At 67.7% G+C, this 53,860-nt stretch carries 62 protein-coding genes and 4 tRNA genes (1 of these 66 cut by a window edge); 52 read left to right on the top strand and 14 right to left on the bottom strand.

What is annotated here, in order from left to right:
* Together J2850_RS25005 and J2850_RS25000 are read left to right on the top strand one after the other, a co-directional pair.
* Positions 1–982, top strand: partial view of an outer membrane beta-barrel protein gene (locus J2850_RS25005; protein WP_209988009.1) — the 3' portion only. The gene continues 287 nt to the left of window position 1, outside the view; 982 of the gene's 1,269 nt are visible here — the last part of the coding sequence; its start codon lies beyond the left edge, outside the window; the stop codon is at positions 980–982.
* A gap of 309 nt (positions 983–1,291) precedes the next feature.
* The gene (locus J2850_RS25000) at positions 1,292–1,876 is read left to right on the top strand and encodes a polysaccharide biosynthesis/export family protein (RefSeq protein WP_209988004.1); all 585 of its coding nucleotides are present in this window, start codon (positions 1,292–1,294) and stop codon (positions 1,874–1,876) included.
* A 199-nt stretch (positions 1,877–2,075) separates the two neighbouring features.
* On the opposite strand, the gene J2850_RS24995 is transcribed toward J2850_RS25000, so the two are convergent.
* The 3 genes from J2850_RS24995 to rlmB form a co-directional block, all read right to left on the bottom strand.
* Entirely contained in the window at positions 2,076–2,339 is a 264-nt protein-coding gene (locus tag J2850_RS24995; protein WP_209988002.1) for a hypothetical protein, read from the bottom strand.
* 294 nt (positions 2,340–2,633) lie between these two features.
* A tRNA-Thr gene (locus J2850_RS24990) sits at positions 2,634–2,709 on the bottom strand.
* 115 nt (positions 2,710–2,824) lie between these two features.
* Positions 2,825–3,739 carry a 23S rRNA (guanosine(2251)-2'-O)-methyltransferase RlmB gene (gene rlmB / locus J2850_RS24985; protein ID WP_370878965.1) on the bottom strand — a complete coding sequence of 305 codons (915 nt, stop codon included), beginning with the start codon at positions 3,737–3,739 and terminating at the stop codon, positions 2,825–2,827.
* A gap of 142 nt (positions 3,740–3,881) precedes the next feature.
* On the opposite strand from rlmB, the gene J2850_RS24980 reads away from it, so the two are divergent.
* From J2850_RS24980 to J2850_RS24790, 39 genes are all read left to right on the top strand, one after another.
* Positions 3,882–3,967, top strand: a tRNA-Tyr gene (locus tag J2850_RS24980).
* 63 nt (positions 3,968–4,030) lie between these two features.
* Positions 4,031–4,104, top strand: a tRNA-Gly gene (locus tag J2850_RS24975).
* Positions 4,105–4,187: 83 nt separating this feature from the next.
* Positions 4,188–5,378 carry an elongation factor Tu gene (tuf, locus tag J2850_RS24970; RefSeq protein ID WP_209987977.1) on the top strand — a complete coding sequence of 397 codons (1,191 nt, stop codon included), beginning with the start codon at positions 4,188–4,190 and terminating at the stop codon, positions 5,376–5,378.
* A 160-nt stretch (positions 5,379–5,538) separates the two neighbouring features.
* Positions 5,539–5,614, top strand: a tRNA-Trp gene (locus J2850_RS24965).
* Between the two features lie 97 nt (positions 5,615–5,711).
* Positions 5,712–5,909, top strand: a complete 198-nt coding sequence (gene secE, locus J2850_RS24960) for a preprotein translocase subunit SecE (protein ID WP_014246876.1) — start codon at positions 5,712–5,714, stop codon at positions 5,907–5,909.
* A gap of 3 nt (positions 5,910–5,912) precedes the next feature.
* Entirely contained in the window at positions 5,913–6,443 is a 531-nt protein-coding gene (nusG, locus tag J2850_RS24955) for a transcription termination/antitermination protein NusG (protein WP_014246877.1), read from the top strand.
* Positions 6,444–6,601: 158 nt separating this feature from the next.
* Entirely contained in the window at positions 6,602–7,036 is a 435-nt protein-coding gene (rplK, locus tag J2850_RS24950; protein ID WP_209987996.1) for a 50S ribosomal protein L11, read from the top strand.
* Positions 7,037–7,040: 4 nt separating this feature from the next.
* Complete coding sequence (gene rplA / locus J2850_RS24945) at positions 7,041–7,748, top strand: 50S ribosomal protein L1 (RefSeq protein WP_209987993.1); 708 nt, start codon at positions 7,041–7,043, stop codon at positions 7,746–7,748.
* 301 nt (positions 7,749–8,049) lie between these two features.
* On the top strand, positions 8,050–8,568 hold the full coding sequence (gene rplJ, locus J2850_RS24940) for a 50S ribosomal protein L10 (protein WP_209987991.1): 519 nt from the start codon (positions 8,050–8,052) through the stop codon (positions 8,566–8,568).
* A gap of 57 nt (positions 8,569–8,625) precedes the next feature.
* Positions 8,626–9,003 (top strand): 50S ribosomal protein L7/L12, encoded by a 378-nt coding sequence (gene rplL, locus J2850_RS24935; protein WP_014246882.1) that lies wholly within the window; start codon positions 8,626–8,628, stop codon positions 9,001–9,003.
* A gap of 250 nt (positions 9,004–9,253) precedes the next feature.
* Entirely contained in the window at positions 9,254–13,447 is a 4,194-nt protein-coding gene (rpoB, locus tag J2850_RS24930) for a DNA-directed RNA polymerase subunit beta (protein ID WP_209987989.1), read from the top strand.
* A gap of 103 nt (positions 13,448–13,550) precedes the next feature.
* A complete protein-coding gene (gene rpoC, locus J2850_RS24925; protein WP_209987986.1) occupies positions 13,551–17,723 on the top strand; it encodes a DNA-directed RNA polymerase subunit beta' in 4,173 nt (1,390 codons plus the stop codon).
* A gap of 355 nt (positions 17,724–18,078) precedes the next feature.
* A complete protein-coding gene (rpsL, locus tag J2850_RS24920) occupies positions 18,079–18,450 on the top strand; it encodes a 30S ribosomal protein S12 (protein ID WP_012973201.1) in 372 nt (123 codons plus the stop codon).
* 12 nt (positions 18,451–18,462) lie between these two features.
* Positions 18,463–18,933 carry a 30S ribosomal protein S7 gene (rpsG, locus tag J2850_RS24915; RefSeq protein WP_209987983.1) on the top strand — a complete coding sequence of 157 codons (471 nt, stop codon included), beginning with the start codon at positions 18,463–18,465 and terminating at the stop codon, positions 18,931–18,933.
* Positions 18,934–18,960: 27 nt separating this feature from the next.
* Positions 18,961–21,030, top strand: coding sequence for an elongation factor G (gene fusA / locus J2850_RS24910; protein WP_209987980.1), 2,070 nt, complete (start codon positions 18,961–18,963; stop codon positions 21,028–21,030).
* Between the two features lie 38 nt (positions 21,031–21,068).
* On the top strand, positions 21,069–22,259 hold the full coding sequence (tuf, locus tag J2850_RS24905) for an elongation factor Tu (RefSeq protein WP_209987977.1): 1,191 nt from the start codon (positions 21,069–21,071) through the stop codon (positions 22,257–22,259).
* Positions 22,260–22,792: 533 nt separating this feature from the next.
* Positions 22,793–23,101 (top strand): 30S ribosomal protein S10, encoded by a 309-nt coding sequence (gene rpsJ, locus J2850_RS24900; RefSeq protein WP_012973204.1) that lies wholly within the window; start codon positions 22,793–22,795, stop codon positions 23,099–23,101.
* Between the two features lie 60 nt (positions 23,102–23,161).
* A complete protein-coding gene (rplC, locus tag J2850_RS24895; protein ID WP_209987974.1) occupies positions 23,162–23,872 on the top strand; it encodes a 50S ribosomal protein L3 in 711 nt (236 codons plus the stop codon).
* A 5-nt stretch (positions 23,873–23,877) separates the two neighbouring features.
* On the top strand, positions 23,878–24,498 hold the full coding sequence (rplD, locus tag J2850_RS24890; protein WP_209987971.1) for a 50S ribosomal protein L4: 621 nt from the start codon (positions 23,878–23,880) through the stop codon (positions 24,496–24,498).
* Positions 24,495–24,812, top strand: a complete 318-nt coding sequence (locus J2850_RS24885) for a 50S ribosomal protein L23 (protein WP_209987968.1) — start codon at positions 24,495–24,497, stop codon at positions 24,810–24,812. The genes rplD and J2850_RS24885 overlap by 4 nt, the downstream gene beginning before the upstream one ends.
* Positions 24,813–24,828: 16 nt before the next feature.
* Positions 24,829–25,656: a 50S ribosomal protein L2 gene (gene rplB, locus J2850_RS24880; protein ID WP_209987965.1), complete on the top strand. Its 828-nt coding sequence runs from the start codon at positions 24,829–24,831 to the stop codon at positions 25,654–25,656.
* Between the two features lie 12 nt (positions 25,657–25,668).
* Positions 25,669–25,947 (top strand): 30S ribosomal protein S19, encoded by a 279-nt coding sequence (rpsS, locus tag J2850_RS24875; RefSeq protein WP_012973209.1) that lies wholly within the window; start codon positions 25,669–25,671, stop codon positions 25,945–25,947.
* Between the two features lie 2 nt (positions 25,948–25,949).
* On the top strand, positions 25,950–26,345 hold the full coding sequence (gene rplV, locus J2850_RS24870; protein ID WP_209987961.1) for a 50S ribosomal protein L22: 396 nt from the start codon (positions 25,950–25,952) through the stop codon (positions 26,343–26,345).
* 1 nt (position 26,346) lies between these two features.
* Positions 26,347–27,096 (top strand): 30S ribosomal protein S3, encoded by a 750-nt coding sequence (gene rpsC, locus J2850_RS24865; RefSeq protein ID WP_209987958.1) that lies wholly within the window; start codon positions 26,347–26,349, stop codon positions 27,094–27,096.
* A 12-nt stretch (positions 27,097–27,108) separates the two neighbouring features.
* Positions 27,109–27,540 (top strand): 50S ribosomal protein L16, encoded by a 432-nt coding sequence (gene rplP / locus J2850_RS24860; RefSeq protein WP_209987954.1) that lies wholly within the window; start codon positions 27,109–27,111, stop codon positions 27,538–27,540.
* Positions 27,537–27,743 carry a 50S ribosomal protein L29 gene (gene rpmC / locus J2850_RS24855; protein WP_209987951.1) on the top strand — a complete coding sequence of 69 codons (207 nt, stop codon included), beginning with the start codon at positions 27,537–27,539 and terminating at the stop codon, positions 27,741–27,743. Before rplP ends, rpmC begins: the two co-directional genes overlap by 4 nt.
* 11 nt (positions 27,744–27,754) lie before the next feature.
* Positions 27,755–28,009, top strand: coding sequence for a 30S ribosomal protein S17 (rpsQ, locus tag J2850_RS24850; protein WP_012973214.1), 255 nt, complete (start codon positions 27,755–27,757; stop codon positions 28,007–28,009).
* Between the two features lie 19 nt (positions 28,010–28,028).
* On the top strand, positions 28,029–28,397 hold the full coding sequence (gene rplN, locus J2850_RS24845; RefSeq protein ID WP_012973215.1) for a 50S ribosomal protein L14: 369 nt from the start codon (positions 28,029–28,031) through the stop codon (positions 28,395–28,397).
* Entirely contained in the window at positions 28,397–28,714 is a 318-nt protein-coding gene (gene rplX / locus J2850_RS24840) for a 50S ribosomal protein L24 (protein ID WP_211114022.1), read from the top strand. Before rplN ends, rplX begins: the two co-directional genes overlap by 1 nt.
* Before the next feature lie 10 nt (positions 28,715–28,724).
* Positions 28,725–29,267, top strand: a complete 543-nt coding sequence (gene rplE, locus J2850_RS24835; RefSeq protein ID WP_209987946.1) for a 50S ribosomal protein L5 — start codon at positions 28,725–28,727, stop codon at positions 29,265–29,267.
* Positions 29,268–29,282: 15 nt separating this feature from the next.
* Positions 29,283–29,588 (top strand): 30S ribosomal protein S14, encoded by a 306-nt coding sequence (gene rpsN, locus J2850_RS24830; RefSeq protein WP_209987943.1) that lies wholly within the window; start codon positions 29,283–29,285, stop codon positions 29,586–29,588.
* Between the two features lie 13 nt (positions 29,589–29,601).
* Positions 29,602–30,000 (top strand): 30S ribosomal protein S8, encoded by a 399-nt coding sequence (rpsH, locus tag J2850_RS24825; protein WP_209987940.1) that lies wholly within the window; start codon positions 29,602–29,604, stop codon positions 29,998–30,000.
* Between the two features lie 13 nt (positions 30,001–30,013).
* Complete coding sequence (rplF, locus tag J2850_RS24820; protein WP_209987937.1) at positions 30,014–30,547, top strand: 50S ribosomal protein L6; 534 nt, start codon at positions 30,014–30,016, stop codon at positions 30,545–30,547.
* A gap of 5 nt (positions 30,548–30,552) precedes the next feature.
* Complete coding sequence (gene rplR / locus J2850_RS24815; RefSeq protein ID WP_209987932.1) at positions 30,553–30,915, top strand: 50S ribosomal protein L18; 363 nt, start codon at positions 30,553–30,555, stop codon at positions 30,913–30,915.
* A gap of 12 nt (positions 30,916–30,927) precedes the next feature.
* Positions 30,928–31,497 (top strand): 30S ribosomal protein S5, encoded by a 570-nt coding sequence (gene rpsE, locus J2850_RS24810; RefSeq protein ID WP_209987929.1) that lies wholly within the window; start codon positions 30,928–30,930, stop codon positions 31,495–31,497.
* Positions 31,498–31,499: 2 nt separating this feature from the next.
* Positions 31,500–31,691: a 50S ribosomal protein L30 gene (gene rpmD, locus J2850_RS24805; protein ID WP_109110110.1), complete on the top strand. Its 192-nt coding sequence runs from the start codon at positions 31,500–31,502 to the stop codon at positions 31,689–31,691.
* 4 nt (positions 31,692–31,695) lie between these two features.
* Positions 31,696–32,181 (top strand): 50S ribosomal protein L15, encoded by a 486-nt coding sequence (rplO, locus tag J2850_RS24800; RefSeq protein ID WP_209987926.1) that lies wholly within the window; start codon positions 31,696–31,698, stop codon positions 32,179–32,181.
* Between the two features lie 123 nt (positions 32,182–32,304).
* A complete protein-coding gene (gene secY / locus J2850_RS24795) occupies positions 32,305–33,645 on the top strand; it encodes a preprotein translocase subunit SecY (protein WP_209987923.1) in 1,341 nt (446 codons plus the stop codon).
* Entirely contained in the window at positions 33,645–34,292 is a 648-nt protein-coding gene (locus J2850_RS24790) for an adenylate kinase (RefSeq protein WP_209987921.1), read from the top strand. Before secY ends, J2850_RS24790 begins: the two co-directional genes overlap by 1 nt.
* Before the next feature lie 126 nt (positions 34,293–34,418).
* Here the strand turns inward: J2850_RS24790 and J2850_RS24785 are convergent, their stop codons facing one another.
* From J2850_RS24785 to J2850_RS24775, 3 genes are all read right to left on the bottom strand, one after another.
* Entirely contained in the window at positions 34,419–35,192 is a 774-nt protein-coding gene (locus J2850_RS24785) for a FadR/GntR family transcriptional regulator (protein ID WP_209987919.1), read from the bottom strand.
* Between the two features lie 175 nt (positions 35,193–35,367).
* The gene (locus tag J2850_RS24780; RefSeq protein WP_209987917.1) at positions 35,368–36,273 is read right to left on the bottom strand and encodes a DMT family transporter; all 906 of its coding nucleotides are present in this window, start codon (positions 36,271–36,273) and stop codon (positions 35,368–35,370) included.
* A gap of 114 nt (positions 36,274–36,387) precedes the next feature.
* Positions 36,388–37,083, bottom strand: coding sequence for a hypothetical protein (locus tag J2850_RS24775; protein ID WP_209987914.1), 696 nt, complete (start codon positions 37,081–37,083; stop codon positions 36,388–36,390).
* Between the two features lie 124 nt (positions 37,084–37,207).
* On the opposite strand from J2850_RS24775, the gene J2850_RS24770 reads away from it, so the two are divergent.
* Positions 37,208–38,140, top strand: coding sequence for an N-formylglutamate amidohydrolase (locus tag J2850_RS24770; RefSeq protein WP_209987911.1), 933 nt, complete (start codon positions 37,208–37,210; stop codon positions 38,138–38,140).
* Positions 38,141–38,145: 5 nt separating this feature from the next.
* Positions 38,146–39,315, top strand: coding sequence for a carboxylate-amine ligase (locus J2850_RS24765; RefSeq protein ID WP_209987908.1), 1,170 nt, complete (start codon positions 38,146–38,148; stop codon positions 39,313–39,315).
* Positions 39,316–39,336: 21 nt separating this feature from the next.
* Here the strand turns inward: J2850_RS24765 and J2850_RS24760 are convergent, their stop codons facing one another.
* The gene (locus tag J2850_RS24760) at positions 39,337–39,795 is read right to left on the bottom strand and encodes a MarR family winged helix-turn-helix transcriptional regulator (RefSeq protein WP_209987905.1); all 459 of its coding nucleotides are present in this window, start codon (positions 39,793–39,795) and stop codon (positions 39,337–39,339) included.
* 115 nt (positions 39,796–39,910) lie between these two features.
* Between J2850_RS24760 and J2850_RS24755 the strand changes: the two genes are divergently transcribed.
* The 7 genes from J2850_RS24755 (at position 39,911) to J2850_RS24725 (ending at position 46,675) form a co-directional block, all read left to right on the top strand.
* A complete protein-coding gene (locus J2850_RS24755) occupies positions 39,911–40,579 on the top strand; it encodes a chromate transporter (RefSeq protein ID WP_209987903.1) in 669 nt (222 codons plus the stop codon).
* Positions 40,560–41,126 (top strand): chromate transporter, encoded by a 567-nt coding sequence (locus J2850_RS24750; RefSeq protein WP_209987900.1) that lies wholly within the window; start codon positions 40,560–40,562, stop codon positions 41,124–41,126. The genes J2850_RS24755 and J2850_RS24750 overlap by 20 nt, the downstream gene beginning before the upstream one ends.
* A gap of 177 nt (positions 41,127–41,303) precedes the next feature.
* Entirely contained in the window at positions 41,304–42,632 is a 1,329-nt protein-coding gene (locus tag J2850_RS24745) for an O-acetylhomoserine aminocarboxypropyltransferase (protein ID WP_209987896.1), read from the top strand.
* 9 nt (positions 42,633–42,641) lie between these two features.
* Positions 42,642–43,475, top strand: a complete 834-nt coding sequence (locus tag J2850_RS24740; RefSeq protein ID WP_209987892.1) for an alpha/beta fold hydrolase — start codon at positions 42,642–42,644, stop codon at positions 43,473–43,475.
* Between the two features lie 122 nt (positions 43,476–43,597).
* Positions 43,598–45,517: a PAS domain-containing sensor histidine kinase gene (locus tag J2850_RS24735; RefSeq protein ID WP_246513511.1), complete on the top strand. Its 1,920-nt coding sequence runs from the start codon at positions 43,598–43,600 to the stop codon at positions 45,515–45,517.
* Positions 45,518–45,628: 111 nt separating this feature from the next.
* Positions 45,629–46,342, top strand: coding sequence for a 7-cyano-7-deazaguanine synthase QueC (gene queC, locus J2850_RS24730; protein WP_209988163.1), 714 nt, complete (start codon positions 45,629–45,631; stop codon positions 46,340–46,342).
* Positions 46,343–46,471: 129 nt separating this feature from the next.
* Positions 46,472–46,675: a hypothetical protein gene (locus tag J2850_RS24725; RefSeq protein WP_209987886.1), complete on the top strand. Its 204-nt coding sequence runs from the start codon at positions 46,472–46,474 to the stop codon at positions 46,673–46,675.
* Positions 46,676–46,702: 27 nt separating this feature from the next.
* Here the strand turns inward: J2850_RS24725 and J2850_RS24720 are convergent, their stop codons facing one another.
* A complete protein-coding gene (locus J2850_RS24720; protein ID WP_209987884.1) occupies positions 46,703–47,062 on the bottom strand; it encodes a cupin domain-containing protein in 360 nt (119 codons plus the stop codon).
* A gap of 12 nt (positions 47,063–47,074) precedes the next feature.
* Positions 47,075–47,758, bottom strand: a complete 684-nt coding sequence (locus J2850_RS24715) for an HAD family hydrolase (RefSeq protein ID WP_209987881.1) — start codon at positions 47,756–47,758, stop codon at positions 47,075–47,077.
* Between the two features lie 310 nt (positions 47,759–48,068).
* Here J2850_RS24715 and J2850_RS24710 point away from each other — a divergent pair, with 310 nt between their 5' ends.
* The gene (locus tag J2850_RS24710; protein WP_209987878.1) at positions 48,069–48,281 is read left to right on the top strand and encodes a DUF1127 domain-containing protein; all 213 of its coding nucleotides are present in this window, start codon (positions 48,069–48,071) and stop codon (positions 48,279–48,281) included.
* 252 nt (positions 48,282–48,533) lie between these two features.
* On the opposite strand, the gene J2850_RS24705 is transcribed toward J2850_RS24710, so the two are convergent.
* Positions 48,534–49,670: a type III PLP-dependent enzyme gene (locus J2850_RS24705; RefSeq protein WP_209987875.1), complete on the bottom strand. Its 1,137-nt coding sequence runs from the start codon at positions 49,668–49,670 to the stop codon at positions 48,534–48,536.
* A 444-nt stretch (positions 49,671–50,114) separates the two neighbouring features.
* Between J2850_RS24705 and J2850_RS24700 the strand changes: the two genes are divergently transcribed.
* Complete coding sequence (locus J2850_RS24700; protein ID WP_209987872.1) at positions 50,115–50,720, top strand: MgtC/SapB family protein; 606 nt, start codon at positions 50,115–50,117, stop codon at positions 50,718–50,720.
* Here J2850_RS24700 and J2850_RS24695 read toward each other — a convergent pair.
* The 4 genes from J2850_RS24695 to J2850_RS24680 form a co-directional block, all read right to left on the bottom strand.
* On the bottom strand, positions 50,686–51,888 hold the full coding sequence (locus tag J2850_RS24695; protein ID WP_209987869.1) for a multidrug effflux MFS transporter: 1,203 nt from the start codon (positions 51,886–51,888) through the stop codon (positions 50,686–50,688). The genes J2850_RS24700 and J2850_RS24695 overlap by 35 nt on opposite strands.
* Before the next feature lie 98 nt (positions 51,889–51,986).
* Positions 51,987–52,163: a hypothetical protein gene (locus J2850_RS24690; RefSeq protein ID WP_209987865.1), complete on the bottom strand. Its 177-nt coding sequence runs from the start codon at positions 52,161–52,163 to the stop codon at positions 51,987–51,989.
* A 34-nt stretch (positions 52,164–52,197) separates the two neighbouring features.
* Entirely contained in the window at positions 52,198–53,139 is a 942-nt protein-coding gene (locus J2850_RS24685; RefSeq protein ID WP_209987862.1) for a bifunctional riboflavin kinase/FAD synthetase, read from the bottom strand.
* 114 nt (positions 53,140–53,253) lie between these two features.
* Positions 53,254–53,703, bottom strand: coding sequence for a MaoC family dehydratase (locus J2850_RS24680; protein ID WP_209987859.1), 450 nt, complete (start codon positions 53,701–53,703; stop codon positions 53,254–53,256).
* Between the last annotated feature and the right edge of the window lie 157 nt (positions 53,704–53,860).

The following is a 53,860-nucleotide window of genomic DNA, read 5'->3' as shown; positions in this document are numbered from 1 at the left end:
CCATGCGCTGAACTTCTCGGCCTCCGCCGACGCCGGCCGCTACAGCGACCATCCGAGCGAGAACTACACCGACTACGCCCTGCAGGCCGACGGGCGCTTCGACGTCAACCGGGGCGGCGCGCTCGACGGGCAACTGTTCCACCGCCGCAACCACGAGGGCCGCGGCGACATCAACAGCTTCGCCGGCTACACCGAGCCGGTGACCTACCGCACCAGCGGCGGCGAGGTCGGCTACACCCAGCGCTTCAACCGCGTGCGCGCCCGCGTCTCCGGCTCCGCCCAGTATGCCGACTATGACGATGTCGGGCTGATCGGCGGCGGCGTCGCTCCGCAGGGCGACCGCAACCGCTGGGAATACGCCACGGTCGGCCGCGTCGGCTACGAGTTCCTCGACGGCTACGAGACCTTCATCCAGGGCACCTATTCCTGGACCCGGCACCAGAACGAGCGCGACGTCGCCGGCATCAACCGCGACTCCGACGGCTACGAGGTCGTCGGCGGCATCGCCACCGACCTGACCGGTCTGGTCACCGGCGAACTCTTCGCCGGCTATCTGGTGCGCAACTACGACGATTCGCGCCTTGAGGACTTCAACGGCATCTCCTTCGGCGGGCGCCTGAACTGGGCGGTCACGCAGCTCACCGCGATCTCCGCCTCGGCCAGCCGCCAGGTGCGCGAAACCAGCAGCAGCCCCGGGCTCGGCTCGGCCTCCAGCTACACCCGCACTTTGCTGGCGGTCGGCGTCGACCACGAGCTGCTGCGCACCCTCGTCCTGAACGGCCGCATGCAGTACCGCATGGACGACTTCAACGGCGAGAACCGCAACGACAAGGTTTATACGGCCAGTGTCGGCGGTACCTACCAGATGAACCGCTATCTCTTCCTGACCGGCGGCTACACCTACGAGAAGCGCAACTCGAACCTGAATGCCGCCGACTATTCCGACAACCTGATCTATCTGCGCGTCGGTGCGCAGATGTAGTCTGCAAGTCCTAGGCCGGGATCTGTCCAAGTTCCGGCCGAACGGCCTAGAAAATCTGCGGAAGCGCACAGGGCGCCCGTCCTATGACGGGTGCCCTTTTCTCATGGCGATGCTTTGGTCACGTATGACGTCGACTGAAGAGATCCGAAGGCGGTAATTCCTCTCCACTTTTTCACAGGCGCTTGCGAGTTGCTAGGCTCCACCCGAATTCAGGTGCGTGACCAAGGAAAGCCGCCGCAGGCCGATCACCCGCAAGGGACGGAAAGATCGCTGCGGCGGGCATCCACCAGCCAGGGAAAGGGTATAGGGATGAATCGACGTCAAGTGATCCGTGCGCTGGGCCAGGGTGCCGGGGTGGCCGCGCTGGCCGTTGCCATGACCGGCTGCGCCGGCGGCAGCGACGTTCCCATGGAGACCGCCGACGTCGGCCAGATCACCGACTACAATCTGGGCCCGGGTGACGCCCTGCGCGTCATCGTCTTCGGCGAGGAGCAGTTGTCCGGCGAGTTCCGCGTCGACGGCGCCGGCAAGGTCGCCATGCCGCTGATCGGCGAGGTGGCCGCCCAGGGCCGCAGCACCCGCGACCTGGAGAAGGAGATCGCGACGCGGCTGTCCTCCGGCTACGTCCGTGACCCCAAGGTCAGCGTCGAGGTGCTGAACCACCGGCCCTTCTTCATCCTGGGCGAGGTGCGCAACCCCGGCCAGTACCAGTACGTCAACGGCATGACCGCGCTGTCCGCGGTGGCGATGGCCGGCGGCTACACCTACCGCGCCAAGGAGGACTACGTCCTCATCACCCGCGGAAACGATCCCAAGAAGCAGACCCGGCGGGCGCCGATCACCACCACGGTGATGCCCGACGACGTCGTCCGCGTGCCGGAGCGCTATTTCTGAGCCGGGCCTGATGCCGCCGGCCGGGACGACCTCCATCTCGCCCTAGGCCGGCCCGCCCCGAACCCGCCGGACAGGCGTTTCCGGCCAGGCATGGGCAGCGGCGGCGAACGCCGCCGTGAGACCGCCGTGAGAGCGCCTTTTGAAAGCCCGACCGGACCCCCGGCCGGGCTTTTCGATTCCGGCTCTTCCGCGGCGCGGGTCAGGTGTCCAGCGTGTCGCCGCCCTTCTTCTGGCCGGGGGGCATGCGCTGGTTCGGCGGCACCACCCGATCGCGGCTCTCCCCATGCGGCGGCGTCGTGCCGGCCGCCTCGTCGTCGGTGCCGAGCGGCGCCGCCGCCGGATCCGTGGCCGGGACCTTGTCGCCGGTCAGGCCGCGGTCGATGTCGGCGCGCAGGCGGTGTGCCTCCGCGCTGGGAGAAGAGGGCGTGTCATGGCCCGACTCGGGGCGCTGGGGCTTGGTCATGGTCGGCCTTCAGGATGACGGTTGCGGGATGGCGGCTGCCCCGCCAGAGCGGCGGAGCGCCGGGCGCCGCGGCGACCGCCGCATGCCGCCCGTCCGCAACCCAACCGGGCCTTGTCCGCAAAGTTCCCCGCCGGATCGCCGCTGCGCGGCTGCTCCACGACCATACGGACGGCTGCGCGGGGGCTTGGGGGCGACGGAACTGGACCGCCGCCGGCCTTGCCGGCGCGCCAAATGCAAAGGCCCCGGCGTGTCGTCCGGGGCCTCGGTGACGCGGCTGGCCTCGCAGGCCTGAACTGGTGCCGGATACAGGAATCGAACCCGTGACCTTCTGATTACAAATCAGCTGCTCTACCAGCTGAGCTAATCCGGCGTCCCCGTCATCCGCGGGACGCCCACATTAGCGTCCCTTTTTCGTGCAAACAAGCACTTGCGCGCCGGCCGACCGAAGGCCGCCGCGGAACGCCTTAGAATACCTTCGAATGCCGTCAGTCGCGCAGCCGCGCGACCTCGTACAGCGCGACGGCGGCGGCGTTCGAGACGTTCAGGCTGCCGACCGGGCCGCCGGTGGGAAGCCGGGCGATGGTGTCGCACCGCTCCATCGTCAAACGGCGCAGCCCGCTGCCCTCCGCTCCCATCACCAGCACCGTCTTGCCGGTCAGGTTCAGCTTGGCCAGGGTGCTCTCGCCCGATTCGGCGAGGCCGACCGCCCAGAACCCGTTCTGCTGCAGCTCCGTCAGCGCACGGGCGAGGTTGGTCACGCGGACCAGCGGAACAGCCTCCAGCGCGCCCGACGCGCTCTTGGCCAGAACGCCGGTGGTCTCGGGAGCGTGGCGTTCCGTCACCAGCACGGCGCGCGCCCCGAAGGCCGCCGCCGACCGCAGCACGGCGCCCACATTGTGGGGGTCGGTCACCTGGTCCAGCGCGACGATGACCGCCGCCTGCTCCCCGGCGAGTTCGTTGCAGAGATCCTCGATCCCGACGTCCGGCAGCGGCGCGGCGTCGACCGCCATCCCCTGGTGGACCGCTCCCGCCGGCAGCAGCCGGTCCAGCTCCGTCCGGTCGACCGGCGTCGGATCCGGACGGCGCAGGCCATGCGCCCGCGCCGCAGCCATTGCCGCGTCGAGCGCAGCCCGGCCCGATTCGGTGACGAGCAGCCGGTGGATCCGCCGTTCGGGATTGGTCCAGGCGGCGGCCACCGGGTGCAGCCCGTAAAGGAGGACGCCGCGGGCGGGAGCCGGGCGCTCGCCCCTGGCCTGGCGTTCGCCCTTGGCCTGGCGCTCGCCCTTGGCCGGGGCGGCGGGCTTGCCGGCCCCGGCCTTGCCGCCCGGGTTCCGGCCTTCGGGCCGGTCGGAGGGAGAGGAGGGGCGGGGGGCGGAGCCCGTGTGTCTGGAGCGCGTCATGGTACCCATGGGAAAGGGAAGGGCGGACCGGATCGGACCGCCGGATTTTTTTCTGGTGTGAACTGCTTAACCCGTGTTGACAAGGTCAGAAAAATTCGCATATTGCCGGAACTCCGCGGCGGGCACTGTCCCGCGGCGGGACGGAAGGGTGGCCGAGTGGTTAAAGGCAGCAGACTGTAAATCTGCCCGCGTACGCGTACGCTGGTTCGAATCCAGCCCCTTCCACCATTACTTTCCACGGCTTGTCCGTGATCGCGTTTCCCCGGACGAACGCGCCGGCGGGATGGCTAGGCGGGTGTAGCTCAATGGTAGAGCAGAAGCCTTCCAAGCTTACGACGGGGGTTCGATTCCCCTCACCCGCTCCACCCTCCCGCGCGCGACTGACGGAGAACCCGATCCCGGCCGGGCCAGTTTTGCGTCCGGAACGTCGGGAACGAAAGACAGAGCGATGGCTAAGGCAAAGTTCGAGCGGAACAAGCCGCACTGCAACGTTGGCACGATCGGCCACGTGGACCACGGCAAGACGTCGCTGACGGCTGCGATCACGAAGGTGCTTGCGGAGTCGGGCGGCGCCACCTTCACCGCCTACGACCAGATCGACAAGGCGCCGGAAGAGAAGGCGCGCGGCATCACGATCTCGACGGCCCACGTCGAGTACGAGACGACCAACCGCCACTACGCGCACGTCGACTGCCCCGGCCACGCCGACTATGTGAAGAACATGATCACGGGTGCCGCGCAGATGGACGGCGCGATCCTGGTCGTGTCGGCCGCCGACGGGCCGATGCCGCAGACCCGCGAGCACATCCTTCTGGCGCGCCAGGTCGGCGTTCCGGCGCTGGTGGTGTTCATGAACAAGGTCGACATGGTCGACGATCCGGAGCTGCTGGAGCTGGTCGAGCTGGAAGTGCGGGAGCTTCTGTCGTCCTACCAGTTCCCGGGCGACGACATTCCGATCACCAAGGGCTCGGCGCTGTGCGCGCTTGAGGACCGTCAGCCTGAGATCGGCCGCGACGCCGTTCTGGCGCTGATGAAGACGGTCGACGAGTACATCCCGCAGCCGGAGCGTCCGAAGGACCGTCCGTTCCTGATGCCGATCGAGGACGTGTTCTCGATCTCGGGCCGCGGCACGGTGGTTACGGGCCGCGTCGAGCGCGGGATCATCAAGGTCGGCGACGAAGTGGAGATCGTCGGCCTGAAGGCGACGCAGAAGACGACGGTGACCGGCGTCGAGATGTTCCGCAAGCTGCTGGACTCCGGTGAGGCCGGCGACAACATCGGCGCGCTGCTGCGCGGCACCAAGCGCGAGGACGTCGAGCGCGGCCAGGTTCTGGCCAAGCCGGGTTCGATCACCCCGCACACCAAGTTCAAGGCCGAAGCCTACATCCTGACGAAGGAAGAGGGCGGCCGCCACACCCCGTTCTTCACGAACTACCGTCCGCAGTTCTACTTCCGGACGACGGACGTGACGGGCATGGTGTCGCTGCCGGAAGGCGTGGAGATGGTGATGCCGGGCGACAACGTCGCCATGGACGTCGCCCTGATCGCGCCGATCGCCATGGACGAGGGTCTGCGCTTCGCCATCCGCGAAGGCGGCCGCACCGTCGGTGCCGGCGTCGTTGCCAAGATCGTCGAGTGATGCTATAAGCCTGCCTCCCTCGCCGGACGGAAGCCCGGCGAGGGGCGCTTTTTCCAAGGCAGGTCAGTAAAGTAAGAGCTTCCGGAAAAAGCCTTGACATAGCCGCCTGAACAGTGCTTTAAGCGGCGTCCCGCACCGAACGGTGCGACCGGACGGAGATAGGAGTGTAGCTCAATTGGTAGAGCACCGGTCTCCAAAACCGGGGGTTGGGGGTTCGATCCCCTCCACTCCTGCCATCCCGTCCCAAGGTTCGCCCCAAGGTTCGCAAGGCTGACAACGAATAGGGTAGAAGCGGCGCCCAACAGTCGCTCCGGAGCTCGCACGGTTCGCACGATGGCTAAAGTCAATCCCGCAGAATTCGCGCGCGAGGTCCGCCGCGAGGTTGCCAGGGTCACCTGGCCGACCCGCAAGGAAACCGGCATCACGACCGCCATGGTCTTCGTCATGGTCGTGCTCGCCGCCCTGTTCTTCCTCGTCGTCGATCAGGTGCTGGCGGTTGCCGTTCGCTTGATCCTTGGACTGGGGGGCTGAGACATGGCCGCGCGCTGGTACGTCGTGCACGTCTATTCCGGTTTCGAGAAGAAGGTCGCCCAGGCGATCCGCGAGAAGGCCGCTCAGAAGGGCCTGGAAGACAAGTTCGAGGAAATCCTGGTCCCGACCGAGGAAGTGGTCGAGGTCCGCCGGGGTTCCAAGATCAACACGGAACGCAAGTTCTTCCCCGGCTACGTCCTCGTCAAGATGGACCTGACCGACGAATCCTGGTCGCTGGTGAAGAACACGCCGAAGGTCACCGACTTCCTGGGTGGCGGAGGCAAGCCGCAGCCGATTTCCCAGCGGGAGGCCGAGCGGATCATCCATCAGGTGCAGGAAGGCTTTGAGCGCCCCAAGCCCTCGATCACCTTCGAGGTGGGCGAGCAGGTTCGAGTGAGCGACGGCCCCTTCACCTCGTTCAATGGCGTCGTCGAGGAAGTCGACGAAGAGAAGTCCCGCCTGAAGGTGGCGGTGTCGATCTTCGGACGCTCCACGCCGGTCGAGTTGGAATACACGCAGGTCGAAAAGATCTGAAGACTGGGTTCCATCGTTTTTGAGTCGGAGCCGCCGGTGCCCAGCACCGGTGGCTCCATTCTGTTGCGGGAGGCTCGCCATGGCCGAACCGCGAAACCCCGCGGCGCAGCGCCCGGCCGTTCAGGCAGGCGCACCGCGCCGTCCCAGGAGGTTGTGAGATGGCGAAGAAAATCGTCGGTTACATCAAGCTGCAGGTTCCGGCCGGCAAGGCCAACCCGTCGCCGCCCATCGGCCCGGCGCTCGGTCAGCGCGGCCTGAACATCATGGAATTCTGCAAGGCGTTCAACGCCAAGACGGCGGACCTCGAGGTCGGCATGCCGATCCCGGTGGTCATCACCGCCTACGGCGACCGCACCTTCACCTTCGTGACGAAGACCCCGCCGGTCAGCTACTTCCTCAAGAAGGCTTCGGGCAAGGACAAGGGCTCGACGACCCCCGGCAAGGGCGGCTTCGTCGGCCAGATCACGACCTCGCAGATCCGCGAGATCGCCCAGAAGAAGATGGTCGACCTGAACGCGCACGACGTCGACGCCGCCGCGAGCATGATCGCCGGCTCCGCCCGCTCGATGGGCCTCGAAGTGGTGGAGGGCTGATCCTATGGCGAAGCTGGGCAAGCGTCTGACCGACGCCTACAAGAACGTCAACCGCGACTCCTTCTACACCGTCGAGACCGCCGTCTCGGTGCTGAAGGGCGGCGCCAAGGCCAAGTTCGACGAGACCATCGAGATCGCGATGAACCTCGGCATCGATCCGCGCCACGCCGACCAGATGGTCCGCGGCGTCGTGAACCTGCCGAACGGCACCGGCAAGACCGTCCGCGTGGCGGTGTTCGCCCGTGGCGCCAAGGTCGACGAGGCCCTGGCCGCCGGTGCCGACGTGGTCGGCGGCGATGACCTCGCCGAGCAGATCCTGGCCGGCAACATCAACTTCGACCGCTGCATCGCCTCGCCCGACATGATGGGCGTGGTCGGCAAGCTCGGCAAGGTGCTCGGCCCGCGCGGCCTGATGCCGAACCCGAAGCTCGGCACCGTCACCCCCGACGTCGCCGGCGCCGTCAAGGCCGCCAAGGCCGGCGCGGTGGAGTTCCGTGCGGAGAAGACCGGCATCGTCCATGCCGGCGTGGGCAAGGCCAGCTTCTCGGAAGAGGCGCTGGTCCAGAACATCCGCGCCTTCATCGATGCCATCACCCGTGCCAAGCCGTCGGGCGCCAAGGGCCAGTACCTGCTGAAGGTCTCGCTCTCCTCGACGATGGGCCCGGGCGTCAAGCTCGACATCGCCAGCGTGTCGGCCCCGGCCGCCGCCTGACGACCGCCTTCCGCCGCCGTGTCCCCAGGGGCATGGCGGCGTCCGGGTGGATTGCCTGCGGGGTCTCCCCAAGGGCGCCCGCCCACCCCTGTCCGAGACCGCTGGTGCCCGGTCCTTCCCAAGGGAAGGGCGGGGCTTAAAAACCGCCGGCGCAGACGGGAGTTGAACCGTTTACCCCTCCGGCCCGGCGCTCGCGTCCGGTCCGGTTCAGGAACGGCTTGAACTTCTGGGACAGGTTCGCCGGACCTCCGGCCCGCCAGGGCAGGGGGTTCATGTACACCTCTGTGCAAGGAGGCGATCCGTGGATCGTACACAAAAAGAAGCGACGATCGCGGACCTGCAGACGAAGCTCGCAGATACCGGCCTGGTGGTGGTTACCCATCACCTCGGCCTGACGGTGAAGGAAGTCACCGATCTGCGCGCCAAGGTGCGGGCCGCGGGAGCCGGCTTCAAGGTGACGAAGAACCGGCTCGCCCGCCGCGCCCTTCAGGGCACGCAGTTCGAAGGTCTGGACGGTCTCTTCAAGGGACCGACGGCGATCGCCTACTCGAAGGATCCGGTTGCGGCCGCCAAGGTCGTTGCCGACTTCGCGAAGACGAACGACAAGCTCCAGATCATCGGCGCCGGCCTCGGCGACCAGGTTCTCGACGCCGAAGGCGTCAAGGCCCTGGCGACCCTGCCGTCGCTGGACGAACTGCGCGCCAAGCTCGTGGGCATGATCCAGACCCCGGCGACGCGTATCGCCGGCGTCCTCCAGGCTCCGGGCGGCCAGGTCGCCCGCGTGCTGGCTGCCTACGCGAAGAAGGACGAGGCGGCCTGAGCCGCTTAGTCGTCTACGTTTCATCACACCCAGAATCCAAGTCGTTGGAGTAGTAAAATGGCTGATCTGCAGAAGCTCGTCGACGATCTGTCGGCCCTGACCGTCCTGGAAGCCGCCGAGCTGTCGAAGCTCCTCGAGGAGAAGTGGGGCGTCTCCGCCGCCGCTCCGGTGGCCGTCGCCGCCGCCGGCCCGGCCGCTGCCGCTGCCGCCCCGGCCGAAGAGCAGACCGAGTTCACGGTGATCCTCGCCGATGCCGGCGACAAGAAGATCAACGTGATTAAGGAAGTCCGTGCGATCACCGGCCTGGGCCTGAAGGAAGCCAAGGACCTGGTCGAGGGCGCTCCGAAGCCGGTCAAGGAAGGCGCCACGAAGGACGAGGCCGCCAAGATCAAGAAGCAGCTTGAAGAGGCCGGCGCCAAGGTCGATATTAAGTAAGACCTTGTTGCGTTACGGATCATACAGTTCCACGCCGGACGGCGGCCGGTCCCCCAGGGGGCCTGCCGCCGCACGGCGTTTTCTGCCTTCCGCCGGACCGGGCTTGCCCGGCCCGGCTCTTTCCGTCCCCACCAGGGGGGCGGCCCGCGCGGGCGTCCAAGGGACCGGTCGACGCAAGACTCGATCCGCTCCATTGGCCGGTTGAACGGTCGGAAAATCGCGCATCACGTACAGACGTTTGGGGACATCCATGGCCAAATCCTTTACGGGTCGTAAACGTGTTCGGAAGAGCTTCGGGCGCATCCCGGAAGTCACCCAGATGCCCAACCTCATCGAGGTGCAGCGCAGCTCCTACGACCACTTCCTGCAAATGGACGTCGCCCCGGAGAAGCGGGCGAACCTGGGCCTGCAGGAAGTCTTCAAGTCGGTGTTCCCGATCAAGGACTTCTCCGACCGCGCGGTGCTGGATTTCGTCAAGTACGAGCTTGAGCAGCCGAAGTACGACGTCGAGGAATGCCAGCAGCGCGGCATGACCTTCGCGGCGCCGCTGAAGGTGACCCTGCGCCTGTCCGTGTTCGACGTGGAGGAGGACACCGGCCTCCGTTCCATCCGCGACATCAAGGAGCAGGACGTCTACATGGGCGACATGCCCCTGATGACGGCCAACGGCACCTTCATCATCAACGGCACTGAGCGCGTCATCGTCTCGCAGATGCACCGCAGCCCGGGCGTCTTCTTCGACCATGACAAGGGCAAGACCCACGCGTCGGGCAAGTACCTGTTCGCCGCCCGCGTCATCCCCTATCGCGGTTCCTGGCTCGACTTCGAGTTCGACGCCAAGGATCTCGTCTACGTCCGCATCGACCGCCGCCGCAAGCTGCCGGCCACCACGCTGCTGTTCGCCCTGGACAGCGCGGAGACCGTGGCCCTGCGCGCCGAGCGCAAGAGCATGGGCAAGGACCTGCTGCCGTACGAGGCGCAGGGCATGTCCAAGGAAGAGATCCTCAACTACTTCTACGACACCATCACTTACGCCCGCTCCGCCGGCGGCTGGAAGACCCCCTTCTCGGCCGAGCGGATGAAGGGCGTGAAGCTGGTGTCCGACCTGGTCGACGCCGCCACCGGCGCCGTCGTCGCCGAGGCCGGGACCAAGATGACTCCGCGCGTCATCAAGAAGCTGGTCGAGGGCGGCCTGACCGAGCAGCAGGTCTCCACCGAGGAGCTGACCGGCCGCTACCTTGCCGTCGACATCATCAACGAGCGCACCGGCGAGGTCATCTACGAGGCCGGTGACGAGCTGTCGGCGAGCGATCTCGACAAGCTGGAGAAGACCGGCGTCGACGAGCTGCCGGTGCTGGCGATCGACCACCTGAACGTCGGCGCCTACATCCGCAACACGATGAACGCCGACCGCAACGCCAGCCGCGAAGACGCGCTGATCGACATCTACCGCGTCATGCGTCCGGGCGAGCCGCCGACCCTTGAGTCGGCCGAGGCGCTGTTCTCGGGCCTGTTCTTCGACAGCGAGCGCTACGACCTGTCGGCCGTCGGCCGCGTCAAGATGAACGCGCGCCTGAACTTCCAGACCGACGACCAGATGCGCGTCCTCCGCAAGGAAGACGTCATGGAGATCCTGAAGGTTCTCGTGAACCTGAAGGACGGCCGCGGCGAGATCGACGACATCGACCATCTCGGCAACCGCCGCGTCCGCTCGGTCGGCGAGCTGATGGAGAACCAGTACCGCGTCGGCCTGCTGCGCATGGAACGTGCGATCCGCGAGCGCATGAGCTCGGTCGAGATCGACACGGTGATGCCGCACGACCTGATCAACGCCAAGCCGGCGGCCGCCGCCGTGCGCGAGTTCTTCGGCTCGTCGCAGCTCTCGCAGTTCATGGACCAGACCAACCCGCTGTCCGAGATCACGCACAAGCGCCGTCTCTCGGCGCTGGGCCCGGGCGGTCTGACCCGCGAGCGCGCCGGCTTCGAGGTGCGCGACGTGCACCCGACGCACTACGGCCGCATCTGCCCGATTGAGACGCCGGAAGGCCCGAACATCGGCCTGATCAACTCGCTGGCGACCTATGCCCGCGTGAACCAGTACGGTTTCATCGAGAGCCCCTACCGCAAGGTCATCGACGGCAAGGTCACTAACGAGGTGGTCTACCTGTCGGCGATGGAGGAGGGCCGCTACGTCGTCGCCCAGGCGAACGCCGAGCTGAACCAGGACAACAGCTTCGCCGCCGATCTGGTGTCCTGCCGCCAGGGCGGTGAATACCTGATGTTCCGGCCCGAGGCGATCGACCTGATCGACGTGTCGCCGAAGCAGCTGGTGTCCGTCGCCGCGGCGCTGATCCCGTTCCTGGAGAACGACGACGCCAACCGCGCGCTGATGGGCTCGAACATGCAGCGCCAGGCGGTGCCGCTGGTCAAGGCCGACGCCCCGCTGGTCGGCACCGGCATGGAGGCGACGGTCGCCCGCGACAGCGGCGTGACCATCGTCGCCAAGCGCTCGGGCATCGTCGACCAGGTCGACGCCACCCGCATCGTCGTGCGTGCCACCGACAGCTCGGACAGCACGGCGCCGGGCGTCGACATCTACAACCTGCTGAAGTTCCAGCGCTCCAACCAGAACACCTGCATCACCCAGCGTCCGCTGGTGAAGGTCGGTGACCGGGTGAACGCCGGCGACATCGTGGCCGACGGCCCGTCGACGGATCTCGGCGAGCTGGCGCTCGGCCGGAACGTGCTCGTCGCGTTCATGCCGTGGAACGGCTACAACTTCGAGGACTCGATCCTCATCAACGAGCGCATCGTCAAGGACGACGTCTTCACCTCGATCCACATCGAGGAGTTCGAGGTCATGGCCCGCGACACCAAGCTGGGCCAGGAGGAAATCACCCGCGACATTCCGAACGTGGGTGAGGAGGCTCTGAAGAACCTCGACGAGGCCGGCATCGTCTACATCGGCGCCGAGGTCCGCCCGGGCGACATCCTGGTCGGCAAGGTGACGCCGAAGGGCGAAAGCCCGATGACGCCGGAAGAGAAGCTGCTGCGCGCCATCTTCGGCGAGAAGGCGTCCGACGTCCGCGACACCTCGCTGCGCCTGCCGCCGGGCGTCGTCGGCACCATCGTCGAGGTCCGGGTGTTCAGCCGCCGCGGCGTCGACAAGGACGAGCGCGCGCTCGCCATCGAACGCGCCGAGATCGAGAAGCTGGCCAAGGACCGCGACGACGAGCGCGGCATCCTGGAGCGCAGCTTCTACACCCGCCTGAAGGAAGTGCTGATCGGCCAGACCGCGCAGTCCGGCCCGAAGGGCATGAAGGGCGGCACGGTCCTGACCGACGAGGTGCTGGCCGGCCTGTCGAAGGGCCTGTGGCGCCAGATCGCCATCGCCGACGAGCAGGTGATGGAGACCGTCGAGAACCTGGGCAAGGTGTTCGACGACTCGATCAAGGCCCTGCAGGACCGCTTCGAGAACAAGGTCGACAAGCTGCAGCGCGGCGACGAGCTGCCGCCGGGCGTCATGAAGATGGTCAAGGTCTTCGTCGCGGTGAAGCGCAAGCTGCAGCCGGGCGACAAGATGGCCGGCCGTCACGGCAACAAGGGCGTCGTCTCGCGCATCATCCCGCAGGAGGACATGCCCTACCTGGAGGACGGCACCCCCGTCGACCTGGTGCTGAACCCGCTGGGCGTGCCGTCGCGCATGAACGTCGGTCAGATCCTGGAAACCCACCTCGGCTGGGCGGCCTCGGGTCTCGGCAAGCAGATCGGCCGTGCGGTCGACCAGTACCGTCTGGCGATCCGCCAGAAGGCGGAAGGCGCTCCGCAGTTGGAGGCCCTGCGCGGCACGCTGAAGTCGGCGTACGGCGAGGTGACCTACAACGAGGACATCGCCGACATGACCGACGGCGAGCTGCTGGAGCTGGGCGGCAACCTGCGCAAGGGCGTGCCCTTCGCGACGCCGGTCTTCGACGGCGCCCGCGAGGAGGACATCTGCGTCCATCTGGAACGCGCCGGCTTCGACCGGTCGGGCCAGTCGACGCTGACCGACGGCCGCACCGGCGAGACCTTCGATCGCAAGGTCACCGTCGGCTACATCTACATGCTGAAGCTGCACCACCTGGTGGACGACAAGATCCACGCCCGGTCGATCGGCCCCTACTCGCTGGTCACGCAGCAGCCGCTGGGCGGCAAGGCCCAGTTCGGCGGTCAGCGCTTCGGTGAGATGGAGGTGTGGGCGCTCGAAGCCTACGGCGCCGCCTACACGCTGCAGGAAATGCTGACGGTGAAGTCGGACGACGTGTCCGGCCGCACCAAGGTCTACGAGGCCATCGTCCGCGGCGACGACAACTTCGAGGCCGGCATTCCGGAGTCGTTCAACGTGCTGGTCAAGGAGCTGCGCTCGCTCGGCCTGAACGTCGAACTGAACCAGCGGTCCTACTGAGCCGATTTGACGTGACCAAACCCCGGAGCGGTGCGCATGGCACCGCTCCGGGGTCATGCACTGCCCTTAACCGACAACGCGGCGATGCCAGCGGGAGACGGTCATGAATGAGTTGATGAACATTTTCGGCCAGGTCCAGGGGCCGCAGAGCTTCGATCAGATCCGCATCCAGATCGCGAGCCCCGAGCGGATCCGGTCCTGGTCCTACGGCGAGATCAAGAAGCCGGAAACCATCAACTACCGCACCTTCAAGCCGGAGCGCGACGGCCTGTTCTGCGCCCGCATCTTCGGCCCGATCAAGGACTACGAGTGCTTGTGCGGCAAGTACAAGCGCATGAAGTATCGCGGCATCATCTGCGAGAAGTGCGGCGTCGAGGTCACGCTGTCGAAGGTCCGGCGCGAGCGCATGGGCCACATCGAGCTGGCGTCCCCGGTCGCGCACATCTGGTTCCTGAAGTCGCTGCCGAGCCGCATCGGCCTGCTGCTCGACATGACGCTCAAGGATCTGGAGCGCATCCTCTATTTCGAAAACTACGTCGTCATCGAGCCGGGCCTCACCCCGCTGAAGCTGCATTCGCTGCTGAACGAGGAAGAGTACCTCAACGCCCAGGACGAGTACGGCGAGGACGCCTTCACCGCGTCGATCGGTGCCGAAGCGCTGCGCATCATGCTGTCCGCGCTCGACCTCGACGAGGAGAAGAAGCGCTGCCGCGAGGACCTGCGCGACACCAACTCCGAAGCCAAGCGCAAGAAGCTGGTCAAGCGCCTGAAGCTGATCGACGCCTTCCTGGCCTCGCAGTCGCGCCCCGAGTGGATGATCCTGGAAGTCATTCCGGTGATCCCGCCCGAGCTGCGCCCGCTGGTGCCGCTGGACGGCGGCCGCTTCGCCACGTCCGACCTGAACGACCTGTACCGCCGCGTCATCAACCGCAACAACCGCCTGAAGCGGCTGATCGAGCTGAAGGCGCCGGACATCATCGTCCGCAACGAGAAGCGCATGCTGCAGGAGGCCGTCGACGCGCTGTTCGACAACGGCCGCCGCGGCCGCGTCATCACCGGCGCCAACAAGCGTCCGCTGAAGTCGCTGTCCGACATGCTGAAGGGCAAGCAGGGCCGCTTCCGCCAGAACCTGCTCGGCAAGCGCGTCGATTACTCGGGCCGTTCGGTCATCGTCGTCGGCCCGGAGCTGAAGCTGCACCAGTGCGGCCTGCCGAAGAAGATGGCGCTCGAGCTGTTCAAGCCCTTCATCTACGCCAAGCTGGAGCTGTACGGCCTCGCCTCCACCATCAAGGCCGCCAAGCGGATGGTCGAGAAGGAGCGTCCCGAGGTCTGGGACATCCTGGAGGAGGTGATCCGCGAGCATCCGGTGATGCTGAACCGCGCGCCGACGCTGCACCGCCTCGGCATCCAGGCGTTCGAGCCGACGCTGATCGAAGGCAAGGCGATCCAGCTCCACCCGCTGGTCTGCACCGCCTTCAACGCCGACTTCGACGGCGACCAGATGGCCGTGCACGTGCCGCTGAGCCTTGAGGCCCAGTTGGAAGCGCGCGTCCTGATGATGTCGACCAACAACATCCTGTCGCCCGCCAACGGCAAGCCGATCATCGTGCCGAGCCAAGACATCGTGCTCGGCATCTACTACATCTCCATGGACCGCCCGAGCGAGAAGGGCGAGGGCATGGTGTTCTCGAACGTCTCCGAGATCGAGCAGGCGCTGAACGCCAAGGTCCTGTCGATCCACGCCAAGATCAAGGCGCGCTATGTCGGCGTCGACGACGAGGGCGAGGAGAAGATCACCATCGTCGAGACGACGCCGGGCCGCATGCTCCTCTCGGAGATCCTGCCGCGTCACCCGAAGGTGCCGTTCTCGCTGATCAACCGCGTCCTGACCAAGAAGGACGTCGGCAACGTCATCGACGCCGTCTACCGCCACTGCGGCCAGAAGGAGACGGTGATCTTCGCCGATCGCCTGATGAAGCTCGGCTTCGGCCACGCCTGCCGCGCCGGCATCTCCTTCGGCAAGGACGACATGGTCATCCCCGCCGCCAAGGAGAAGCTGGTCAACGAGTCGAAGGAGCGGGTGAAGGAGTTCGAGCAGCAGTATCTCGACGGCCTGATCACCCAGGGCGAGAAGTACAACAAGGTCGTCGACGTGTGGTCGGAGTGCACCGAGAAGGTCGCCTCCGAGATGATGAAGTCGATCTCGACCACCGAGCCGGGCAAGCCCGTCAACTCGGTGTACATGATGGCCCACTCCGGTGCGCGCGGTTCCGCCGCGCAGATCCGTCAGTTGGCCGGCATGCGCGGCCTGATGGCCAAGCCGTCGGGCGAGATCATCGAGACGCCGATCATCTCGAACTTCAAGGAAGGCCTGACCGTGCTGGAGTACTTCAACTCCACCCACGGCGCCCGCAAGGGTCTGGCCGACACCGCCTTGAAGACCGCCAACTCCGGTTACCTCACCCGCCGTCTGGTCGACGTGGCGCAGGACGCCATCATCGTCGAGCATGATTGCGGCACGGAGCGCGGCATCACCGTCAAGGCGGTGATCGACGGCGGCGAGGTCATCAGCCCGCTGGGCGACCGCATCCTCGGCCGCACCGCGGTCGGCGACGTGATCGACCCGCTGAACGGCGAGCTGATCATCGAGGACGGCGGCCTGATCGACGAGCCGACGGTCGACCGCATCGAGCGGTCGGGCATCGACTCGGTCAAGATCCGCTCGGTCCTGACCTGCGAGACCCGCGACGGCGTCTGCGCCAAGTGCTACGGCCGGGATCTCGCCCGCGGCACGCTGGTCAACACCGGTGAGGCGGTCGGCGTCATCGCGGCGCAGTCGATCGGCGAGCCGGGCACCCAGCTCACGATGCGCACCTTCCACATCGGCGGTGCGGCGCAGCGCGGTGCGGAGCAGAGCCAGATCGAGGCGGCGTTCGACGCCACGGTGCGGATCAACAACCGCAACGTCGTCATGAACTCGTCGGGCATCCCGGTCGTCATGGGCCGCAGCACCGAGGTCGTCCTGCTCGACGAGCAGGGCCGCGAGCGGGCGCGTCACCGCGTGCCGTACGGTGCCAAGCTGCTGGCGGACGAGGGCGTCAAGGTCGAGCGCGGCGCCAAGCTGGCCGAGTGGGACCCCTACACCCTGCCGATCATCACCGAGCGTGCCGGTACCGCCCGCTACATCGACCTCGTGGAAGGCATCTCCATGCGCGAGGTGATGGACGAGGCGACCGGCATCAGCTCCAAGGTGGTGGTCGACTGGCGGCAGCAGCCGCGCGGCGCCGATCTGAAGCCGCGCATCGCGCTGGTGGACGACCGCGGCGACCTGATCACCCTGCCGAACGGCCTGGAAGCCCGCTACTTCATGTCGGTGGACGCCATCCTCTCGGTGGAGAACGGCGCCGAGGTGAAGGCCGGTGACGTGCTGGCCCGTATCCCCCGCGAGTCCTCCAAGACCCGCGACATCACGGGCGGTCTGCCGCGCGTGGCCGAGCTGTTCGAGGCGCGCCGTCCGAAGGACTTCGCGATCATCTCGGAGATGAGCGGCCGCGTCGAGTTCGGGAAGGACTACAAGACCAAGCGCCGGATCGTCGTCCGCAACGACGAGAGCGGCGACGAGAAGGAGTATCTGATCCCGAAGGGCAAGCACATCTCCGTGCAGGAAGGCGATTACGTCGAGCGCGGCGATCTGCTGATGGACGGCAACCCGGTGCCGCACGACATCCTGGCGGTGATGGGCGTGGAGGCTCTGGCCGACTACCTCATCAACGAAATCCAGGACGTCTACCGGCTGCAGGGCGTGAAGATCAACGACAAGCACATCGAGGTGATCGTCCGCCAGATGCTGCAGAAGGTCGAGATCACCGACGCCGGCGAGACCACCTTCCTGGTGGGCGAGCAGGTCGACCGTCAGGAGTTCGACGAGGAGAACGAGAAGACCGTCGCCGAGGGGCTGCAGCCGGCCCACGGCCACCCGGTCCTCCAGGGCATCACCAAGGCCAGCCTGCAGACGCGGTCCTTCATCTCGGCCGCGTCGTTCCAGGAAACCACCCGCGTCCTCACGGAAGCGGCCGTCGGCGGCAAGGTCGACAACCTGGAAGGCCTGAAGGAGAACGTGATCGTCGGCCGTCTGATCCCGGCCGGCACCGGCTCCGTGGTGAACCGCCTGAAGCTGATCGCCGCCGAGCGCGACCGCGAAGCGGCCCTGGAGGCCGGCGCGCCGGAGGAAACTCCGGCCCTGCCGACCCCGGGCGAGGAGAGCAGCGCGGCCTGACCGCCGTCGCTCGGACGAGTGGAAAGAGGGCGCGCTCCGCGAGGGGCGCGCCCTCTTTCCTTGTGCGGGCGGCGGGTTTCCGGCGCGCGCCGGAGCCGGTGGGACAATGCCCGCGGCTTGCCGATCGGCTGCAGAAAGCCCGCTTGACTCTCCCAATCCCTTTCCCTAAAGTCCGCGAACTTCAAAGGACCCCGGCGCTCTCCGTGTGTCCGCTTGAATCCACCGATCCCGCCGGTTGGAGAAATCCGACCGGCTTTCGCTCATTCGGCCCGTGGGCGGCGGCAGTGCCGTTTCGCGGGCTTTCGCATCGTCCGGCTCCGCCGGTCGAGTGATCTTGAAGGGATGAAGGGCAGATATGCCGACGATCAACCAGTTGATCCGTAAGCCGCGCGAGCCGTTGGCCGCGCGCAACAAGGTTCCCGCGATGGAGGCCTGCCCGCAGAAGCGTGGCGTCTGCACCCGCGTCTACACCACCACCCCGAAGAAGCCGAACTCGGCGCTCCGCAAGGTCGCCCGCGTTCGTCTGACGAACGGCTTCGAGGTGACGAGCTACATCCCTGGTGAGGGCCACAACCTCCAGGAACACTCGGTCGTCATGATCCGCGGCGGTCGCGTGAAGGATCTTCCCGGCGTCCGCTATCACATCATTCGCGGCACGCTGGATACCCAGGGCGTCAAGGATCGTAAGCAGCGCCGGTCGAAGTACGGCGCGAAGCGTCCGAAGTAAGGAGAACTCACGATGTCCCGTCGTCATCGCGCCGAGAAGCGTGAAGTCCTGCCGGACGCCAAGTACGGCGACCGCGTCCTGACGAAGTTCATGAACTGCCTGATGCTGGACGGCAAGAAGTCCGTCGCCGAAAGCATCGTCTACGGCGCCCTCGACCGCATCGAGACCAAGACCAAGAACGACCCGGTCATGGTCTTCCACGATGCCCTGTCGAACGTGAAGCCGCACCTGGAAGTGCGTTCCCGCCGCGTCGGCGGTGCGACCTACCAGGTTCCGGTCGAGGTACGCTCGGACCGCGCCCAGGCCCTGGCCATCCGTTGGCTGATCGGCGCCGCCCGCGCCCGTTCGGAGAACACGATGACCGAGCGCCTGTCCGGCGAGCTGCTCGACGCGGCCAGCCAGCGCGGCACCGCGGTCAAGAAGCGCGAAGACACGCACCGCATGGCGGAAGCCAACAAGGCGTTCTCGCACTACCGCTGGTAAGGTTCACGCCTGTCCTGGTGATATTGAATGCCCCGTTCGCACGCCCTGGATCGTTATCGCAACATCGGCATCATGGCCCACATCGATGCCGGCAAGACGACGACGACCGAGCGCATCCTGTTCTACACCGGCAAGTCCTATCGCATGGGCGAGGTCAATGACGGCACCGCCGTCATGGACTGGATGGAGCAGGAGCAGGAGCGGGGCATCACCATCACCTCGGCGGCCACGACCTGTTTCTGGCGCGACCACCGCATCAACATCATCGACACGCCCGGCCACGTCGACTTCACCATCGAGGTCGAGCGGTCGTTGCGGGTCCTGGATGGCGCCGTCGCCATCTTCGATGCTGTTGCGGGGGTCGAGCCCCAGACCGAGACCGTGTGGCGGCAAGCCGACAAGTACGGCGTGCCGCGCATGGCCTTCGTCAACAAGATGGACCGCGTCGGCGCCGATTTCGCCGGCTGCGTGGCGATGATGGCCGACCGGCTCGGCGTGCGCCCGCTGGTCCTGCAGCTCCCGATCGGGGCCGAGTCCGCCTTCAGCGGCGTCGTCGACCTGATCGCGATGCGGGCGCTGGTCTGGAAGGCCGAGACGCTCGGCGCCGAATTCCAACACACCGATATTCCCGAGGATCTCGCCGCCGCCGCCGCCGATGCCCGGCAGGCGCTGCTTGAGGCGGTGCTCGACCTCGACGAGGCGGCCATGGCCGCCTATCTCGACCGCGGCGAGGAGCCGGCGGCCGACAGCCTGCGCGCGCTGATCCGCAAGGCGACCATCGCCGGCACGGTGGTCCCCGTGCTGTGCGGCTCCGCCTTCCGGAACAAGGGCATCCAGCCGATGCTGGACGCCGTCGTCGACTTCCTGCCGGCGCCCAACGACATCGGCGCGGTCAAAGGGCACGCCCTGGCCGGCGACCGGACCGAGGAGCGCCCGGCGAACGACAGCGCTCCCTTCGCCGGCCTTGCCTTCAAGGTGATGAACGACCCCTATGTCGGGACGCTCACCTTCTGCCGCATCTATTCCGGAACGGTCAGCGTCGGCGACTCGCTGCTCAACCCGCTGAAGGGCGGGCGCGAGAAGGTCGGCCGCATGCTGCTGATGCACGCGAACAGCCGCGAGGACATCGAGCGCGCCCATACCGGCGACATCGTCGCCTTCGCCGGGCTGGAGCACACCGCGACCGGTGATACCCTCTGCGATCCGACCCGGCCGATCGTGCTGGAGCGCCTGGACGTGCCGGAGCCGGTGATCGAGATCGTCGTCGAGCCGCGCACCGAAGCCGACCGCGAGCGCATGGCCGCCGCGCTGAACCGGCTCGGCCACGAGGATCCCTCGATGCATGTCTCGGTCGACCGCGAGAGCGGCCAGACCGTCGTCCGCGGCATGGGCGAGCTTCACCTCGACATCATCGTCGACCGCATGAGGCGGGAGTTCCGCGTCGATGCCGCCGTCGGCGCGCCGAAGGTCGCCTACCGCGAGACCGTCACGCGCAAGGCCGAGGTCGACCACACCCACGCCCGCCAGCTCGGCGACCGCGCGCAGTTCGCCCGCGTCATGCTGTCGGTCGAGCCGCTCGCCCGCGGTGCCGGCTTCGTCTTCGAGAACCGGTCCAGCCTGGCGCGCGACTTCGCCGCCGGCGCCCACAAGGGCCTGGAAGCGGCCAAGGAGAGCGGGGTGGTCGCCGGGTACCCGGTGGTCGACGTCAAGGTGACGCTGACCGGCGGCGACGCCCACGACATCGACTCCTCGCCGCTGGCCTTCGAGCTGGCGGCGCGGGCGGCCTTCCGCGAGGCGATGGCCAAGGCCGCCGCCGTGCTGCTCGAACCGCTGATGCGGGTCGAAATCATTACGCCGGACGACTATATGGGCGACGTCATCGGCGATCTGAACGGTCGCCGGGGACAGATCACCGGCATGGACCAGCGCGCCAACGCGCGGATCGTCACGGGACTGGTTCCCTTGGCGGCCATGTTCGGCTATGTGAACTCCCTGCGCTCGATGAGCCAGGGCCGCGCGCAGTACAGCATGCAGTTCGACCACTATGAGCCGGTGCCACAGGCCATCGCGGACGGCGTCCGCGCCAAGGTGGCCTGAAAACCGCTGGAACGACAGAGAAACGGAGAGACCAACCCATGGCTAAGGCAAAGTTCGAGCGGAACAAGCCGCACTGCAACGTTGGCACGATCGGCCACGTGGACCACGGCAAGACGTCGCTGACGGCTGCGATCACGAAGGTGCTTGCGGAGTCGGGCGGCGCCACCTTCACCGCCTACGACCAGATCGACAAGGCGCCGGAAGAGAAGGCGCGCGGCATCACGATCTCGACGGCCCACGTCGAGTACGAGACGACCAACCGCCACTACGCGCACGTCGACTGCCCCGGCCACGCCGACTATGTGAAGAACATGATCACGGGTGCCGCGCAGATGGACGGCGCGATCCTGGTCGTGTCGGCCGCCGACGGCCCGATGCCGCAGACCCGCGAGCACATCCTTCTGGCGCGCCAGGTCGGCGTTCCGGCGCTGGTGGTGTTCATGAACAAGGTCGACATGGTCGACGATCCGGAGCTGCTGGAGCTGGTCGAGCTGGAAGTGCGCGAGCTTCTGTCGTCCTACCAGTTCCCGGGCGACGACATTCCGATCACCAAGGGCTCGGCGCTGTGCGCGCTTGAGGACCGTCAGCCTGAGATCGGCCGCGACGCCGTGCTGGCGCTGATGAAGACGGTCGACGAGTACATCCCGCAGCCGGAGCGTCCGAAGGACCGTCCGTTCCTGATGCCGATCGAGGACGTGTTCTCGATCTCGGGCCGCGGCACGGTGGTGACGGGCCGCGTCGAGCGCGGGATCATCAAGGTCGGCGACGAAGTGGAGATCGTCGGCCTGAAGGCGACGCAGAAGACGACGGTGACCGGCGTCGAGATGTTCCGCAAGCTGCTGGACTCCGGTGAGGCCGGCGACAACATCGGCGCGCTGCTGCGCGGCACCAAGCGCGAGGACGTCGAGCGCGGCCAGGTTCTGGCCAAGCCGGGTTCGATCACCCCGCACACCAAGTTCAAGGCCGAAGCCTACATCCTGACGAAGGAAGAGGGCGGCCGTCACACCCCGTTCTTCACGAACTATCGTCCGCAGTTCTACTTCCGGACGACGGACGTGACGGGCATGGTGTCGCTGCCGGAAGGCGTGGAGATGGTGATGCCGGGCGACAACGTCGCCATGGACGTCGCCCTGATCGCGCCGATCGCCATGGACGAGGGCCTGCGCTTCGCCATCCGCGAAGGCGGCCGCACCGTCGGTGCCGGCGTCGTTGCCAAGATCGTCGAGTGATGACCGCCGGCGCCCGCCGCGAGGCGGGGGCCGGACCGGTGGGGTAGGGCGGCGGGGCGACCCGCCGCCGGTTGATTGAGACGGGCCGTCTTCCCCGCGCGAGCAGGAAGGGCGGCCCGCCCGGTTCTAGCCATCGGGCGTCGGCGTTCGGGGCCGTCCGCCTGTCAACCCAGCTTCCTCCTGGCGGGGGAGATTCAGGATTGACACGCGGGCGCTGAACGCCTAGAGATTACGCCCTCTGGATTTTGGGTTGGTGGTAGGCAGCTTCGGCCTAGACGCAGCCCGAGACGAACGGCTAAGGCGCGCCCCTCGGGGGCGCGCCGTCTGCTGAACGGAACATCCCCTTCGCGCAGCCCGCGCGGGGGATGTTCTTTTTCGTATCGGCCCGTCGCATCGGTCACAGTGTCGCCCGTCGGCCCCGTTTCGGTGGATCGGCGCGCGGCCTTGCGCTGTCGGCGAAGCCCCGAAGCAAGCTCGTGGAGTTCCGGTGACGCGTCCGCGTCATCGCTAGAAGGTGCAAGGGACGTTTGGACATGGACAGCCAGAACATCCGCATCCGTCTGAAGGCGTTCGATCATCGCGTGCTCGACCAGTCGACCAGCGAGATCGTCAACACCGCCAAGCGGACCGGCGCGCGCGTGCGGGGCCCGATTCCCCTGCCGACGCACATCGAAAAGTTCACCGTGAACCGTTCGCCGCACATCGACAAGAAGTCGCGCGAGCAGTTCGAGATCCGCACCCACAAGCGCCTGCTGGACATCGTCGATCCGACGCCGCAGACCGTGGACGCGCTGATGAAGCTCGACCTCGCCGCCGGCGTCGACGTCGAGATCAAGCTCTGATTTTGGTTGGTAAGGGACCTCTCCGGTAAGCGGATGTCCCTGGTCAGGAGATAAAGAACAATGCGATCCGGTTTGATCGCGCAGAAGGTCGGCATGACCCGCGTCTTCACGGACGACGGCCAGCATGTTCCGGTCACTGTGCTGAAAGTCGACAGCTGCCAGGTCGTCGCCGTTCGTACCGAGGACAAGGATGGCTACACCGCCGTCCAGCTCGGCGCGGGCGCCATCAAGGTGAAGAACGTCAACAAGCCTGAGCGCGGGCATTTCGCCAAGGCGCGCGTGGAACCGAAGCGCAAGCTCGCCGAGTTCCGCGTCGATGCCGATGCCCTGATCGAGGTCGGTGCCGAGCTGTCGGTCGCCCACTTCGTCGCCGGCCAGTTCGTCGACGTCACCGGCACCTCCATCGGCAAGGGCTTCGCCGGCCCGATGAAGCGCTGGAACTTCGGTGGTCTGCGCGCCACGCACGGCGTGTCGGTGTCGCACCGCTCGCACGGTTCGACGGGTAACCGTCAGGATCCCGGCAAGGTCTTCAAGAACAAGAAGATGGCCGGTCATCTCGGTGACGAGAAGGTCACGGTCCTGAACCTCCAGGTCGTGGCGGTCGACGAAGAGCGTGGCCTCATCATGCTCAAGGGCGCCGTCCCCGGCGCCGAGGGCGGCTGGCTGCGCGTCCGTGACGCCATCAAGAAGAAGGCTCCGGAAGGTCTGCCGTTCCCGGCTGGCATCAAGTCCGCCCCGGCGGCTGAGGCCCCGGCCGAGACGCAGGAGTGAGCGCCATGAAGGCCACGATCAAGAACCTGAACAACGAGACCGTCGGCGAGATCGAGCTGTCGGACGCCGTGTTCGGCCTGCCGGCCCGCACCGACCTGCTGGCCCGCATGGTGAACTGGCAGCTTGCCAAGCGCCGCGGCGGCAACCACAAGACCAAGGGCATCAGCGAGATCAGCGGCACCACCAAGAAGCCGTACTCGCAGAAGGGCACCGGTCGCGCTCGCCAGGGCTCCATCCGTTCGCCGCAGTTCCGCGGCGGTGCGACCATCTTCGGGCCGGTGGTGCGCTCGCACGCCCACGACCTGACCAAGAAGGTCCGCAAGCTGGCGCTGAAGACCGCCCTGTCGGCCAAGGCCGCCGAGGGCAAGCTGGTCGTCCTGGAGGCCGCCGCCGCCGAGACGCACAAGACCAAGGAGCTGGCGGCCCGTCTCGCCACCCTCGGCCTGTCTTCGGCCCTGATCATCGATGGCGCGAACCTGGACGACAACTTCGCCAAGGCGTCGCGCAACATTCCGCTGATCGACGTGCTGCCGGAGCAGGGCGCCAACGTCTACGACATTCTCCGCCGCGATACGCTGGTCCTGACCCGCAACGCGGTCGAGCAACTGGAGGCTCGCCTGAAATGAGCAAGCAGTCGAAACCTGCGGTGAGCCAGGAGCGGATGTACGACCTGATCCTCGCTCCCGTCATCACCGAGAAGTCGACGTTGGTGTCGGAGCACAACCAGGTGACGTTCCGCGTGCCGCTCACGGCCTCCAAGCCGGAGATCAAGGCCGCCGTCGAGGGGCTCTTCAACGTCAAGGTGACCGCCGTCAACACCCTGATCTCGAAGGGCAAGACCAAGCGGTTCCGCGGCATCATCGGCCGCCGCTCGGACTTCAAGAAGGCCGTCGTGACCCTCGCCGAGGGTAACAAGATCGACGTGACCACGGGCATCTGAGCGGGAGTGTGATCCGATGGCTCTGAAGCAATACCGCCCGATTACTCCCTCGCTCCGCCAGCTGGTCATCGTCGACCGCTCGGAGCTGTGGAAGGGCAAGCCGGTCAAGACCCTCACCGAGGGCCTGACCAAGTCTGGCGGCCGCAACAACACCGGCCGCATCACCGCGCGCCGGATGGGTGGCGGTCACAAGCGCACCTACCGCCTGGTGGACTTCAAGCGTCGCAAGTTCGACGTTCCGGCCACCGTCGAGCGGCTGGAATATGATCCGAACCGCACCGCCTTCATCGCGCTGATCAAGTACCAGGACGGGACGCTGTCCTACATCCTGGCGCCGCAGCGCCTGAAGGTCGGCGACACCGTCATCTCCGGCGAGAAGGTCGACGTGAAGCCCGGCAACGCGATGCCTCTGAAGAGCATCCCGGTCGGCTCCATCGTCCACAACGTCGAGCTGAAGGCCGGCAAGGGTGGGCAGGTCGCGCGCTCCGCGGGCACCTACCTCCAGCTCGTCGGCCGTGACGGCGGCTACGCCCAGCTCAAGCTGCCCTCGGGCGAGCTGCGCGTCGTCCGCGGCGAGTGCATGGCCACCCTGGGTGCCGTGTCCAACCCGGACCAGATGAACACCAACCTCGGCAAGGCCGGCCGCAAGCGCTGGCTGGGCGTGCGTCCGTCGGTTCGTGGTGTCGCCATGAACCCGATCGACCACCCGCACGGTGGTGGTGAGGGTCGCACCTCGGGCGGCCGTCATCCGGTCACGCCGTGGGGCAAGCCCACCAAGGGCAAGAAGACGCGTCGCAACAAGAAGACGGACGGCCTGATCCTGCGCCGCCGTCATTCGAAGTAAGGAGGTCGAACGATGGCACGCTCCGTTTGGAAGGGCCCGTTCGTCGACGGCTATCTGCTGAAGAAGGCGGACAAGAGCCGGGCTTCGGGCCGCAACGAGATCATCAAGATCTGGTCGCGTCGTTCGACCATCCTGCCGCAGTTCGTCGGTCTGACGTTCGGCGTGTACAACGGTCACAAGTTCCTGCCGGTTCTGGTCACCGAGCACATGATCGGTCACAAGTTCGGCGAATTCGCTCCGACGCGCACCTTCTACGGCCACGCGGCGGACAAGAAGGCGAAGAGGAAGTAACCATGGGCAAGTCTGCCAACCCCAGCCGGGTCGCGGAGAACGAGGCCCTGGCCCGCAATCCGATGATCCGCACCAGCCCGCGGAAGCTCAACCTCGTCGCCCAGCTCATCCGGAACATGGATGCCAGCCGCGCCGTCGCCGAGCTGACCTTCTCCAAGCGCCGCATCGCCGGCGAGGTGAAGAAGGTCCTGCAGGCCGCGATCGCGAACGCCGAGAACAACCACCAGCTCGACGTCGACCGTCTGTACGTGTCGTCGGCGACGGTCGGTCGCGCTCTGGTGATGAAGCGCTTCCACGCCCGTGCCCGCGGCCGCGGCGCCCGGGTCGAGAAGCTGTTCAGCAACCTGACGATCATCGTCCGCGAGCGTGAGACCGCCGCTGCCGAGGGGGCCGAGTAAGATGGGTCAGAAAGTCAATCCGATCGGGCTGCGCCTCGGCATCAACCGCACCTGGGACAGCCGTTGGTTCGCCAAGCGCGACTACGCCAACATGCTGCACCAGGACCTGAAGCTGCGCGGCTACCTGCAGGGCCGCCTGCAGCAGGCCGGCTGCTCGCGCGTCGTGATCGAGCGTCCCGCCAAGAAGGCCCGCGTCACCATCCACTCGGCCCGTCCGGGCGTGGTGATCGGCAAGAAGGGCGCGGACATCGAGAAGCTGCGCGTCGAGCTGGCCAAGATGACCGGCGCCGAGGTGAGCCTGAACATCGTCGAGATCCGCAAGCCGGAGATCGACGCCCGCCTCATCGCCGAGAACATCGCCAGCCAGCTGGAGCGCCGCGTGGCGTTCCGCCGCGCCATGAAGCGCGCCGTGCAGTCCGCCATGCGCCTGGGCGCCCAGGGCATCCGGATCAACTGCTCGGGCCGTCTCGGCGGTGCGGAAATCGCCCGCATGGAGTGGTACCGCGAGGGCCGCGTTCCGCTGCACACCCTGCGCGCCGACATCGACTACGGTGTGGGCACCGCCAAGACCACCTACGGCACCTGCGGTGTCAAGGTGTGGGTGTTCAAGGGCGAGATCATGGCTCACGACCCGATGGCGCAGGACAAGCGCATGGGGACCGAGCCGGTGTCGACCGACGGCGAGCCGCGCCGCGATCGTCACGACCGCCGCGACCGTCGCGAGCGCTCCGAGCGCTCCGACCGCGAGTAAGGGGGCCGAGCGATGCTTTCTCCGAAGCGTACGAAATTCCGCAAGGCCCACAAGGGCCGCATCCACGGCAACGCGAAGGGCGGCACCGCGCTGAACTTCGGCTCCTTCGGCCTGAAGGCCCTGGAGCCGGAGCGCATCACCGCCCGGCAGATCGAGGCGGCCCGCCGCGCGATCACCCGTGCGATGAAGCGTCAGGGCCGCGTCTGGATCCGGGTGTTCCCGGACCTGCCCGTCTCCACCAAGCCTGCCGAAGTCCGCATGGGTTCCGGTAAGGGTTCGCCGGAGTACTGGGCGGCCCGCGTCAAGCCCGGCCGCATCCTGTTTGAACTGGACGGCGTGCCGGCGGATGTGGCAAAAACCGCCTTCGCTCTGGCGGCCGCGAAGCTGCCGATCAAGGTGAAGCTGGTGACCCGCCTGGGCGGTGTCGAGGAGACCGCGGCATGAAGGCCGTAGACATTCGTGCGAAGAGCGCGGACGAGCTGAACGATCAGCTCCTCCAGCTCAAGAAGGAACAGTTCAACCTGCGTTTCCAGAAGGCCTCCGGCCAGTTGGAGAACACCGCGCGGGTGAACACGGTGCGCCGCGACATCGCCCGCATCAAGACCATCCTCGGCGAGCGTGCCCGCTCCGCCGACGCCGGCAAGTAAGGGGGATCATCATGCCTCGCCGCGTTCTGCAGGGCACGGTGGTCAGCGACAAGTGCGACAAGACCGTTACGGTTCTTGTCGAGCGCCGCGTCATGCACCCCGTGTACAAGAAGTTCATTCGTCAGTCGAAGAAGTACGCCGCCCACGACGAGGGCAACCAGTACAAGGTCGGCGATACCGTTTCGATCATCGAATGCCGTCCGATCTCCAAGTCGAAGCGCTGGACGGTCGTGACGGAGTCCGCCGCCGATAGCGGCGCCGCGTGATAACGAAAGGTCATAAACCATGATCCAGATGCAAACCAACCTGGAAGTCGCCGATAACAGCGGGGCGCGCCGGGTGCAGTGCATCAAGGTGCTTGGCGGGTCCAAGCGGAAGGTCGCGACCGTGGGCGATGTCATCGTCGTCTCGGTCAAGGAGGCCATTCCGAAGGGCCGCGTCAAGAAGGGCGACGTGCATCGCGCCGTCATCGTCCGCACCGCGAAGGAACTGCGTCGGGAGGACGGGTCGGCGATCCGTTTCGACCGGAACGCCGCCGTGCTCATCAACAAGCAGGGTGAGCCGATCGGCACCCGTATCTTCGGGCCGGTCACTCGTGAGCTTCGTGGCAAGAAGTTCATGAAGATCATCTCGCTGGCGCCGGAGGTGCTGTGATGGCCGCCAAGATCAAGACCAAGGACAAGGTCGTCGTCCTGACCGGCAAGGACAAGGGCAAGACCGGCGAGGTGCTGAAGGTTCTCCCCAAGGAGAACCGCGCGGTTGTCCAGGGCGTGAACGTGGTGAAGAAGCACCAGCGTGCCAGCGCCCGCTCGCAGGGTGGTATCGTTGAGTTCGAGGCGCCGATCGACGTCTCGAACCTGGCTCATGTCGACCCCAAGGACGGCAAGCCGACTCGCGTCGGTTTCAAGGTCCTTGAGGATGGCCGCAAGGTGCGTGTCGCCAAGCGGTCCGGCGAAGTCATCGACCTGTGAGGACCGGGACATGGCCGCACGTCTGAAAGAAATTTACGAATCCAAGATCCGTGCCGCTCTGAAGTCGGAGTTCGACTACAAGAACGACATGGAAGTTCCGCGGATCGAGAAGATCGTGATCAACATGGGTGTCGGCGAGGCTGTCGCCGACTCCAAGAAGATCCAGCTCGCCGTGGCCGAAATGGCCGCCATCACCGGCCAGAAGCCGGTGGTGACTAAGTCGCGCAAGTCGATCGCCCAGTTCAAGCTGCGCGAAGGCATGGCGATCGGCTGCAAGGTCACGCTCCGCCGCGACCGCATGTACGAGTTCCTGGACCGTCTGGTGACGATCGCGCTCCCGCGCGTCCGCGACTTCCGCGGCATCCCGGGGAACAGCTTCGATGGCCGTGGCAACTATGCCATGGGCGTCAAGGAGCAGATCATTTTCCCGGAGATCGATTACGACAAGATCGATCAGATCCGCGGCATGGACATCATCATCGTCACTTCGGCGAAGACCGACAAGGAAGCCAAGGCGCTCCTTAAGGGCTTCGACATGCCGTTCGTGAGCTGAGGCTGGAGCACGACCATGGCTAAGACCAGTGCCATCGAAAAGAACAAGCGTCGCGCCAAGCTGGCCAAGCAGTACGCGAACAAGCGTGCCCGGCTGAAGGCGATCGCCAACGACAAGACCCTCCCGCAGGAAGAGCAGTTCGCCGCCCGCCTGAAGCTGGCCGAACTGCCGCGCAACTCGTCGAAGGTGCGCATCCGCAACCGCTGCGAAATGACCGGGCGTCCGCGCGCGTTCTATCGCAAGTTCAAGCTGTCCCGCGTCACCCTCCGTGAACTGGCCTCCACCGGCCAGATTCCCGGCATGGTGAAGTCGAGCTGGTAAGGAGGGTCCGAGAATGTCTTTGAGCGATCCGCTCGGCGATATGCTGACCCGTATCCGCAACGGTCAGCACGCCCGTATGTCCGTTGTGGTGTCCCCGGCGTCGAAGCTGCGCATCAATGTCCTGGAAGTGCTGAAGCGCGAAGGCTTCATCCGCGGCTGGTCCGAGGAAGAGCTGCGCCCCGGCATCAAGAACCTGAAGATCGAGCTGAAGTACAACGAAGGCGAGCCTGTCATCAAGCAGATCGCCCGTGTGTCGAAGCCCGGCCGTCGCGTCTACTCGAAGATCGCCGACCTGCCCCGTTTCTATAACGGCCTCGGTCTGTCGATCCTGTCGACCCCGCGCGGCGTGATGTCGGACAACGAGGCCCGCGCCGCCAACGTCGGCGGTGAAGTCCTCTGCCGCGTGTTCTAAGGGGGATTGGCAGATGTCGCGCATTGGCAAGCATCCCGTGCCGGTTCCGGCTGGCGTCGACGTGAAGGTCGACGGCCAGCAGGTGACGGCCAAGGGCAAGCTGGGGCAACTCAGCCTGACCCTGATCGACGACATCACCGCCTCGCTGGAAGACGGCAAGGTGGTGGTGAAGCCGGCAAACGACAGCAAGCGCGCCCGCACCATGTGGGCGACCTCGCGCACCCTGATCAACAACATGGTCACGGGTGTCAGCCAGGGCTACACCATCAACCTCGAGATCAACGGCGTGGGTTACCGCGCGGCCGTGCAGGGCAAGGAGCTGGTCATGCAGCTCGGCTTCTCGCACGACGTGAAGTACCCGATCCCGGAAGGCATCTCGATCAAGTGCGACAAGCCGACGGCCATCTCGGTCAGCGGCTACGACAAGCACAAGGTCGGCCAGGTTGCCGCCGAGATCCGCGGTTGGAAGAAGCCGGAGCCCTACAAGGGCAAGGGCATCAAGTACGAGACCGAAACCGTCCTGCGCAAGGAAGGTAAGAAGAAGTAACCGCCATGCTGAAGCCAAAGCAACTCCACGAGCGCCGCAAGCAGCGCGTGCGCGCGCAGATTGCCAACAAGGCCGGCGGGCGCGTTCGCCTCTCGGTCTTCCGGTCCAATCTGCACATCTACGCCCAGATCATCGACGACGAAAACGGCAAGACGCTCGCGTCGGCCTCGTCGCTGGAGAAGGAGCTGCGCGAGCAGCTCAAGCACGGCGGCAACGTCGAGGCGGCCAAGCGCATCGGCGGCCTGATCGCCGAGCGTGCCAAGGCGGCTGGGGTCACCGAGGTCGTGTTCGACCGCGGTGGGTACATTTACCATGGCCGGGTCAAGGCCCTGGCCGACGCCGCCCGCGAGGGCGGGCTGTCGTTCTAAGGAGGCCCGGAAATGGCACGTGAACGTGGGGAGCGGGACAACCGCGACCGCCAGCCGCGCGAGCGGGAAGAGAGCGAGCTGATCGAAAAGCTCGTCGGCATCAACCGCGTCGCCAAGGTCGTCAAGGGTGGCCGTCGCTTCGGCTTCGCCGCCCTGGTGGTCGTCGGTGACGGCAAGGGCCGCGTCGGCGTCGGTTCGGGCAAGGCCCGCGAGGTCCCGGAAGCCATCCGCAAGGCGACCGACCAGGCCAAGCGCGGCATGATCCGCGTCCCGCTGCGCGAGGGCCGCACTCTGCACCACGACACCAACGGTCACTTCGGTGCCGGCAAGGTCGTGCTGCGGGCGGCTCCGGCCGGTACCGGCATCATCGCCGGTGGTCCGATGCGCGCGATCTTCGAGGCTCTCGGCGTCGCTGACGTCGTGACCAAGTCGATCGGCACCTCGAACCCGCACAACATGATCAAGGCGACCTTCGACGCCCTGTCGCAGGTCACCAGCCCGCGGTCCGTCGCGGCTCGCCGTGGTCGTCGCGTCAGCGACATCCTCGGCCGCCGCGAGGCCGGCGCCGGACAGGAGGCCTGATCATGGCTGACAAGAAGACCGTCGTCGTGACCCAGATCGGCAGCCCGATCGGCCGCAAGCACGACCAGCGCGAGACGCTGGTCGGTCTGGGTCTCAACAAGCTGCACCGGACCCGCGAGCTGGAGGACACTCCGGCCGTGCGGGGCATGATCGCCAAGGTCGCGCACCTGGTCCGCGTCGAGAACGAGGGCTGAGATCATGACCAAGCTGAATGACCTGCGTGACAACGCCGGTGCCCGCAAGGCGCGCATGCGCGTCGGCCGCGGTATCGGCTCCGGCAAGGGCAAGACCGGCGGCCGTGGCGTGAAGGGTCAGACCTCGCGTACGGGCGTCGCGATCAACGGCTTCGAAGGCGGGCAGATGCCTCTGCACCGCCGCCTGCCGAAGCGCGGCTTCCGGAACATCTTCGCCAAGGAGTATTCGGTGGTCAATCTGGGCATGATCCAGAAGGCCATCGACGCCGGCAAGCTCAATGCCGGCGAGACGATCGACGCCGCGGCGCTCAACGCGGCCGGCGTCACCGGCCGGGTGAAGAAGGACGGCGTCCGCCTGCTGGCCAAGGGCGAGCTGACCGCGAAGGTTTCCTTCACGGTCGCCGGCGCGTCCAAGTCGGCCATCGAGGCCGTCGAGAAGGCGGGCGGCAGCGTGACGCTGACCGCGCCCGCCGCCGAAGCCGCCGAGTGATGTGACCCGCCGGCTCCCGGCCTTGCGCCGGGACCGGTTCGGCACTAAAAAAGCGAAGTCGCGAGGGGCGGCCTGCGTTGCGCAGTGCCGCCCCGTTCGCGCTTACGGGACAGGGATTGGACCATGGCATCAGCGGCCGAGCAGCTTGCCGCCAACATCAATTTCGGGGCTTTCTCCAAGGCGACCGAGCTGAAAAAGCGGATTTGGTTCACCTTGGCGGCCCTGATCGTCTACCGGCTGGGCACCTACATCCCGCTGCCGGGCATCGACCCGCACATCCTGCAGGACGTGTTCAAGCAGCAGGGTTCCGGCATCCTCGGCATGTTCGACATGCTGGCCGGCGGTGCGCTCCACCGCATGACCATCTTCGCCCTCAACATCATGCCGTACATCTCGGCGTCGATCATCGTGCAGTTGCTGACTGCCGTGTCGCCGCAGATGGAGGCGATGAAGAAGGAGGGTGAGGCCGGCCGCAAGAAGCTGAACCAGTACACCCGCTTCGGCACCGTCGTGCTGGCGACCGTACAGGCCTACGGCCTCGCGGTGGGGCTGGAGTCGATGCGCGGCTCGACCGGCGCCGCGGTGATCGACCCCGGCATGTTCTTCCGGATCGCCACGGTCATCACGCTGGTCGGCGGCACGATGTTCCTGATGTGGCTGGGCGAGCAGATCACCGCCCGCGGCATCGGCAACGGCACCTCGCTGATCATCTTCGCCGGCATCGTCGCGGAACTGCCGCGGGCGCTGGTCAACACGCTGGAACTCGGGCGCCAGGGCGCGCTGTCGACGGTCTTCATCGTCTTCATGCTGCTGATGGCGGTGGCCGTCGTGTTCTTCATCGTCTTCATGGAGCGCGCGCAGCGTCGCCTGCTGGTGCAGTACCCGAAGCGCCAGGTCGGCAACCGCGTGTTCGGGGGCGAAGCGTCTCACCTGCCGCTGAAGATGAACACTGCCGGCGTCATCCCGCCGATCTTCGCCTCGTCTCTGCTGCTGCTGCCGCTGACCGCGGTCGGCTTCGCCGGCGGCGAAGGGCCGGAGTGGCTGCAGGCCGTGTCGCGCTACGTCGCGCATGGGACGCCGCTGTACATGCTGCTGTATGCAGCGATGATCGTGTTCTTCTGCTTCTTCTATACCGCGATCGTCTTCAATCCGACCGAGACCGCCGACAATCTGCGCAAGTATGGTGGCTTCATCCCCGGCATCCGACCGGGCAAGAACACTGCCGATCACATCGACTATGTGCTGACGCGGCTGACGGTCATTGGCTCCGCCTACCTTGTGGCGGTTTGTCTCCTCCCCGAAATCCTGATATCCCAGCATTCGGTTCCGTTCTATTTTGGCGGCACCAGCCTGCTGATCGTGGTCACCGTCACGATGGACACGGTCGCGCAGATTCACTCCCATCTGCTGGCCCACCAGTATGAGGGATTGATCAAGAAATCGAAGCTTCGGGGGAGAAAGTAATGAACCTCATACTGCTCGGTCCGCCGGGCGCCGGGAAGGGGACCCAGGCGCGCCGTCTGGAAGACACGCGCGGGCTCGTGCAGCTGTCGACCGGCGACATGCTCCGCGCCATGGTCGCGGAAGGCGGGCCGCTCGGGCAGCAGGCGAAGGAGATCATGGCCGCCGGCAAGCTGATGCCGGACGAGCTGATGGTCAGCATGATCGCCGAGCGCATTTCGAAGCCCGACGTCAAGAACGGCTTCATCCTCGACGGGTTCCCGCGCACGGTCGCGCAGGCCGAGGCGCTCGACGCCATGCTGGCCGAAAAGGGGCTGAAGCTGGATCATGTGATCGAGATGCGGGTCGTCGACGACGTCCTGGTCGAGCGCATCACCGGCCGATACACCTGTGCCAAGTGCGGCAAGGGCTACCACGACGTCTTCGAGAAGCCGAAGGTGGCCGGGGTCTGCGACGCCTGCGGCAGCACCGAGTTCAAGCGGCGCGCCGACGACAACGCCGAGACGGTGACCACCCGCCTCGCCCAGTACCATCAGCAGACCGCGCCGATCCTGCCCTACTACCAGGGCCGTGGCGTCCTGAAAATGGTGGACGGCATGGCCGAGATCGATGAGGTCACCAAGCAGATCGAGGCGATCCTCGTAAGCTGACCGGTCGGGCTGATCGCAACGCTAGACGGCCGCGGCGTCCGGAAGGAGGCCGCGGCCGTTTGCGTTTTCCTGGATTGGTCGCGGGCGTCGGGCGCCGGCTTCAGACAGGAGCGTCACATACGGGCATCAGTCGCCTTGGCGGACCGGCGGCGCGGCCGTAGCCGCGGCGGCCTGCGCGGCCGGCTCCTCGGTCATGGTGCGGTAGCGCGCGAGGATCCAGCCGAGATGGGCGTTCACCGCGTCGGCCGCGGCGTTCGGGTCGCGCCGGGCGATGGCCTGATGGATGGCGCGGTGATGCTCGATCATCAGCGCCTCGTGGTTCTCCATGTAGGGCTCGGTGTGGTTGAGCTCGACCATGTTGCCGAGGATGTCGCGGATCGTCGACAACAGGTGCAGGTAGACCGGGCTGCCGGACGCCTGGGCGACGGCGACGTGGAAATCCATGTCGTCGGCACCGCGCCCGCCATCGCGGTCCGTCTCGCTCATTGCCGCCAGGATGCGGCCGATGGTTTCGATCTGCTCGGGTGCGGCCCGCTCGGCGGCCCGGCGGGCGGCCCAGCTTTCGAGCGCCATGCGGATCTCCACCAAGTCGCACAGATTTTGGCGCGTGCTGCGCACCATGGCGGTCAAGGCGCCGTCCATGACCCCCGCCGAGGAAACGACGCGGGTGCCACCCCCCTGGACCGCCGTCAGGAAGCCCTGGGTCTTCAGTTTCTGCAAGGCGGCGCGCACGGAGACGCGGCTGACGTGCAACTGTTCGGCGAGCTGCCGCTCGCCCGGCAGCCGCTCGCCCGGCACCAGCTCGCCGCGCGCGATGCGGTCGAGAAGCTGCTGGGCCACCCACTCCGAAATGCGCTGCGAGGAGGAGGGGACATGAGCGCTGTCGTCAGTGCCGGGCACGGGGATCTTCCCTCTGGTCAGAAGCATGTCTTGGACGGTTCGGTGTATCGCTACCGGTAACGGTCGCCGCCGGCCGGGTCAATGGCGTGGCGGGACGCCGCGTCACCTTGCCCACGGGGTGGAAAAGCGGGCGGCGGCGTTCGGCCGTCAGCCCTTGGAAGTCAGCCCTTGGACGTCAGCGGCTGCCGCGCCGCGCCAGAAGGACACCGAGCAGGATCACCGCGGCGCCGGCCGCCTGCAAGCTTCCCAACGGCTCGCCCAGCAGCATCCAGGCGAGCACGGCCGCCGCCGCCGGCTGGAGCAGCAGGCTGACCGACGAGAAGGAGGCGGGAAGGTGGGCGAGCGCATAGGCGATCAGGCTCTGGCCACCCGCGTGGCTGACCAGCGCCAGGCCGGCCAGCACGAGCCAGCCCGCCGCCGTCGTCGGCAGGATCGGCTCTCCGGCCGCCAGGCTGATCGGCAGCAGCACCGCGGCGGTGATCACCGCCGTCCAGGTCATGATCGTTGCGGTGGAGAAGGTGGCGCGCAGGCGCCCGACGGTCAGGATGTAGCCGCCATAGAACATGGCCGCCAGTAGCGCGAGCGCATCGCCGAACAGATGGTCGGCGTTGAGCTGGAAGCTCTGCCCCATCAGCACCATCGCGCCGGCCAGTGCCAGCAGCATGCCGACCACGAAACGCCCGGTGAGACGCTCCTTGAACAGCAGCCACGCGGCCGGGGCGACGAAGATCGGCGCGAAGTTGGCGAGCAGCGTGGAATTCGCGACCGAGGTGTAGTGGATCGAGATGTGCCACACCGCGAGGTCGCCGGCGAAGCACAGTCCCGCCAGGGTCAGGCGGGCGTAATCGGTTGCCGAGGTCGGCCGCCGGCTGCCGCTCCTGATGTCGCTGCCCATCCACAGGCCCAGCACCGAAACGGCCAGGGCCACGCGCCAGAAGCCGGTGGCGACCGGCCCGACCTCCGAAAGGCGGACGAAGATCGGGGCGAACGCGATTCCGAGCGCCCCGAGCGGCAGCGCGATCAAGGCGATACGCTGGCTTCGGGACGCGTCGTCGGCGGTGATGGCGGCTGCATCGGGCATGGTGCCGCTTATATCCGCGGACTGTCCGTCGGGCCAGCGGTGCGCGCATCATGGCTGCCGTGCGCACCCTCCCGACAGCAGGGCGGTCCATCCACCCCGGCCGCCCGCGTCAGTTCAACGGCGGCTCATGCGGCGCACCGACACGGCCTCGTCGTCCTCCATGCTGTATCCGTCGTAATGGACCGGGCAGCGGCCGTCCTTGCGCAGGGTACCCTTCACCGTCGCGAGGTATGTCTCGCCCTTCCAGCGAACCTTGACCAGCGTGCCCGGCTGGCACAGCGATTCCGCGGTCTCGGGGGCTTCGGCGACGGCGGTGCCAGCCGGCGCGCCGGAGGGTGGGATCGCGGCTGCCGGCGGGACCGGGCTGAGCGCCGGGCGCGGGGTGGCGGCCGGCACCTCCTTGTCGCAGAAGGCCGTGCAGACCTGCGTGGCGCTCACCCGCCCGCCACAGGCGCCGCCGAAGCAGTCGCGGTAATCGGCGTCGCACCGCGCTTCGCAACTGCTGCTGCCGCAGGACGACGAGTGGTCGAAATCGCTGATCGACTTCTTGATCGGCGCCTTCTCGGCTTTCCGGGTGGCGACATAGGCCTGGTAGTCGTAGCGGGCGCGGGCACGCGCATCGCTGACGCAGGCCTGTTCGGCCAGCCCGCAATTCTGACGGCAGAGGCTGCGGTTCTGCTGGCATTGGCTGACGCACAGGCGCCCTTCCGGCGAGGCCGGCGGGGTGAGGCTGTACTGGGTCTCGTAGACGGGGCCGCAGGCGCTCAGGAGCGCCAGGGCGGCCAGACACAGAAGCAGCAGGCGGCTCATGCGGAATCTCGTCCCGGTGGGTGGTGTGCACGGCGGCGTGGAGGCGGATCCTACCAGCTTGCCCGTCGAGCTACCACCATCGGCGAAGCTTCCGCCGTGCCCCGGGGCTGGGCTAGTGTGGCGCATGGTTTCCTCATCTCCCGATCACCCGTCTCCGCCTGACCGGGGCCACCGCCCGGACGGCCCGGACAGCCCGGACAGCAAGGGCGGCCCGGTGGAGCGCAGCCAGCCGCTTACGGCGCCGGTGCCGGCGCCGCAGGCCGCCGCTCCGCTGCTCGGCCCCGACGATCCGCCGCCCGCGACCATCCTGAACCCGGAGGCCGCCGGTGCGCTGCTGCTGGTGTGCGACCATGCCATGCGCGCGATCCCCCGCCGGCTGGGCGACCTCGGCCTGCCCGAGGAGCAGCTCTGCCGCCACATCGCCTACGACATCGGCGCCGCCGAACTGACGAAGCGCCTGGCCGCCCGCTTCCGGGCGACGGCGGTGCTGTCCGGCTATTCGCGGCTGGTCATCGATCCGAACCGGGCGCTGGACGACCCGACCGCCATTCCGGTGGTCAGCGATGACGTCGTCATTCCCGGCAACCGCGCGCTCGATGCCGCGGCCGCGGCCGAACGCGTCGAGGCGATCTTCCGTCCCTACCACAAGGCGGTGGCCGGCGCCCTGGCGGCGATCCGTGCGCGCGGGCAGGTGCCGGTCGTGCTGTCGGTGCACAGCTTCACCCCGGCCATGCGCGGCGTGGCGCGCCCCTGGCATATCGGCGTCCTGTGGGACAACGACCCGCGCCTGCCCGTGCCGCTGATCGAGGCGCTGCGCGCCGACGGGCGCTGGTGCGTCGGCGACAACCAGCCCTATTCGGGCCGCGGCACCCTGGGGGGCACGGTGGAAACCCACGCGACGCCGGCCGGCTATCCCAACGCGCTGCTGGAAGTGCGCCAGGACCTGATCGCGGCGCCGGAAGGCGTCGACCTCTGGGCCGGCGTGATCGGCGATGCGCTGGAGCCGCTGCTCGGCGACCCTTCCCTGGCGGCCATCCGCCATTACCCGCGGGCCTGACTGCCATGGAACCGTCCGTTACCGAGCCGTCCTTCACGCTGGGGCTGGAGGAGGAATATCTGCTGGTGGACCGCGGCACGCGCGATATTGTGCCCAGCCCCCCCGACGAGATGCTGAAGGCCTGCCAGGAGCAGGCGCCCGGCCGGATCCATCCGGAGTTCCTGCGCTGCCAGATCGAGGTGGGGACGCCGGTCTGCCGGACGATGGCCGAGGCGCGTGGTGAATTGGCGGCATTGCGCGCCACGGTGGCCGGGGTGGCCGGCCGTTACGGGCTGGCGCCGATCGCGGCATCCACCCATCCCTTCGCGGCTTGGGAGCCGCAGAAGCACACCAACGGCGACCGCTACAACATGCTGGCGCGCGACCTGGGTGCGCCGGCCCGGCGCCTGATGATCTGCGGCATGCATGTCCATGTCGGGATCGAGGACGATGACCTGCGCATCGATCTGATGAACCAGGTCCGCTATTTCCTGCCGCATCTGCTGGCGCTCTCCACCTCTTCGCCCTTCTGGCGCGGCCGGGACATGGAGCGGCGGTCCTACCGGCTGAGCGTCTGGCACGAACTGCCGCGCACCGGCATGCCGGCGGGGTTCCAGAGCTATGGCGAATACCAGCAGCATGTGGCGGTGCTGGTGAATGCCGGCGTGATCGAGGATGCCACCAAGCTGTGGTGGGACATCCGGCCCTCCTCGCGCTTCCCGACGCTGGAGATGCGCATCACCGACATCTGCACCCGCCTCGATGATGCGCTGACGGTCGCGGCGCTGTACCGCTGCCTGCTGCGCATGCTGTGGCGGCTGAAGACGCGCAACGTCACCTGGCGGCCCTACAAGAACCTGCTGATCGAGGAGAACCGCTGGCGTGCCCAGCGCTATGGGCTCGACAGTGGGCTGGTGGACTTCGGCCAGGGCCGCATCGTCCCCTACGCCGACCTGCTGGACGAGATCATCGACCTGACGCGCGAGGATGCCGAGCATTTCGGCTGCGCCGCCGAAGTCGAACAGGCCCGCGACATCATCGGGCGCGGCACCAGCGCGCACCGCCAGATCGAGATCTTCAACGCGGCGCTCGCCGAGGGAGCCGGCGAGGAGGAGGCGCTGCGGCGCGTGGTCGACTGGCTGGTGGAGGAGACCATGGTCGGGGTCGAGGCCGGGGCCAAGCCCTCGCGGTCCTGACGCGCCGGAAGCCCGGGTCCTTCACCCCGTCCGTGCATCCAGGTCCAGCATCAGCCCGGCCGCCAGGCGCAGCAGGTCGCGCTCGGTGGGGGACAGGGTGGCGAGGGCGCTGCGCAGCCATTCGTCCCGCCGCCGCGCCTCTTCGCGCAGCAACGCCGTCCCGTCCTCCGTCAACCGGACCAGAACCTGCCGCCGGTCGGCCGGATCGGCGCTGCGGCTGATGAATCCCTTCTCCTCCAGCGCGGCCAGCACCCGCGTCAGCGATTGCGGTTGCATGTGCTCCTCGATTGCGAGGGCGGACGGCGTGCGCGCGCCGCCGCGGTGCAGCCGGGCCAGCACGCTCAGGCCGGCTAGGCTGACCGGTCCCTCCTGGGGATCCCCCTGTGACTTTCCTGCCTGCCGCAATCGGCGCGACAGCGTCCCGACCGCCTGCCGCAGCAGGCTGGCGGTTTCGGCATCCCTGGATGACGGATCGTTCATAAGCGCATGTTTATGATATCGGTTCCGCGCGATCAACAGGATTTGCGCGGGGTCTGGAATCCGGCGGCGATGATTGTAATCATATGCGTATGGATTACCGGATCGGGGGCTGGCGATGGAAAGGACCGGTCACAGGAACGCGGGTGGCAGCCCGGCGGCGGGTCCGCCCGGCGCGGCACCCGGTCGGACACTGCTGCCGGCGCGGGTCCTGCTGGCTTGCTTCCTGCGCTTGGGCCTGCGGAGCCTGCGCTGCGATCCGGTGGCCGCGATGGAGGAGGACCTGCTGGTCCGGCGGCGCTGGCTGTCGGAGCCGGGTTTCCGCAGCCTGCGTGCCTATGGCCGGGTGGCTCCCGGGGTGCCGGCCCTGTCCCTCGCGATCGCCCTCGGCCGCCATCTCGGCGGCATGCGCGGGGCGATCGCGGCGGCGGTCGGCATGATCGCGGCGCCGGCGGCGGCGGCGCTGACCGTCGGCATCCTGTTTGTGCTGGGCCGGCAGGGACTTGCCCGATGGATGCCGGCGGCGACGGTGGATCATGTGGTGGCTGCGGCGGGGACCGGCGCAGCCGCGGCGAGCGCGGGGATCGCCGTGGCCGCCGGGCTGGGCGGCCTGTACCGGATCGGGCCGACCCCCGGTGCCGTCCTGACGGCCCTTTTCATGATCGTGGCCCTCCTGCTCTGGCGATGGCCGCTCGTTGCCGTGGTGGCGGTGGCCCTGCCGTTCAGCCTCGCGGTCACCCGGCGGCGCGACGGCAAGGGAGGCGGCCATGGGCGAGCCGGCGGATGACGTCCGGCACGATGTCGCCGTAGGGCTGGATCTGGCGGCGGTGCTGGCGCTGGTGTCGTTGTTCTCGATCGGCGGCGGGCCGAGGATGATGGCGCCGCTGTCGCATGAGCTGGTGGGCGTCCATGGCTGGATGACCGGGCCGATGGTGACGCAACTCTACGGCTTCAGCCGCTTTCTGCCCGGTGCCGGCGGTCTTGTCCTGCTGGCGGGGATGATCGGCTGGAATGTCGCGGGGTCGTTCGCCGCCGCCGCGATGCCCTTGGCCGTGCTGCTGCCGGCCGGCGTCGCGGCTTTCCTGCTGCTTCCGTCCTGGCACGCGCGCGTTCCTCCGGCGTGGAGGGCCGGCCTCCTGCGGGCGGTTGCGCCGGTATCGGCCGGCCAGGGGGTAGCCGGCGGACTGGCCATTCTCCAGCTTGCCGGGCAATCCGGCCGGGCGGCGATCGCCCTTGCCCTGCTGGCCGCAGCCGCCCGTTCCGCCGGGATGCCGGCTCCCCTGGTGCTGGCGGCCGGCGGGGCCGCCGGGGTGTGGCTGTTCCCGGGACTGTGACGATCACTGCCGCCTTGACGTGCGCGTCATGTCTCCATACGCTTCCGCACCGTCAATACCGCTCGATCGCGGGTTGAACAGGGCTGGCAAATAAAAAGCACAAGAACGAGGGCCGCTCCATGCAAGCGGCCCTCTTCCGTCCGGACGGCGGGAGCAACCACCAAGGGGAGGGGGAGCATGGCCGGAGCCAAGTTCCTGAAGTTCGACACGCAGACCCTGCATGCGGGCCAGCGGCCCGATCCGGCGACCGGTGCCCGCGCGGTGCCGATCCACCTGACATCCTCCTATGTCTTCGAGAATGTCGACCAGGCGGCGGCGCTGTTCAACCTCGAACGGCCGGGCCACATCTATTCCCGCATCTCCAATCCCACCGTCGCGGTGCTGGAGGAGCGGCTGGCGACGCTGGAAGGCGGGGTCGGGGCGGTCTGCACCGCCAGCGGCCAGGCGGCGCTGACGCTCGCCATCATGACGCTGATGGGAACCGGCGGGCATATCGTCGCCTCGGCGTCGATCTACGGCGGCAGCCGCAACCTGCTGGCCTACACGCTGCCGCGCTTCGGCATCACCACGACCTTCGTCAACCCGCGTGACCTCGACGGCATCCGCGCGGCGATCCGCCCCGAAACCCGGCTTGTCTTCGGCGAGGTGCTGGGCAATCCGGGGCTGGAGGTGCTGGACGTGCCCAGCGTCGCGGCCATCGCCCATGACGCCGGCATCCCGCTGCTGATCGATTCCACCTTCACCACGCCCTATCTGTGCCGGCCCTTCGACCATGGCGCCGACCTCGTCATGCATTCCTGCACCAAATGGCTGGGCGGGCACGGCACCGCGATCGGCGGCGTGGTGGTCGACGGCGGCCGGTTCGACTGGGAGGCCTCCGGCAAGTTCCCGACCCTGACCGAGCCCTACGCCGGCTACCACGGCATCGACTTCGCCGAGGAATACGGGCCGGCCGCCTTCGTCATGCGCGCCCGTGCCGAGGGATTGCGTGACTTCGGCGCCTGCATGAGCCCGATGAACGCCTTCCAGATCCTGCAGGGGGTGGAAACGCTGCCGCTGCGGATGAGGGGACACATCCACAACACCCGCAAGATCGTCGGATTCCTGGAAGAGGAACTGTATTCCGAAAAGGGTGCGGTCGCCTGGGTGTCCTACCCGGAACTGGCCGACCATCCCGACCATGCGCTGGCCGCCCGGCTGCTGCCGCACGGCGCCGGCTCCATCATCTCCTTCGGCATCCGCGGGGGCGGGGGCGGGGACGGCGGCCGCGAGGCCGGGCGCCGCTTCATCGAGGCGCTGACCCTCTTCTCGCACCTGGCCAACGTCGGCGACGCCAAGTCGCTGGTGATCCACCCCGCCAGCACCACCCACGCCCAGCTCGACGCCGAGGCGCTGGCTGCCGCCGGGGTCGGCGAGGACATGATCCGGCTGTCGATCGGTCTCGAGGATTGCGGCGACCTTGTCGACGATCTGAAGCAGGCGCTGCGCGCCGCCACCAGGGGCTGAGGGCGCGCCATGCCGCTGACCGACCTGACCGACCTGACCGTCCGGGGCGTTCCCGTCTTCGTCCACACCGGCGGCCGGCCGCTCGACCCGGCCCGGCCCGCCGTGGTGCTGATCCACGGCGCCGGCATGGACCATGGCGTCTGGAGCCTGCAAAGCCGCTACCTCGCCCATCACGGCCGCTCGGTGCTGGCCGTCGACCTGCCCGGGCATGGCCGTTCCGGCGGCGAACCGCTGGGCAGCATCGCCGAGATCGCCGACTGGGTCGTCGCGCTGCTCGACGCCGTCGGGCTGGAGCGTGCGGCGCTGGCCGGCCATTCCATGGGGGCACTGGCGGCGCTGGACGCCGCCGCCCGCCATGGCGGCCGGGTGGAGGCGATCGCCCTGCTGGGCGTGGCGGAGCGGATGCCGGTCCATCCCGACCTGCTGGCCGCCGCCCGCGCCGGCGACCCGTCGGCCATCGACCTGGTGATCGGCTGGGGCCATGGCCCGCGCGGCCACGGCGGTGCCAGCGGGGGCGGTTGCCCGGTGCCCGGCCTGGCGCTGATCCCGGCCGCCCGCCGCCTGATGGCCGCGGTCCGGCCCGGCGTCCTGGGCGTCGACCTCGCCGCCTGCGATGGCTACGGCCAGGCTGCGGATGCCGCCGGGGCGGTCGGCTGCCCGGCCCTGCTCGTGCTGGGGGCACAGGACAGGATGACGCCGGCCAAGGCCGGGCGGGCGCTCGCATCGCGGATCGCATCGTCGCAGGTGGTCGTGGTGCCGCAGGCCGGGCATATGCTGATGAGCGAAGCGCCCGACGCCGTTCTCGACGCGCTGGCCGCCTTCCTGTCGCTGCGCCGGGATTGAGGCGCCGGGCCTGAAGCGCCGGTGCCGAAGCGCCGGGGTCGGGACCGCAAGGGACGATCGCGGCGTTTCGTGATATGAAAGGGCAATGCCCAACCGTCCACCGCCGGTCCGGAGGGTTCGTCTTGCAGGTCAATGAGCGGTCGATCAGCACCCTGTTCCGCAATGCCGGCGAGTTTGCGGCGGTCCTGGCGCCCGACGGCCGCGTCCTCCATGTCAGCGAGGCGGGGTCCGGCATGCTCGGCTATCCGCCCTGCATCCTGACCGGTGCCCGTTTCGACAGCCACATCCATCCAGACGACCTCGCGGAGGCGTACCGCCGCCTGCAGGCGCGGGCCGCGGCGCCGGCCGGCAGTTCCGGCTCCGCCGTCTTCCGCTTCCGCCATGCCGACGGCGGATGGCGCTGGCTGGAGGCGACGGTCGGCAACCACCTGGCCGATCCCGACATCGGCGGCCTCGTCCTGAACGTCCGTGACGTCAGCGAGCGGATGGAGATTTCCGAACGCCTGAAGTCCAGCGAACTGCGCTACCGGACATTCGCGGAGTCGGCGCCGGTCGGTATCCTCCAGACCGATGCGGCCGGCCGGGTGCTCTACGCCAACGCCTCTGCGGCCGCGGTTGCCGGGCTGGCGCCGGACCATCTGCTCGGCGACGGCTGGCTCGATGCCGTCCATCCCGATGACCGGCACCGCGTCGAGACGGCTTGGCGGCAGCAGATCGCGACGGAGCCGCTGCTGATCGATTTCCGGTTCCAGGACCGGTCCGGCACGCTGGGGATCGTGGTGGACCGGCCGGTGCTATGCAAGCGGGTCGCCATCGAGGATGGCGGCGGTGCCATCGTCACGATCACCGACGTCAGCGAGTATGTGCGCACCGCCAACGCCCTGCTGCTGTCGGAAGCCTGCACCCAGGGACTGCTCGACACCGCCGCCGATGCCATCCTGACCATCGACGAGACCGGCCTGCTGCTCAGCTTCAACCGCGCGGCGGAGGCGATGTTCGGCGTATCGGCAGCCGAGATGCTGTGGCGGCCGCTCGATCGCCTGATCCAGGTGTCCGTCCTGCGGGAGGAGGGCGGGGAGCGGATGGCCTTCGCGTCCGGCCAGACCACCGCGCTGATCGCCCGCGACCGCGCCGCCGAGGCCGAGCGGGCCGACGGCAGCCGTTTCCCGGTCGAGCTGTCGGTGAGCGCCGGCGAGGTCGAGGGGCGGCGGCTCTACACCGCCATCATCCGCGACGTGACCGAGCGTCGCCGGGCCGAGGCGGACTTGCGGGCGGCCAAGGAGGCGGCGGAAGCCGCCGACCGCGCCAAGTCAGCCTTCATCGCCGGCGTGAGCCATGAGCTGCGCACGCCGCTCAACGCCGTCATCGGCTTCGCGCAGTTGCTGGAGATGCGGATCGGCGAGCCGGCGGGCGCAGGGGCGGGAGCGGAGCGGCTGCGGGACTATGCCGGCTCGATCCGCAACGCCGGCGAACAGCTTCTGGCGATCATCGACGATATCCTGGACATGGTCCGCGTCGAGGCGGGCGGGCTGGCGCTGAGCGAGGGGCCGGTCGATCTGTCGGCGCTGGCGGCGCAGGCCATCGAACGGTTGCAGTTCCAGTCGGACCGCGCCGGGGTCGGCGTCGAGCTGGTGGCCGACAGCGATCTGGCGCCGCTGCGTGCCGACGAACGCCGGCTGCGCCAGGCCGTCGAGAACCTGCTGTCCAACGCGATCAAGTTCAGCCATCCCGGCGGCATCGTCACCATGACGGTCGGCAAGGGTGCCGACGGCTGTCCAGAGGTCGTGGTGCGGGACCGCGGCATCGGCATGAAGCCGGAAGATGCCGCCGCCGCCCTGATGCCCTTCGCCCAGGTCGACCAGTCCGTCAGCCGCCGGCATGACGGCATCGGGCTCGGCCTGCCGCTCGCACTGCGGCTGGTCGAGGCCCATGGCGGCGCGCTGGCGCTGGACAGCCAGCCGGGGCAGGGCTGCACCGCGACCATCCGGCTGCCGGCTGCCCGGCTGATGACCGTGCAGGAGATGCTGGCGGCGATGACGTGAGTTGTCGCCGGGGCCGCGCCTGTGCCAGAAGCTGCCGGGACAGGCTCCCGGAAGGATCGTTCCGGCAGCGGATCGGCGGCATGCGGGAAAGGCGGGTGCATGATGGCAGACATGATGAGGAAGGGGGCGGGCCGGCCGGCGGTGGTGCTGGTCAGCGGCGGCCTCGATTCGACGACGGTGCTCGCCATCGCCAAGGCGGAGGGCTACCGGGTCAATGCGCTGAGTTTCCGGTACGGCCAGCGGCATTCCGTGGAGCTGGACGCCGCCAGGCGGGTGGTCGAGGCGGTCGGGGTCGACCGCCACGTGGTGGCCGACATCGACCTGAGGGCCTTCGGCGGCTCGGCGCTGACCGACGCCATCGCGGTGCCGAAGCATGGCAGCGCCGCCGAGCTGCAGGCGGCGGGGCAGGGGATTCCCGTCACCTATGTCCCGGCCCGCAACACCGTCTTCCTGTCCTTCGCGCTGGCCTGGGCCGAAACGCTGGGGGCCTCCGACCTGTTCATCGGCGTCAACGCGCTCGATTACTCGGGCTATCCCGACTGCCGGCCCGAATACATCGCCGCCTTCGAGACGCTGGCCAACCTCGCCACCAAGGCCGGGGTCGAGGGGACCAGCCGGTTCAAGATCCACGCGCCGCTGATGACCCTCGACAAGGCAGGGATCATCCGGCGCGGGCTGGGGCTCGGCATCGACTACGGCCTGACCCATTCCTGCTACGACCCGACGCCGGACGGGGTGTCCTGCGGCGCCTGCGACAGTTGCCTGCTGCGCCTCAAAGGCTTTGCGGAAGCCGGCGCCACCGATCCGATCCGTTACGCGCGATGACTGTCGTCACGGCCGGGGAGGTTTCCCGTCTCCGGCCGTGACGCGCGATGTCACGGCGGGCGGCGCTTGCGGAACAAGATAAAATTTTATATAAAAGCCACATTCCATGTGAATGCGATGGGGTCGGGCATGACCAACTTCAGCGGACGCAAGGCGGCGGGCGATCGTCGGCGGACCGGAGGGGCGAAGCGCCAGCGGCTCCGCGACGCCGCCCGCCTGATGCTGGTGGTTTCCGTCCTCGTGCTCGGCGTGCTGGCCGTCGAGATCAGCCGCAAGGCGATCACCATCATCAGCCACGGCAGCCCCCAGGCCTCTGCCGAGATCACCGGCTGACCCGGCGGCGGACGGCCGGCCGCCGGCTCAGGGCAGGACCACCACATACTGTTTCGTGGTGGTGGCGACCACCGTCCAGGACCCGCTGAAACCGGGCTCGATGACGAAGCGGTCGCCGGCCTTCAGCGTCCAGGAGCGGCCGTCGTCATGGGCGACGATGCTCTCGCCCTCCAGGATCTCGCAATACTCCCACTCGTCGTAGACGATCCGCCAAGCTCCGGGCGTCGCCCGCCAGGTTCCGGCGAACCTCTTGCCGTCGCCCGACTCGTAGCCGTTCCACGTGGTGAATTCCGGCGTGCCCGCCAGGAGGCGGTCGGCGGCTGGAGCGCCGGCCTCGGGCGTGGTGCGGTCGAGGGCCGGCAGGGGGAACAGGGCGGTCACGGTCATCGATGCGTCTCCTCACCAGGCGGCCAGCAGCGGCGGCAGGTCGCGGATCGTGTCGATCCGGCCATACTGCCCGTCGGGTGCCTCGGCCTCCTCATGCGCCCAGGTGATGGCATAAGGGATGTGGACGGCCCGGGCACCCGCCGCCAGCACCGGCAGGATATCGGAGCGCACCGAGTTGCCCACCATCGCGAAGCGCGCCGGATCGACGCCGTGGCGCTGCATCACGCGCCGGTAGGTGGCCGGGTCCTTTTCGCTGACGATCTCCACGGCATCGAAGCGGTCGGCCAGGCCGGAGCGCGCGATCTTGCTCTCCTGGTCGAACAGGTCGCCCTTGGTGATCAGGATCAGGCGGTGGCTGCGGGACAGCGCTTCGACCACGTCGGCGACCCCGGGCAGCAGGTCCACCGGATGGTCCAGCATCGCCTTGCCGAACTCGATCAGGCTCTGCAGGTCGCGGGCCTGCACCTGGCCGTCGGTGACGGCGATGGCGGTCTCGATCATCGACAGCACGAAGCCCTTGATGCCGTAGCCGTAGACCCGCAGGTTCGCCCGCTCCGCCTCCAGCAGCCGACGGTCGAGATCGTCCGGCCGGGCGGCGTGGGCGAGGAGGGCGCGGAACCGCTCCTGCGTCATCGAGAACAGCGATTCGTTGTGCCACAGCGTATCGTCGCCGTCTAAGCCGATGGTGTCGATCATGGTGCGCTCCCCGATCCCCCTGTTCGTTCGTAAATAAAACAATACATGCCCAAGACGGCACCGATTGTCGAGCAACGATACGGCGGGCCGGCTTTATTGTCAGCATAACTGACGGTAAGTATCGGTAATGACGTTTCGGCCACAGTTCGGTGACATTCCATGGCGAGTTCTTCGCTGCCTGCAAAGCGGGCATGTTGCCGCGAGGGGTGGCAACATGCCTCGAAGAAGAGTAATTATATTTCCACATGAACGAGGGCGCGATCGCCGACAGGCGGCCACCTCCATAACAAGACATCTAGGAATCATCACCATGGCCACTCTTCTGCACTCGGCCGAAACCGGCCGCACCACCTCCCCCTTCGCTCACGTCATCGAAGCGGCCACCAACATGCTGGGCCTGTGGCGTCAGCGCATTGTGACCCGCCGCGAGCTGGGCTATCTGGACGACCGTATGCTCCAGGACATCGGCTTCAACCGTCTGGATGCCGAGCGCGAGATGTCGAAGCCGTTCTGGCGCGAATGAAAGCCCAGACGCCGACTGGCGATCGCAAGGAAAAAGGCCGCCCCCGTTGATCGGGAGCGGCCTTTTTCTTTGTCCGCATCATTGGCTGCCCAATAAATAGGCTGCCCAAGAAAGCGCCATCGGTGGCGGGGGCCCAAAAGAAGACGGCCCGCCTGCCGCGATGGAGCGGCGGGCGGGCCGTGTCCGGCGGAGACGGAGGCGGGCATCCGCCCCTGCCTCCGTCCCCGCCATGGCGCCGTCGTGGCGTCGTCGTCAGATGCAGTAGTGCTTGAGCGGCTCGAAGCCGTTGAAGCAGACGGCCGAGTAGGTGGTGGTGTAGGCGCCGGTGGCGTGGATGCGCACCCGGTCGCCGGCCTTCAGGTCCATCGGCATCTTGTAGTCGGCGCGCTCGTACAGCACGTCGGCGCTGTCGCAGGTCGGGCCGGCCAGGATCACCGCCTCGCGCCCCGCCGCCTCGTCGTCGCCCAGCACCTCGATCGGGTACTGGATCGCCTCGTCCATCGTCTCGGCGAGGCCGCCGAACTTGCCGATGTCGAGATAGACCCAGCGCTTGGGATCCTCGGCCGACTTGCGCGACACCAGGACCACCTCGCTCTCGATGATGCCGGCGCTGCCGACCATGCCGCGGCCCGGCTCGACGATCGTCTCCGGCAGGTGGTTGCCGAAATGCGTGCGCAGCGAGTCGAAGATCGCCTGGCCGTAGGCGGTGCATTCCGGCACGTCGGTGCGGTAGCGGGTGGGGAAGCCGCCGCCCAGGTTGATCATGCCGAGGTCGACGCCCAGCACCTCAAGCTCGCGGAACAACTGCGCCACTTGGAAGATGGCATGGTCCCACTGCATCAGGTCCTTCTGCTGCGAGCCGACATGGAAGGACACGCCGTAGGGCTGGACGTCCATGTCGCGGGCCTTCAGCAGCAGCGCGCGCGCCATGGCGAGGTCGCAGCCGAACTTGCGCGACAGCGGCCACTCGGCGCCCTCGCCGGAGGTAAGGATACGGCAGAACACGCGGGCGCCGGGGGCGGCGCGCTCGATCTTCTCCAGTTCCGGCTCGCTGTCGAAGGCGAACAGGCGCACGCCCAGCTCGTAGGCGCGGCGGATGTCGCTTTCCTTCTTGATGGTGTTGCCGAAGGAGATGCGCTCCGGGGTGGCGCCGGCAGCCAGCGCCATCTGGATTTCCGGGACCGAGGCGCAGTCGAAGGCCGAGCCGAGGCGGGCCAGCAGCGACAGGATCTCGGCGGCCGGGTTGGCCTTCACCGCATAGAAGATGCGGGCGTCGGGCAGCGCCTCGTGCAGGTCGTTGTAGTTCTGCTCGACGACGTCGAGGTCGATGACGAGGCAAGGGGTCTGCGGGCGCTGCTCTTCGAAAAAGCGCGCAATCTTCTGGGTCATCTCAGTCTCCTGGGACGCAAGATGATGGAACGGAAAGGGCGGATGTCGGGGGGGAACGGAGCGGCCCGGCGCTCGACCGATCAGCGGGACTGGATGCTGATCAGGCGCGCGGGCCGCCAATACTGGATTGCCCCGTACAGAACCCCGTTCTGTCCGTGTTACCCAGAATGGCGAAATTTCGGAGACGGGTGAGCACGCGCCCACCCACAACAACATCAACCATCGTAACCTCCAAGTCGCCGCCTTGTTTAAGGGACGGTCGGGGATCACGCGTTACGTCGTTGCATAACCACATCTCGGAGACGCCGAGGGGCGGGCCAGCGGCACGTGCGCTTGCGAGTTCGCGTTACATAGATCCAACGCGGTCGATTTCAAAGTGAAAAATGCTGCTGGTCCCAAAAAAGTGGCAGGTCCGGGTCAAGCAAGAAAAACCGGAGTGATTTCATGGGCTTGACTGCTGTTCTGACGGTGGAGGACATGGGGTTGCGGCTGTTGGCGGCAGCCTGTTGCGGGGCGCTGCTCGGGCTGGACCGCGAGATGCGGGGCAAGGCTGCCGGGCTGCGCACCCACACGTTGATCGCGATAAGCTGTGCCCTGACCACGCTGGTGGCGCTGGAGTTCTATGTCGGGCTGCAGTCCGCCGGCGACGACCGCCCCGTCGATCCCGTCCGCGTCATCCAGGGCGTTGCCCAGGCGGTGGGCTTCATCAGCGCCGGAGTGATGTTCCGCTCGGGCGACAACGTGCATGGGGCGACCACGGCGGCGGTCATCTGGGTGGCGGGCGCGCTCGGCATTGCCTGCGGCGCCGGCTACTACCTGCTGGCCGGCATGGCCCTCGCCCTGTGCCTCGCCGTGACGATCCTGTTCACTGCCGTGATGAACCGCCTCCAGCCACCCGACAAGGGCCGCAGGCCCGGCAGGGACGGCGACGACGATGCCCGGGAGCGCCGGCGCGCCCGCCGCCATCCCCCTGGCCGCGGACCGGGCGGCACTGGCCCGGCCGGCGAGGCGCGGATCAGGCGGATCGCCCGGTCGTCGCCGCGGGGATGACCAGCAGCCGGTGAGCCGCCAGCGCGCCGAGCCCGACCAGGCCGATCGCTCCCATCATCGGCAGCGGCGAGCCGTCGGCCAGGTGCCCGACGACGATGCCGACGGCCGCGGCAACCGTCATCTGCGCAAAGCCCAGCAGCGAGGAGGCGAGGCCGGCCATGGTCGGGTAGGGGCCGACCGCGTTGGCGGTGGCGTTCGGCAGGGTCAGCCCGGCCCCCAGGATGAACAGGAAGACCGGAACCAGGATGGCCGCGAGGTGCAGCACGCCCGCCAGCGCCAGCAAGCCGCCGGCGACGCCGCCGGCCAGCGACAGCGACGTGCCGAGGCGGATCATGCGGGCGCCGCCCAGCCGTGGCGTCAGCCGCCCGGCGAGGAAGGTGCCGAGCATGTAGCCCAGCACCACCGAGCCGAAGCTGGCGCCATATTGCGCCGGCGTCAGGTGCAGCCGGTCGATCAGGACGAAGGACGAGCCGGAAATGAAGGAGAAGATGCCGCTGTAGCAGAAGGCGACCACCAGCACATAGCCGATGAAGCCGCGGTTGCGCAGCAGCAGCAGGTAGTTGGCGAGCATCCGGCCCGGCCGCAGGGCGTCGGCGTCGCGGTGGGCATTGGTCTCGCCCAGCATTCCCCACACCGCGGCGAGGATCACGCAGGCGAAGCCGGTCAGCAGGACGAAGTTGGCGCGCCAGCCGAACCATTCCGTCAGGACGCCGCCCAGCATCGGCCCGACCGCCGGGGCGAGCGCCATCGCCATCGACATGTAGGCGAGCACCGTCGCCGACCGCTCGCGCCCGAAGACGTCGCGGACGACCGCGCGCGCCACAACCGGCCCGCAGCAGGCGCCCAGCGCCTGGAAGAAGCGGGCGGCGATCAGCGCCTCGATGCTGCTGGTCATCGCGCAGACCGCGCTGGCGGCCAGATAGATCACCACCCCGGCCAGCAAGGCCGGCCGGCGTCCGAAACGGTCTGACATCGGTCCGTAGACGAGTTGCGAGATGGCGAAGCCGGCGAGGAAAACCGACAGGGTGAGCTGGACGGTGGCGACGTCGGTGCCGAACACCCGCACCAGCGTCGGCAGCGACGGCAGGTAGAGGTCGGTCGACAGCGGGCCGAAGGCGACCAGCGCCGTCAGCAGGATGCGGATCGGCAGGGATTCGGGATGCGGCATGCGGGAGCGGAAGGCCAAGCGGAGGCGGGAGCGCACTGTATCAGACGAAACAATCGGCGCCAGCCGACATCTTGCCAGGCCGCGAATCCGCCGCCGCGTCAGTTGGCCGGCAGCACCATGCGGATGCAGCGCGACAGCACCGTGTTCCCGGTCATCTCGCGGTAGTTCTGGACGATGATCGGCTCGGCCGCCCTGCATTGCTCCAGGCTGGCGAATTCCAGTGTGGTCGGACCGCCCTGGTTCAGCATGAACAGCAGCATCAGAACCCGTTCCACGCCGTCCTCCCTTCCTGCCGCCGCCTTCCGGTCCTTAACCTTCAGCCAGGATGGCGCGGGCGGCGGCGGCGTCCTTGACGATCTGGTCCTTCAGCACGTCGAAGCTGGGGAACTTCATCTCCGGCCGCAGGAAGTCGATCATCTGCACGCGCAGGTGCAGGTCGTACAGATCCAGATCGACGTCGAACAGGTGCGCCTCCAGCCGGGCCACGGTGCCCTCGACGGTGGGACGGGCGCCAAGGTTGGCGACGCCGGGCAGCCAGACGGTGTCGCCGCCGCGGTCGACCCCCGCCCGCACCGCATAGACGCCGAAGGCCGGGCGCAGATACTCGCCGAGTTCGATGTTGGCGGTGGGGAAGCCGATGGTGCGGCCGCGCTGGTCGCCGTGCACCACCCGTCCCTCGATCTCCCAGGGATGTCCCAGCACATGCGCGGCCTCCACCGGCCGGCCGGCGGTGAGCGCCGCGCGCGCGCGGGTGGAGGAATAGACCCCGCCCGCCGCGTCCGACACCGGCCCCACTTCGGTCACGCCGAAGCCGTGCGCCTGTCCCGCCCGCAGCAGGAAGGCCGGGTCGCCCGACCGCTTGTGGCCGAACAGGAAGTCGTAGCCGCACACGACGTGCCGCACGCCAAGGCCGCCCACCAGCACCTCGTCGACGAAGGCCTGCGCGGTCTTGCGGTGCAGCCCCTCGTCGAAATGGCAGACGATGAGCTGGTCGACGCCCAGCGCCTCGATGTGGCGGGTCTTGACGCGGAAGGGGGTCAGGCGGAAGGGCGGGTCGTCGGGGCGGAAGACGCTGCGCGGGTGTGGTTCGAAGGTCACCACCGCGGACGGCGCCCCCATCTCCGCGGCGATGCGCTGGGCGGTGCCGATGACCGTCTGATGCCCGCGGTGCACGCCGTCGAAATTGCCGAGCGCCACGACGGCGCCCCGCTCTTCGGCCGGCAGGTCGGCGGTGTGTCTGTACAGTCGCATGCGCGCCCCGATGCTGTGGCCGGGCCCCGGCGGGCCCGCTTGGCTAGGGCGTCTATATAGACCGCCGCCGGCGCGCGGTAAACGCGCCGGCGGCATTTCGGGTCCCGGCAGGCGTCATCCGCGCGACGGAACCATCAGCAGCGCCTCGCCCTCCACCACCACCGTCTCGCCGACGGTGCAGACGGTCTTCAGCACGACGCGGCGCTTTTCCGGGACCAGCTCGGTCACGGTGGCGCGCGCGGTGACGGTGTCGCCGGCGCGGACCGGCGCCTTGAACTTCAGCGACTGGTTCATGTAGATGCAGCCCGGCCCCGGCAGTTTGGTGCCGAGCACGGCAGAGATGAAGCCGACCGTCAGCATGCCGTGGGCGATGCGGCCCTGGAACATGGTGGTGGCGGCATATTCCTGGTTGATGTGCACCGGGTTGGTGTCGCCCGAGATGCCTGCGAACAGGACGATGTCGGCCTCCGTCACCGTCTTGGAAAAGCTTGCCGTCATGCCGACGGCGAGATCTTCGATGCAGTATCCTTCGGTGTCCTTGCGGACCTGACGCACGTCGTCCATCGCAGCGATTCCCTTTTCTCTCTCGGTGCCGGACCCGGTTCCGGTCGCGGTGGTGGGGGGGGGGTGGGGGGGCGCCGGGGCCGGGGGGCCGCAGCACGCCGACGCACACCCGAACACAACCCCCAAAACAAAAAAAAAAAAAAAAGCCAAGCGCAGC

It is taken from the genome of Azospirillum picis, from assembly GCF_017876115.1.
In the GTDB taxonomy this organism is placed as follows: domain Bacteria; phylum Pseudomonadota; class Alphaproteobacteria; order Azospirillales; family Azospirillaceae; genus Azospirillum; species Azospirillum picis.
The sequence above is the reverse complement of the archived record's forward strand: the minus strand, read 5'-3'. Positions and strand labels throughout refer to the sequence as shown.

What these genes read in the sequence shown, in the direction of transcription:
- rpsS (WP_012973209.1), top strand. Translation starts at nt 25,669, where the DNA reads ATGGCACGCTCCGTTTGGAAGGGCCCGTTCGTCGACGGCTATCTGCTG.
- rplR (WP_209987932.1), top strand. Translation starts at nt 30,553, where the DNA reads ATGCTGAAGCCAAAGCAACTCCACGAGCGCCGCAAGCAGCGCGTGCGC.
- tuf (WP_209987977.1), top strand. Translation starts at nt 21,069, where the DNA reads ATGGCTAAGGCAAAGTTCGAGCGGAACAAGCCGCACTGCAACGTTGGC.
- J2850_RS24760 (WP_209987905.1), bottom strand. Translation starts at nt 39,795, where the DNA reads ATGAACGATCCGTCATCCAGGGATGCCGAAACCGCCAGCCTGCTGCGG.
- J2850_RS24995 (WP_209988002.1), bottom strand. Translation starts at nt 2,339, where the DNA reads ATGACCAAGCCCCAGCGCCCCGAGTCGGGCCATGACACGCCCTCTTCT.
- rpsN (WP_209987943.1), top strand. Translation starts at nt 29,283, where the DNA reads ATGGCTAAGACCAGTGCCATCGAAAAGAACAAGCGTCGCGCCAAGCTG.
- J2850_RS25000 (WP_209988004.1), top strand. Translation starts at nt 1,292, where the DNA reads ATGAATCGACGTCAAGTGATCCGTGCGCTGGGCCAGGGTGCCGGGGTG.
- rpmD (WP_109110110.1), top strand. Translation starts at nt 31,500, where the DNA reads ATGGCTGACAAGAAGACCGTCGTCGTGACCCAGATCGGCAGCCCGATC.
- rplP (WP_209987954.1), top strand. Translation starts at nt 27,109, where the DNA reads ATGCTTTCTCCGAAGCGTACGAAATTCCGCAAGGCCCACAAGGGCCGC.
- rplX (WP_211114022.1), top strand. Translation starts at nt 28,397, where the DNA reads ATGGCCGCCAAGATCAAGACCAAGGACAAGGTCGTCGTCCTGACCGGC.
- rpsG (WP_209987983.1), top strand. Translation starts at nt 18,463, where the DNA reads ATGTCCCGTCGTCATCGCGCCGAGAAGCGTGAAGTCCTGCCGGACGCC.
- rpsH (WP_209987940.1), top strand. Translation starts at nt 29,602, where the DNA reads ATGTCTTTGAGCGATCCGCTCGGCGATATGCTGACCCGTATCCGCAAC.
- J2850_RS24780 (WP_209987917.1), bottom strand. Translation starts at nt 36,273, where the DNA reads ATGCCCGATGCAGCCGCCATCACCGCCGACGACGCGTCCCGAAGCCAG.
- J2850_RS24685 (WP_209987862.1), bottom strand. Translation starts at nt 53,139, where the DNA reads ATGCGACTGTACAGACACACCGCCGACCTGCCGGCCGAAGAGCGGGGC.
- J2850_RS24710 (WP_209987878.1), top strand. Translation starts at nt 48,069, where the DNA reads ATGGCCACTCTTCTGCACTCGGCCGAAACCGGCCGCACCACCTCCCCC.
- J2850_RS24765 (WP_209987908.1), top strand. Translation starts at nt 38,146, where the DNA reads ATGGAACCGTCCGTTACCGAGCCGTCCTTCACGCTGGGGCTGGAGGAG.
- rplL (WP_014246882.1), top strand. Translation starts at nt 8,626, where the DNA reads ATGGCTGATCTGCAGAAGCTCGTCGACGATCTGTCGGCCCTGACCGTC.
- J2850_RS24715 (WP_209987881.1), bottom strand. Translation starts at nt 47,758, where the DNA reads ATGATCGACACCATCGGCTTAGACGGCGACGATACGCTGTGGCACAAC.
- rpsQ (WP_012973214.1), top strand. Translation starts at nt 27,755, where the DNA reads ATGCCTCGCCGCGTTCTGCAGGGCACGGTGGTCAGCGACAAGTGCGAC.
- rplN (WP_012973215.1), top strand. Translation starts at nt 28,029, where the DNA reads ATGATCCAGATGCAAACCAACCTGGAAGTCGCCGATAACAGCGGGGCG.
- rplF (WP_209987937.1), top strand. Translation starts at nt 30,014, where the DNA reads ATGTCGCGCATTGGCAAGCATCCCGTGCCGGTTCCGGCTGGCGTCGAC.
- J2850_RS24740 (WP_209987892.1), top strand. Translation starts at nt 42,642, where the DNA reads ATGCCGCTGACCGACCTGACCGACCTGACCGTCCGGGGCGTTCCCGTC.
- J2850_RS24680 (WP_209987859.1), bottom strand. Translation starts at nt 53,703, where the DNA reads ATGGACGACGTGCGTCAGGTCCGCAAGGACACCGAAGGATACTGCATC.
- rpsE (WP_209987929.1), top strand. Translation starts at nt 30,928, where the DNA reads ATGGCACGTGAACGTGGGGAGCGGGACAACCGCGACCGCCAGCCGCGC.
- rplB (WP_209987965.1), top strand. Translation starts at nt 24,829, where the DNA reads ATGGCTCTGAAGCAATACCGCCCGATTACTCCCTCGCTCCGCCAGCTG.
- rplK (WP_209987996.1), top strand. Translation starts at nt 6,602, where the DNA reads ATGGCGAAGAAAATCGTCGGTTACATCAAGCTGCAGGTTCCGGCCGGC.
- rpoC (WP_209987986.1), top strand. Translation starts at nt 13,551, where the DNA reads ATGAATGAGTTGATGAACATTTTCGGCCAGGTCCAGGGGCCGCAGAGC.
- rpoB (WP_209987989.1), top strand. Translation starts at nt 9,254, where the DNA reads ATGGCCAAATCCTTTACGGGTCGTAAACGTGTTCGGAAGAGCTTCGGG.
- J2850_RS24750 (WP_209987900.1), top strand. Translation starts at nt 40,560, where the DNA reads ATGGGCGAGCCGGCGGATGACGTCCGGCACGATGTCGCCGTAGGGCTG.
- J2850_RS24725 (WP_209987886.1), top strand. Translation starts at nt 46,472, where the DNA reads ATGACCAACTTCAGCGGACGCAAGGCGGCGGGCGATCGTCGGCGGACC.
- secY (WP_209987923.1), top strand. Translation starts at nt 32,305, where the DNA reads ATGGCATCAGCGGCCGAGCAGCTTGCCGCCAACATCAATTTCGGGGCT.
- J2850_RS24790 (WP_209987921.1), top strand. Translation starts at nt 33,645, where the DNA reads ATGAACCTCATACTGCTCGGTCCGCCGGGCGCCGGGAAGGGGACCCAG.
- queC (WP_209988163.1), top strand. Translation starts at nt 45,629, where the DNA reads ATGATGAGGAAGGGGGCGGGCCGGCCGGCGGTGGTGCTGGTCAGCGGC.
- rplC (WP_209987974.1), top strand. Translation starts at nt 23,162, where the DNA reads ATGCGATCCGGTTTGATCGCGCAGAAGGTCGGCATGACCCGCGTCTTC.
- J2850_RS24695 (WP_209987869.1), bottom strand. Translation starts at nt 51,888, where the DNA reads ATGCCGCATCCCGAATCCCTGCCGATCCGCATCCTGCTGACGGCGCTG.
- J2850_RS24775 (WP_209987914.1), bottom strand. Translation starts at nt 37,083, where the DNA reads ATGAGCCGCCTGCTGCTTCTGTGTCTGGCCGCCCTGGCGCTCCTGAGC.
- J2850_RS24770 (WP_209987911.1), top strand. Translation starts at nt 37,208, where the DNA reads ATGGTTTCCTCATCTCCCGATCACCCGTCTCCGCCTGACCGGGGCCAC.
- tuf (WP_209987977.1), top strand. Translation starts at nt 4,188, where the DNA reads ATGGCTAAGGCAAAGTTCGAGCGGAACAAGCCGCACTGCAACGTTGGC.
- J2850_RS24720 (WP_209987884.1), bottom strand. Translation starts at nt 47,062, where the DNA reads ATGACCGTGACCGCCCTGTTCCCCCTGCCGGCCCTCGACCGCACCACG.
- J2850_RS24705 (WP_209987875.1), bottom strand. Translation starts at nt 49,670, where the DNA reads ATGACCCAGAAGATTGCGCGCTTTTTCGAAGAGCAGCGCCCGCAGACC.
- J2850_RS24885 (WP_209987968.1), top strand. Translation starts at nt 24,495, where the DNA reads ATGAGCAAGCAGTCGAAACCTGCGGTGAGCCAGGAGCGGATGTACGAC.
- rplE (WP_209987946.1), top strand. Translation starts at nt 28,725, where the DNA reads ATGGCCGCACGTCTGAAAGAAATTTACGAATCCAAGATCCGTGCCGCT.
- rpsL (WP_012973201.1), top strand. Translation starts at nt 18,079, where the DNA reads ATGCCGACGATCAACCAGTTGATCCGTAAGCCGCGCGAGCCGTTGGCC.
- J2850_RS24755 (WP_209987903.1), top strand. Translation starts at nt 39,911, where the DNA reads ATGGAAAGGACCGGTCACAGGAACGCGGGTGGCAGCCCGGCGGCGGGT.
- nusG (WP_014246877.1), top strand. Translation starts at nt 5,913, where the DNA reads ATGGCCGCGCGCTGGTACGTCGTGCACGTCTATTCCGGTTTCGAGAAG.
- rplV (WP_209987961.1), top strand. Translation starts at nt 25,950, where the DNA reads ATGGGCAAGTCTGCCAACCCCAGCCGGGTCGCGGAGAACGAGGCCCTG.
- rplA (WP_209987993.1), top strand. Translation starts at nt 7,041, where the DNA reads ATGGCGAAGCTGGGCAAGCGTCTGACCGACGCCTACAAGAACGTCAAC.
- rpsC (WP_209987958.1), top strand. Translation starts at nt 26,347, where the DNA reads ATGGGTCAGAAAGTCAATCCGATCGGGCTGCGCCTCGGCATCAACCGC.
- J2850_RS24745 (WP_209987896.1), top strand. Translation starts at nt 41,304, where the DNA reads ATGGCCGGAGCCAAGTTCCTGAAGTTCGACACGCAGACCCTGCATGCG.
- fusA (WP_209987980.1), top strand. Translation starts at nt 18,961, where the DNA reads ATGCCCCGTTCGCACGCCCTGGATCGTTATCGCAACATCGGCATCATG.
- rpsJ (WP_012973204.1), top strand. Translation starts at nt 22,793, where the DNA reads ATGGACAGCCAGAACATCCGCATCCGTCTGAAGGCGTTCGATCATCGC.
- rpmC (WP_209987951.1), top strand. Translation starts at nt 27,537, where the DNA reads ATGAAGGCCGTAGACATTCGTGCGAAGAGCGCGGACGAGCTGAACGAT.
- secE (WP_014246876.1), top strand. Translation starts at nt 5,712, where the DNA reads ATGGCTAAAGTCAATCCCGCAGAATTCGCGCGCGAGGTCCGCCGCGAG.
- rplO (WP_209987926.1), top strand. Translation starts at nt 31,696, where the DNA reads ATGACCAAGCTGAATGACCTGCGTGACAACGCCGGTGCCCGCAAGGCG.
- rlmB (WP_370878965.1), bottom strand. Translation starts at nt 3,739, where the DNA reads ATGACGCGCTCCAGACACACGGGCTCCGCCCCCCGCCCCTCCTCTCCC.
- J2850_RS24700 (WP_209987872.1), top strand. Translation starts at nt 50,115, where the DNA reads ATGGGCTTGACTGCTGTTCTGACGGTGGAGGACATGGGGTTGCGGCTG.
- rplD (WP_209987971.1), top strand. Translation starts at nt 23,878, where the DNA reads ATGAAGGCCACGATCAAGAACCTGAACAACGAGACCGTCGGCGAGATC.